This window comes from Silvania sp. (assembly GCF_051656365.1).
Classification (GTDB): Bacteria; Pseudomonadota; Gammaproteobacteria; order Enterobacterales; family Enterobacteriaceae; genus Enterobacter; species Enterobacter hatchlandensis.
This window is the reverse complement of sequence record NZ_JBOGBT010000028.1, coordinates 1-51,279: the sequence shown is the minus strand read 5'-3', so window position 1 is coordinate 51,279 and position 51,279 is coordinate 1. Positions and strand designations below refer to the sequence as shown.

The following is a 51,279-nucleotide window of genomic DNA, read 5'->3' as shown; positions in this document are numbered from 1 at the left end:
CCCCCGCCGCCGCCGCCCCCGGCGGCCAGCGCAATACCGCCCGCGGCAGCCAGTCCGCCTAACACCCACGGCCAGATGGCGTTATCGTTGGACGAGCTGGTAACCGAGCCCGACAGCAGCGCGTCGGTTGACGGGATCTGTTGGTAACGCTCCACCGCCAGCGGCTCTTCAATCCACCACAGGGAGCCGTTTTCGTCCAGCACCAGCTCGTGGCTATTCACGAAGTAGTTTTTCAGGGTGATGGTCTGGCCGTCGGCCATTTTGACCAGCAGATCGTTCCCGTTGCGGGTATACCCGTAAATCTCGCCGCGTCCTGCCTGGATTTTGACCACGGAGGCATCGCCCAGGATGACCTGCGAGCCTTCGGTTACCGTTTCTTTGCGCGTCACACTGGAGATGACAGTAATTTTACTCATTCGTATTACTCCCAACAGAGTTAATTGAAGTGCTGTGTGATTTACGTCAATTGTTCTCAGCAGATAATGAGCACCCTTAAGGAAGCACTATGTGTGAATAATAGTGACCTGCTGTAATAATTTTTGGGCGACCGGTGCCTGCCTGCTTGCACAGACGTGGCAAAGATCCTGGGCTCAGGATGATTCAGTGAGTACGGTTATCGGGATTATTTGTAAGGGCGGTAATCCCTGTTATTAATATTGCTATCATTTCATTAGGGCCTGAAATTGATATAGCCAGAAAGCACTAAAAGCGCAAATGAAGTGTCAGTAAACTTTACATAAGCGTTTGACGGATATATTTAGCACCTTTAACGCGGCGAGCGTACTCAGGCGAAAAGGTTGTCAGGGCTTGTCCTGTGCGGGCTGGGTGCATACTGCAGTCGTTATTCAGGGCGGCGGGATATTGAGAATCATCACAGATCTTAGCGGTTATTCACGCTTTTTTTATTATTGGCATGAGTTTGGATTTCTCCCGAATTATCCCACGCTGATATTTATTGTTACAGAGGTTGTAATAACGAAGGACGCGATGAATAGTCGTGATTTAGATAAGCGGCATAATACGAAAGTATGATTTTTTCCTTTATCTATTTATTGTCAGGGAGGTTGTATCCAAATAAGAATAAGACAAAGGTATGAGTTTTCAATACGGCGGATAATAACAGCCCGGCAGTATAGCCTGGCTTTTACGGTTTCGCTTCGGGTGCGGTGAGAATAAATTTTCGCGAATAAAGTAAAACCGTCACGCGTTTACGGATTGATTTTCCCTGTTGCTAACCTGGAGTCACGATCATGCGTAAATTCGTTACCGCCCGCCTGGCAATCCCGCTGCTTCTGTGCTTTTTACAGGCCCCGTCTGCCCTGGCGATGGGCGATAATAATACCGATAAGACCACGCCGGACTGCCCGCGCGGCCAGGTGTATGACAGCGCGAGCAAGAAATGCGTGCCGGATAAGTCCGCGAACCTGAGCGACACCGACAAGACGCACTACGCGTACCACCTGGCGAAAAAAGGTGAGTACCAGGCGGCCCTGAATCTGCTGGATAGTCTGAAAAACAGCAATACCGCCGAGGCGTGGAACTATCGCGGCTATGCCACCCGCAAGCTGGGGCGCACGGACGAGGGCATTGGCTATTATCAGCGCGCGCTGGCGCTTAAGCCAGACTACGCCCAGGCCCGGGAATATCTCGGCGAAGCCTGGATGGTAAAAGGCCGTCCCGATCTGGCCGGGGAGCAGCTCAAGGCGATTGCGGGCATCTGCGGCCAGGGCTGTGAAGAGTACCAGGATTTGCAGGCGGCCATTAACGGCCACCCTGAATCCTGAACCTGTTCATAAGGAGCTAAAAATCGCCACCCGCGACGTTCACCAGCAGCTTGCTGCTCATCTGACCCGCCTCTGGCGCTATGGGCTGGTTCTGTCGCGCAATCGTGAGATGGCCGAGGAGCTGGTGCAGGCAACCTGCGTTCGCGCACTCGAAAAGAGTGCGCAGTACGCGCCAGGCACGCGCATCGACCGCTGGCTGTTTGCGATCCTGCATTCGATCTGGATCTCCGATCTGCGCGCACGGCGCGTGCGGATGGGGCAGGGTTTTGTCGACAGCGAGGATCTGCAGGCACCCGATACCGATGAGCAGGACGATAATCACCGGCGCTATCAGCAGATTATGCGTCGGGTGAACGCCCTGCCGGAGGCCCAGCGCAACACCCTCTTTCTGGTGTATGTCGAAGGTTTTACCTATCAGGAGGCGGCCGATACTCTGTCAGTGCCGATTGGCACGGTGATGAGTCGGCTGGCAAGTGCGCGGGCCACACTGGCAAAAACAGTGGATGCCCCGCCATCCACCAAGGAGAGACGGGGATGAACACACTCCGCTTTACCCCCCCTTATGACGATGAAGCCATCGTGGCCTGGCTGGACGGGCAAATGACGGAGGCTGACGCCCGGCAGTTTTCGCGCCTGCTGCGTAGCGAGGAGATCCTCGCCGGGCGTACCGCCGAACTGATGAAAAGCAATCAGGACTATCAACAAGCCTTTGCGCCGCTGCTGGACGAGGCGCCTGATGCGCGGATGCTCGCCCGGCTGGATGCCCATCTTGCCGGGGCGGTGGCAGTGCGGCCGGGGGTCAGCCGCCGGGCGCTGACTGCCGCCTCGGTGGCGTTTCTGCTGACCGGCGTTGGGATCGGGTATCTGGCACGCCCGGGAGTGGACGACGGTATAGAAGCGCTACACGAAGACGCCAGCATTCGTGACCTGGAGGCGCACTACATGTCGCTCTACAGCGGTGAAACGCTGCTCGACGTCGACAGCTCGCCGTCGGTGCTGCGCCGCGGTCTGGCCCGCCTCGCCGGGGACATGGGTTTGCAGCTGCAGGAAAGCCAGCTGGTGTTAGCGGGAAGTGAGCTGAAGATGGTGCGCATTCTGCGCTATGAACGTACCCCCATTGCCCAGATTGCGTGGAACCACGCCGACTACGGCCCGATGGCGCTGTGCGTGTCGGCGCACAAGCAGGGGGGTGGCAGAGCCATCAGCAGCGAGCAGCGCTACGGGATGAATATCGTCTGGTGGCACAGCCCGCAGTATCAGTACGCCCTGATTGCCCGCACTCCGGTCGCGCAGCTGCAGGCGACCGCCCGTCAACTGCAGGCCGCGCTGTCATAGTGCGACAGCCGTTTTGGCCTTAATGGCGATCGAAATGGCGATCCGATCGTCCACCACCAGCGCAAAGCGATCCATTTTGTAAGCCGCGCGCGAGATGGCGGTGGTGGCATGCAGGGCGATCGCCCCGGCCGACTGGCGATCGAGCGTGGCCTCAAGGATCACCGGGCGGGTGAGATCCCGGACCGCAAGGGTGCCAAAGGCGCGGTAACGATCCTCCCCGAGCTTCACCACCCGGGTGCTGGTAAAGGTGATATGCGGGTAGCGCTGCGCATCAAAAAACATCTCGCTTTTCAGCTGCCAGGTGAGCAGGTTGTTCGAGGCCTTGAGGGTGGCGACCGGGATTTGTACGTTGATACGATCGGCAAATTCATTGTCGGGATCGAGCGTCACCGCCCCCGTCACCCCGCTCAGATTCGCCCACGACAGAATGCCGCCAAACGCATGCCATGATAGTCGGATGGCCGTCTTATCCGTCTCGATAGTCCAGGTGGTCGGCGCGGCATGGACCAGGGGGCAGAACAGCGTCGCGACCAGCAGGACAAAAGGGCGCAGCATAGGGTGACTCTCCATTCCACAGGTAAAACGTTAACGTTCGAGGGTGCTGGTTTATTCGACGTTGGTTGCTGTGAAGTAAGCGTAGAAAAGTGGCAGGGAGTCGGCAAGAGAGTTGTTATTGCAGGGGTTGTGGTGAGTTCACAGTTTTGCTAAATCACCGGGCAGGCAGAAAGAGATTAAGGCCAGCGTCGTACGGCGCCGGCCTGCCGCAGAAACGCCGGTTACATATCGTCGCGGGTAAAGCCAACCACAATCTCCAGCGTATTGCGGATGATATCTGCCGCTGCGGGATCGGGGGTGACTTCCAGGGCGTGGATCAACTGCAGAATAATTTCTTTATTCGACACGTTATCGCCGCAGAGCAAAATACATCTGATGGCTGCGCCTAATACCGCCGCTTCATCAGATAAGGACGCACCAGCGGTGCGAAAGTGTTTTGCCAGAGCCTGGTCATGCAGTGCGTCAAATTTATAACTGTGCTGTGCAATGTCTTTGTTCATCTTATTCACCAGAATAAAAATTAATGTTTTTTGTCAGCGCGTTGTTGGCTATTTTTGGTCATGAGATGGTGCATATTATCAATGCTGTAGTTGCCCCTTATCTCTGCATGGTTACTGGCGTGTCCGGAAGTACGTTGTTCAATTTCGGCCACCGCCGCAGCAAGCGCCGTCTGTCTTTCAGGATCGCTTTCGCTTAGCGCCATGGCACGCAGCTTGCTGGCCAGCGCCTTGAAATTAATGGGCCCATTGTTTTTTAAAATTAACAATACGGCTTCGCCAATAAGATCATCTTTCAGTTTTTCAGGTTTCGTTCTGTGCATAACTGTTCTCATACTGCTGACGGGAGGCCGGGCTCACCGCAGCATGTTATCAGTAATATTTTTAAGCCAGCCGTCGGGTCCGAGCCGGCGCGTATCAATATACTGACTGATGTAAGCTATGGAAGTTCGGTTGTCGTTATCGTTCAAAAAACAAACCAATCAATTCATTGTAATGAGCAATCTCTTCCTCGTTTTCAGTCAGTTCCACCCGGTGCAGCAACTTCGTGCAAATGCTCAGTCGGCTCAGGCTCCGTCCTTCCTTCAGAATTTCACTCACAATCACGCCCAGCGTCTCCTGTTGCGTAGGCATGCTGGCTTTATTGAAGTAGGCCGAGATGGCCATGGCTGAACTCTGGTGCGAACCGTTATGTCGCATAGTGACTCCGGATGGGTAGGTTTAAATTATTGATAAAAAAATATACGAAAAGGTTAAAGTTGTACATGAATCTTGTACAGAATTATCCGAATGCGTAACAAAAAGGTGTTATCTGGTGAAGTAGTGCACAAATTTTGGGTCAGGAAAGGCGTTTCAGGCAGCAATGTGTACAGGTTTGTCGTGCAGGTAAGGGGCTGGGGACAAAAAACGCCAGAAGGCGCTGCGCTTATCAGGTCTACGGGGATGCGGCTTATGGGTTTGCCAGGCCGGGCAAGCGCAGCGCCCCCGGCATGCCCTTCTGCCAGGTCGCGCTGCGACGTTGCGGTGGGATTAAATCTCTTTAAACGCCAGCTCCAGCCGGGCCAGCAGGGGTTTGAACAGGTAGCTCAGGAAGGTGCGTTCCCCGGTTTTGATGGTTACGCTGGCGGGCATCCCGGCTTTGATCTTGTAATCCCCCAACAGATGCACCCCTTCGGCGGAGACCTGTACTTCGGCCAGGTAGTACGGTTGCTGGGTGACTTTATCGGTTAAGCGGTCTGCCGAGACCGTCAGCACCCGGGCGGGGACCGACGGGAGCAGGGCGTGGTTGAGGGCCGGGAACAGTACGTCGACCGTCAGCCCTGGGGCCAGCTTGTCGATGGCCTGTACCGGGATTTTGGCGTCGATTTGCAGCGGCTGGCCGGCGGCAACGATATCCATTAAATGCTCGCCCGGCTGAATGATCCCGCCCACGGTGCTGACTTTGACATCCAGCACGATCCCGTCGATAGGGGAGCGGATCACCGTGTTATCCAGCTCATGCCGGGTCGACATCAGCTCGTCCTCCAGCATCGCCACCTCTTTTTGCTTCAGGGTTAATTCCGACTCCACTTCGCGCAGGTACTGGTGCTGCACCTGATAGGCTTTGATCCGCAGTTCATTCTGCTGCGACTTGAGCCTGGCGATGTTGAGAATATCCTCGGAGACGGTGCTGGATATTTCAGCGGCCTCGCGCTCCAGCACCATTAGCTGGGCCTTGGGGTAGTAGTTTTTCTCGGTCAGCGCCCGGATCGCCCCCAGCTCTTTGTTAATCAGAGTGAACTGATGCTCGCGATAGCCTTTTATTTTATTCAGGTTCCCGGTCTGTTCGGTCAGGCCATCCAGCGACTCCTCGATCATCGAGATCTCATCCTGAATGTTTTTGCGACGCGTCTCGAACAGCCTGGTCTGCAGCTGCTGGCTCTCTGCCAGCCGCTTATTGCTGGCAAAATTTTTGCTCAGCGTGTCGCTAAAGGTGATGGCGTCCGCCCCGTTGCGCTCCGCCAGCAGGCGGTCTTCGCTGGTTTTGGCAGAGATAAACTGCGCGCTCAGGGCGCTGTAGCGCATGTCGAGCTGCAGGGTATCCAGACGCATCAGCACCTGGTTCTTTTTCACCACTTCGCCCTCTTTCATAAAGATATCGGTGACCCGGCCGCCGCTTAAGTGCTGGATGGTTTTACGGTTGCTCGACACGGTGACGGTGCCCTCGGCCACCACCCCGGCATCCAGCGGCGCTTTGCCTGCCCACAGTAAGAACCCGCCCACGGCGATCAGGATAACGATCGTGCCGCGAATCAGCGGCGGCCAGATATTGATATCCACGCCGTCACCGTCGGGCATCGCAGGGCTGTTGTTGTTCTTTTTCATCATAATGCCTCTCGTTGGGGTTCGTGGCTGACGGAAGGGGCGCTGTCGGCCACCGGTGCATCAGCAGCGGCGGCGGTCGGCACGGATTTGAGCATGTTGGCCTGGCGCAGGTTGGCAAACACCTGCTCGCGCGGGCCGAATGCCTGGACGGCGCCTTCGTTAATCAGCAGGACTTTGTTGACCACGCCCAGCAGGGTTGGGCGATGGGAAATCAACACCACGGTTTGCCCTTGTGTGCGCAGGGTGGTGATCGCTTTGATAAGGGCCATCTCGCCGATGTCGTCGAGGTTGGCATTCGGCTCATCGAGGACGATAAAGGCCGGATTGTTGTACACCGCCCGCGCCAGGCCGATGCGCTGGCGCTGGCCGCCGGAGAGCTGATAACCCCCCATCCCGAGCGGGGTGTCGTAGCCCTGCGGCAGGCGCAGGATCATCTCGTGAACCCCGGCCAGATGCGCGGCGGCCACGATCAGCTCGCTGTCGGCATGACCAAAGCGGGAGATGTTCTGGGCGATGCTACCGTCAAACAGCTCCACATCCTGCGGGAGATAGCCGATGGACGGGCCAAGCAGGACTTTATCCCACTGGCAAATGTCTGCTCCATCGATCCGCACCTTGCCGGATAACGGATGCCAGACGCCGACCAGCAGCTTCGCCAGCGAGCTTTTACCCGAGGCGGAAGGGCCGATGATCCCCAGCACTTCGCCCTGTTCGAGCTGGAAGGAGATATTGCGCAGCGTGGCGGCTTTCTGGCCCGGAGGGGCGGCGAAGATCCCTTCGACGCTGATGTTGCCTTTCGGCGTTGGCAGGGTCAGCACCTCTTTGGTGCCCGGATACTCCTGCAGCAGCCTGGTTAACTGGTGCCAGGCGCTGCGGAACTGGACGAACTGCTTCCAGCTGCTGATCACCTGTTCCACCGGGCTCAGCACCCGACCGAGGATAATCGAGGAGGCGATCATCAGCCCGGGGGTGATCTCCCCGGCTATGACCAGCAATGCCCCCGCACCCAGCGCCACGGACTGCAGCAGGACTCGCACAAAGCGGCTCAGGCTACTGAGGACCGAGGTTTTATCCGCAATCTGGGTTTGCAGCACCATCACTTTGCTGTGCTGCTCCAGCCAGTGCTGCTTCAGGGTGCCGAGCATCCCCATCGCTTCGATGGTGTCGGCATTCTGCAGCTGCTTATTCAGCCGGGTGGTGTTGTGTACGCTTAATTCATGTGCCTGCTGAATCGGCGATTTAGTGGCGAGTTCCGTTATCAGGGTCAGGAAAAACAGGACGAGAATCCCCCCGAGCGATAAATACCCCAGCAGAGGATGCACCAGGAAGGCAATCAGTAAATAGAAGGGCGTCCAGGGGATATCCAGCAGGGCAAATAAACTGTTGCCGGAAAGCACCTGCCGTATTTGCCCCAGCTCGTTCAGCGCCTGCGCCGGGTTATTATCCCCCGTCGCCGTTTTACGCTTAAAAGCGGCGCTGAAGACCAGCTGATTTAATTTCACATCCAGACGGTTGCCGAGCCGGGTCATCACGCTGGCGCGGGCAAACTCAATCATCCCGATGACTATGTATATCCCAACGATCAGTAACGTTAACATCAGCAGGGTAGTGGTGTTCTGGCTGGCCAGAACCCGGTCGTACACCTGCAGCATATAGATTGCCGGCGCCAGCATAAGTAGATTTATCACGCTGCTAAAAAACAGCAGCATAATAAAAGCAGGTCTGGTTCCCTTCAGGGCTTTTTTCAGTTCTGTCGACTTATACTGGCGCGGCATGGTGTGCTCCTTATAACATCAATAAAGTAGTGTTTTTATTCCCGACTCACCGTTAGCTCAGCAGATGGAAATCATTAATCGTCACGGAGTTGGCTGCTGTCCCCGTTAACGTAATGACGTCGCCGCCGCTGAGGGTAAGGGTGGTGGTGTTGTTATTGCCGGTAATCGAGACGCTGCTGGCGAACGTTGCCGCAGTAATGCCCCGGGTTTGCAGGTCGATAAAGTCCTGACCGCCCGTCGGGTTACTGTCGAAGTCGGTGATGGTGTCGCGCCCGAAACCGACCCCGAAGACAAAGTTGTCACTGCCGCTGCCGCCGGTGAGGATGTCGTTACCCGCGTCGCCGATCAGGATATCGTTCCCTGTGCCGCCGTTTAGAGTATCGACGCCCGCACCGCCCGCCAGGGTGTCATTCCCGGAGTCGCCCTGCAGGTTATCGGTGCCGATTCCGCCTTCCAGATAGTCGTTGCCGAGGCCACCGATCAGCTGGTCGTTACCGTCCATGCCGAACAGCTGATCATTACCGATGCCGCCGGTGATGATGTTGTTCAGGGCGTTACCGGTACCGATAAAGTTGCCCAGTCCGGTGTAGGTCAGGACTTCAACGTTGGCGGTCAGATCGTAACTGCTGAGACTGGTGCGGACGGTGTCATTCCCGCCGTTTGCGTTCTCCACCACGATATCGCCCGCGTTGTCGACGACATAGATATCGTCGCCAGCGCCGCCGAACATGGTGTCAGCCCCCGCGCCGCCATCGAGCGTGTCGTTTCCGGCTTCGCCGTACAGCAGGTCGTTGCCGTTGCCGCCATTCACGGTGTCGTTGCCGTCGTTGCCGTGCAGTTCATCGTTGCCGTCGCCGCCGTTCAGCGTGTCATTCCCTGTGCCGCCGAGCATGAAGTCATCGCCTCCCAGCCCGGTCAGGGTGTCGTTGCCCGCCCCGCCGTCCAGGTAATCGCTGCCGCCGGTGCCGATAATGGCGTTCCCGCCGTTGTTGCCGACAATCAGATCCCCGACCGTCTGTGTGGCGGCAGACGTCAGCACCACGGAGGGGTTGCCTTCATCGTCGGTGACGGTGACGACCACCCGCAGGGCACGGTCAACCACGCCCTGGGTTGGGGTGTAGGTCGCCGCAGTGGCGCCCGCAATGTTGACGAAGCCGAGCAGGGTGCTCATCTGCCACTGGAAGCGGAAGTTCCCCCCCGTCAGGCCATCGGCATCGGCAATGCCCGAGACCACAGCCGTCAGCGCCATGGTGCGGGTTGGCGTCTGGTCACTGATGGTCGGTGCGCCGGTAGTGGGTTGATCGCGTGGCCCGACCGGGCTGGTAAAGGCGGAGACCAGTGATTCAGCATCGCCCATGCGGTCGGTAAAGCTGGCGGTGACCCGCAGCTGAGAGCCTGCGAGGTTGTTCGGCACCCGGAACTCCACGCCGGTGGCCTGGTTGCGCCACTCGCCGCCGATTAGCGCCTGCCAGGTGTAGGTGATCGGCAGGTTATCCGCGAGGCCGTTGCCATCCGCCAGGTTGGAGGTGCTGACGCGCAGCAGATCCCCCGCCGACGGGGCTTTGTTGCTGATGTCGACGTTGCCGGTGGCTTTTTGCGCCGTCACCCACAGCTGCGATTTATCGCCAAACTCCAGTTTTTCGATATTCAGCAGGCGGTCGATACCGTCGTTGTCCGGCAGGGCGGCATCCGGGGTGGCGTGGTTGACCGTCAGGCTGCCGTCGGCATTACGGCTGAACAGATAGTTGCTGCTGATATCCCGGTACAGCGCAATATCGGTTTCACCTTTGTTACCGTCGCTGAGGATTTCGCGCACGATGTGCAGCTGGCCCGGGTTGATGGTGCCATTCAGCATCTCGAATTTGATGTCGTTCATGCTGTCGACGCTCTTAATCGCGGCCCCCTGTGCATCCCTGACTTCGATCCGCACGTTCAGCCAGGCATCGCCATCGATAATGTCATTGCCCGCCTTACCCATGATGCGGTCGCTGCCGCCGCCGCCGAGGATAATGTCGGCACCGTTGTCCGGGTTAAGCACGACGCCATCGACTGCGCCATTCATCAGGGTGCTGCCGACCACCTTATCCAGCCCGGCGATCCGCGCCACGCCTTCAAGGGTTAAGTTGTTGGACAGCGGCGTGCCCTGCACCGGGGCGGTACCGAGCGGCTGATCGGTGCCGGTGAGTACATCGTCAAATTTCCAGCCCGACAGACCTTCGACCAGGTCGAAGCGGTCGCGCAGGATAAACTCCTGCTGGTTGACGAAGATCGGAATGCCCAGGTCCGAGTTGGCGGCGGTGGTATCGCCTTTGTGGATCGCCCAGTCGAAACCGGCCATCCCGTTGTTACGCTGGATGCCCGCACCCTGGACCATGATGTCATCGCCCGCTTCGCCGTCGTAGTCGGTGTCGTTACCCTGACCGTTCAGGACGTCGTGGCCGATGATGGTACTGTTGAAGAACAGCTCGGAGTTTTCGCCGGTCAGGGAGTCAAAGCCGTCGCCGCCTTCCAGCCAGTCGTCGCCTTCGTTGCCCATCAGCGCGTCGGCACCGGAGCCACCGAGGATGAAGTCGTTATCCAGACCGCCAAACACTTCCTGGGCATCTTCGCCGACGACAATAAAGTCCTTGCCGCTGCCGCCGAAGCTCAGATCATTGCCGTTACCGGAGAAGATAACGTCGTTGCCGGCATCACCGTGCAGGAAGTCCGCCCCACCTACCGGCGTACCGGTGTCGGTGATGATGTCGTCCCCGTCGCCGCCGTGCACGGTATCGGCTTCGTCACCGCCGTCGAGACGATCGTTACCGCCGTCACCCCACAGGCTGTCGATACCTTTGCCGCCGATTAAGGTGTCGTTCCCCTGTGAGCCGCCCAGCACCACGTGGCCATCACCGGCGTATTTCAGATAGGCACCGTTTCCATCGGCTCCCGCCTCTTTGCGCACCACCAGCGGAGTAAGCAGATCCTTAAGTGGATTACCCCAGGTCGGATCGACCTCGGTCTGTACCCGGGTGTTCACTTCCAGCGTGTGGTCCGGGGTCATAAACAGTTTGGCGTGGACGTGAGAGGAGCCGACTTCGCCCAGGTCGCTGTTACGCATCACCAGGGCGGCAAACGAGTTGGCCTCCAGTTGGTTGAGCATGTTCAGCCCCTGAGTACGGCTCAGATAGTAGAAGCGGTCCCCGTCCTGCAGCATCTCCATCTGGGTTTCAAAGACGAAGTTAAAGGTCGAGCCGAGCATGCCGCCGAACTCGTTTTTGCGCTCCGCCAGCCCGCCAATCCAGAAATCGACCATGTTCAGGCCGGTCTCTTTGGTCGCCCATGCGCCGGTGCTGTTGAAGAAGTCAAACGCATCGGCGCGGGTCGCGTCGTTGGCCGGACCAAACAGCAGGAACTCCACCGCCGCACGTTTTCCGGCGACCGTAGTGGCATCGGTGATCAACTTATGCTGACCGTAGGCGGCCATAAAGTTGATGATCGAGGCGGTGTTTTTCAGGTAATAGGCAAAATCCGACCAGCTGGTATAGGGTTTGAGCTCGCTGTTGCCCGTGATTTCAAAGAACTGTGCGCGGGCTTCGTTGAGGGTTGGCATAAAGGTGTCGCGGCCGCGGGCGATGTTGAGGGCGCCCAGGTCCAGCGGCAGGCCGACCAGGTTGTTACGCAGCGCACCGGTAATGAACTCGTCAATTTCGTTGCCGATTTGACGGGTCATCCCGCGCACAATGGCGCCAATGGCCTGTTCATTGCTCATGTCCCCGTCGTTATCGAAGGCCAGCGGGTTGAGGAATGCCTGAATCAGACCCAGGTCATCACTCAGCATATCGCTGTCGGTACGGGCGACGGTTTCGGTCAGCATCGAGTGGCCGAAGCGGTACACCACGTGCGCGAACTCGGCGAAGATCGCCGGGTTGATGTCAGCGGTGGGCGAGAACACAAACGGATCCACTGCGGGCTGGACGGCACGGCCAAACTCTTCAAACACCAGGTGCTGGTATTCCATTTCGGTGGTAAAGCGACCGGCCTGGAACAGATATTCCCCATTCCACACCAGAGTGCTGGTGTCGGCGGGGATCTCGGTGATCTGGTGATTGGGCATCAGCCACTGGTTGATCACCGCGACATCGTTTGACGCCAGCAGGGTGGTTTTATACTGCTCTACCAGCCGGTTATGTTCGTCGTGGAATACCGAGTGTACGGCGGTCAGGCCGATGTTCTCGTTACCGCGACCATCGCCGGTGATGAAGTGCCGGTCGAGCAGTTCGTTATCGTAAGTGCCTGCTTCTGGTGCGCCACCAATCGCATCATTGACATCGGCCAGCAGGTTGCCGTTAGCATCAAATTTCGGCACCGCCGTGTGGGCGATATCATCGAGGAAGGCATGACCGGTGCGCATGGTGTTAGACGGTAGTACTCCGCCATCGGCGTCAACTAACGTGGGTACGAGTGTTGCCACACCATCGATCATTACCGTAGCGGCAGTTACAATCTGCACTTTGTGAGTGACGGGATTTAAGATCAGGTTGCCGTAGCGGTCCGTTGCCAGCAGCGGGACGTTGAAAATATCCGCGTCGGTCAGCTTGATGCCGAGAAACTCCAGGGCATGTGCTTTGACCTCGCCCCAGGTGGCGATCCCATGCGCGCCGTTCAGCAGATGGCCGGTTGGCTCGGGTTTGCCATCAATGATGGTGAATTCGCGCAGGAATATCTGATGCGATGGATGGGAGGTGTAGGTCTGGTTCTGATCGATCCACGGGGTGGTGGTGTTCACGGTGTTATGGGTGGCATCCACTTTGGCGCGGGTCAGGATCATAAAGTTCGTTGCCGACCCTTCCTTGTACAATGGATCGTCAGGCAGCAACGGGATAAAGACGATACCGTTGCCTTCTTTCGGGATCAGATCCAGACCGTGGTCAAAGAACTGACCGAAGAAGGTCATCCAGCCGTTAAAGGCCGGGGATAAGCCGACATCTGGCGACAGGTTGGGAATGTTCAGGCTACCGTTTACGTCGCCGCCCCCCCCTGGGGCGTCTTTGAGATCTTTCGCCGCTTCTACCGCAGCAGGGTTTTTCGTGCTCTGGTCAGAGATGATGTTACTGATCTGGCGCGGGTCGGAGTCCGTCACCATGCTGTTCGGACCGGAGGTAGTGAGATATTTAGCCAGTTCAGGGTCGTTGCGAATGGCCTCCAGATCCAGCGGAACCAGTCGTGGCATGGTCTGGTCGGCAGAGCCGTATTTTTCCTGACCGGGTAACAGGTTATTCCAGGTACCGTCCACGGTACGGATACCGTACGGGAGCAGCGGGTCACCCACCTCCTCACGAAGCTTGTCGCCATCGATCCCGCCATCGGCGGTGGTTGCCGACTCGGAGAGCTTGATCTGCTTCAGAATAAATTCGAGGTCGTGGAGTGTGACAGTAAAATCATATTGTTCGGCCATAAATAATTACCTTTGCTTGATTTGCTATCATCTTTCTTTTTGGTCGCCGAAAGGGCGTCAGAAAAGAATGCACCGGTTCATGCTGAGTGAAAGGTCTGTTTATGATTGCATTAATATGCTCCCTGTTAAGTCGTTAATGGCAATGCCCTTTTGCCCAATATAATTTGGGTTGCGGGAATGTGCGTTTGGGTAAGTTTATTTATCGCGTCAGTGGGCGAGATAAATAAAATCACAAAGCGACTCGGCTCTTTGAACGACAGGACGCCTTCAAAGCGGCAGGGTTGTTGATAATGACAATTGTTTAGCAATGCTTAATTTGTGTTTAGAATTGTTATCACATGTTACGGGTGGGCTATGGAGATAACTATGGAGGGTCTTTATCTTCCCACAATAATACTTTTTTATGAGCCAGAGATATATTCGAGGTTTAGCTTAAGGCGTGAGTGTGTATATTGATTTTCGTGCTAATTAAAAACCGTGACAGGTTAATGTAAAACAAGGCTTATGTTGAGGGGGCAATGCACAGGCCAGCAATGGCGGTGCCTGTGGCGCGATGAGGTTGTACGCGCAGGACGAAAAATAAACCGTTCTGACTGTCTTTTTTCTGTAACAAACCCGCTATGCTTAGTCGGATGTTCAATCCGCTAATAGGGCGATGAGAGGTTAGCGTGGTTGTTGTGTTTATTTTTTAAATTCTGTACGCATTAAAGTTAGTTGTACATTTATGGTGGGGGCAATCATGGCTTTCCCTTCTCAGAAAATTAAGGGTGATGCAATAGAGCGTATTTATATTTTCGTTATCACTAATGAGATGTTATCAATGTGTAGGGATATATGAAAAGATATTTGATCTGTTGGTGACGTTTAAAAAATAGGCTTTGTATTTTTTATATGTTATGGGGTTGGGTATAAATAAAAGTGTCGATGATTGATTCTAATCATACTGCTATTATAGCGTTCATGCGGCTATTCCTATAAATATCTGCCTGCTGTCATGCCTTCTAATGAACATTAGGGTATCGTCATTCTTCATCTCCAATGTATTGAATTTATTCATGATTATCCTCTCCCTATTCCGAATGTGAAGGAAACGTATTCAGTGCGGCATTTTTTTCAACTCATGATGATGAGCGGCGCGAAGGCGTTTTGATTGTCCACGAGAGGTATATCATCCCGCTTCAGGAAAACTACCAAAAATGGTAGGCATTTTAATTTTAGTTTCTTGTTTTTTTGGCCGTTAACTATTACAGGCGATCGACTTGAACACATTGCGCACCCGGAAAGTAAATCCTTTCAGTACATATTGTGTCTTGCGAATTAGCGTTTTCATAGGCAAAAATGAAAGACGACATCCGCAAAATACGATCTGCATCCTTCACTTTTATACCGGTTAGCTGGCCGGTATTTCCGGATACGTCGGCGTTGCCCACCTCTTTTCATACCGCGACGTACACTCACAATCTGGTATGAGTGGCAACCCATGCTGAAAGAGAACCGGTCACTATTTCATGCTAAAGAGAGAAAAAATGAATACCGCAGAAGATTTTAACCGCCTCTATGCCGACGTTTCACGCAACATTGACCAAACGCTGGCGGATATTGCCGGGCTTCACATTGAGAATGAAGACGGCAAACAGCACCTCAGGGCCATGACGGACAAGCTGCAAAGCTTGCAGGAGAGCTTCAATCAGAAATTATCCTACCTGGAAAAACATGCTGAATGGGACAAGTTCACTCTCGCTTTTTTTGGCGAAACCAATGCCGGTAAAAGTACAATTATTGAGTCCCTGCGTATCTTGTTTGATGAAGAGTCTCGCCGACACCTGCTGCAAAAAAATCAGAACGATCTGGATAAAGCTGAACAAGAACTCAGTGAAAGCTTAGAGCAGCTACGTAGCGATTTAGGGCGCATCTACTCTGATGTATCGGACAATATCACTGATATCAGTTTTTCTGCGACACGCCTGACACAAATCATCAGCAATGAAAGTGCTCTGCGCCTGAAAATCGAAAGTGATGAAAGTAATGCGCGGCAGCAACGTGAGCAAAGCGAAAGCCAGTCACGCTTGCAAATTCTGCAGATGCAAACCCGGACGAAAGCCCGTTTAACGCTGTTTATTACCGCCTTTATTGGTGTTGCTGCTGGTGCTGGCGCGGTGGCGCTTGTCACGATGCTGGCGAGGTAATGGAGATGAGTGACGCACTGTATCTTCAGGATAATATTTCTGAAAATCCTCCAGCTTCAAGGCAAGCCGGAAGGAAGCCGTTGGTTAATGTATCGGCACTGCTTGATAAAAACCTGCCACCTCTTATTCAAGCGGTGATTAAGACAGAGAAATTAAAAAACACGGCGAACCGGGTAGATGGGTTAATTATTGGAACCGGGGAGGCGGATTTTACTAAAGGAAACACCCGCTACAGCTTACACATTGACGATAAAACCTTTCAACTGGTCGACGTGCCGGGCATTGAGGGAAATGAGTCGCGCTATGTACACCAGGTGAGAGAGGCCATCGCCGAAGCGCATATGGTGGTGTACGTCAACGGGACCAACAAAAAGCCGGAAACAGCCACTGCTGAGAAGATAAAGTCTTATCTTGAATACGGCACGCAGGTTTACCCTTTAGTGAATGTGCGCGGTTTTGCCGATGCCTATGAGTTTGAAGAAGATCGAAGGGATCTGGTGCAGCAGGGTGCTGCAGGGGAAGCGTTAAAGCAAACCGTTGGCGTACTTGAGCCTGTGCTGGGGACAGATGTGCTGCTGCCAGGTAATTGCGTTCAGGGACTGTTGGCGTTTTCCGCGCTGGCCTATGACGACGCTACGCAAAGCACCACCATTCACCCTTCCCGAGATCGTAATCTTGGCGCACAGCAGAAAAGCTATTTCCGCCATTTCTCCACCCGCCAGGAAATGCTGGAGTTTAGCCAGATCAAAGCGGTTGCGCGTGTGATCAGAAGTAAGGTTGCCACCTTCAAAGAAGACATCGTCGAGAGCAATAAAGGTAAGGTACGTGAGTCGTTAGGCCAGTATTTATTGGTTCTGGAGGAACAGTTAGCCAGTCACCGGACGTTCCTGAAAAGGACCGAGCCGGAATTTGAAAAATGCCGTGTGGCGTTCAGGAATGCGATCGGTGCTTTCGAGCGTCAAATGCTGAACAACCGTCGTAACCGTTGGAATACCTTCTTCAATGAGCTGATAGATAAAAGCGACGATATTGTCGACGATGATTTTGGCGACAGCGATGCTATCGCCCGGCGTATTAATCAAGAGTTTAAATCCCGTCGCATTCGCGCTGAGCAACAGATGCAGAATGATACCGAGGAGAGCGTCAAGGCGCTGCAGGAACAGATGCTTCAGGCGGTGACCCGTCTTCTGGAAGATATTAAACACGTTGAGTTTCAACAACGTGTCAGTTTTGAACAGCGTAGCGGATTCGATTTTGATAGCGATATCGCGATGGGATACGACCTGGGGTTAGGTGATTTTGGTTCGATGGCCTTTAAAATCGGAAGCTACGCGTTGACCGGTGGCACAATCGGCAGTGCATTTCCCGTAATTGGCACGGTCATAGGTACAGTTGCTGGTGCGCTGGTCGGAGTTGTGATGACAGTTGTCGGATTATTTACCAGCAAATCCTCAAAAATTCGCAAAGCTCAGGGGAAAGTGCGCGACAGGCTTGAAACCGCCAGGGATAAGGCGCTGGATGGCATCAGCGAAGAAACCCATAAGCTGGTTGCAGCTATCGAAAAAGAGCTTCAGGGCAGTCTGCTGCAGAAGGTGAGTGACATGAATGCAGCGCTGCAGCGGCCGATCCCGATTTTCGAAGAGCAGATTAAGCGAATCACAAAACTAAAAAATCAACTGGAGAAGATGCCTTATGGAACAATTCAAACAGTTCAGCATTGAGAAGCAAGCCGCCGTTGCGTCGCTGCTCAAGCTGCGTGGCGTACTGGAAACACTCGGTGAGATGGAAATGGACGTCAGTGACGATCTGCAGAAAATCTCGTCAGCCATTGCTTCGGTAGAGTCCGACGTATTACGTATTGCGCTGTTGGGGGCATTTTCCGACGGTAAAACCAGCGTTATTGCTGCATGGCTCGGCAAGGTTATGGAAGATATGAACATTTCAATGGACGAGTCTTCCGACCGACTGAGTATTTACAAGCCGGAAGGGCTGCCAGGCCAGTGTGAGATCGTGGATACGCCGGGGCTGTTTGGCGACAAAGAGAGGGAAATTGATGGTAAGCAGGTGATGTATGAGGATCTTACCAAACGTTATATTTCCGAGGCGCACCTGATTTTTTACGTTGTAGACGCCACTAATCCGCTGAAGGAGAGCCACAGCAGCATTGCTAAATGGGTGCTGCGCGATCTGAACAAGCTCTCATCCACTATCTTCATTATCAATAAAATGGATGAGGTCATTGATTTGACTGACCAGGTCCTGTTTGACGAACAGGCAGCGATAAAAAAAGAGAACCTCAAAGGAAAACTACAGCGCGCCGCTAACCTGAATGCCGCTGAACTCGAACAGCTTAATATCGTCTGTATTGCCTCGAATCCAAACGGTCGCGGCCTGCCTTTCTGGTTTAATAAACCTGAACATTATGAGAGCCGCTCGCGCATTAACGATCTTAAAAATGCCGCAGGTGAAATATTGAAAACCAATATTCCTGAAGTGCTGCTGGCGAAAACCGGCATGGACGTGGTGACCGATATTGTCAGCCAGCGAGTGATGCAGGCCCGGCAGCAGCTTAACGAACTCAGCACCTTCGTTGAAAAAAATGACGAAGATACGTTACGTTTCAGAAGCGATATCAATCAGAGCCGGGCAGAGGTTAAGCGCCTGGCGGGCGAGTTGTATGAAGAACTCAGGCTGATGGAAAATAAGTTAATGAGTCAGTTACGCCCGCTCGAACTGGAAGATATCCGTCCCTTTATGGATGACGAACTGGGATATACGGAAGAGGGCGTGGGTTATAAGCTCCACCTGCGTATTAAAGTAGCTGTCGATCGCTTCTTTGATCAGTCCACCGCGGTGACGCAGCGATTGTCTGATGATATTACCCGCCAGTTGAATTCCAGTGAGAGCTTCCTAAGTAACCTCGGCGAAGGTGCGTTTAAATCCCTCGGCGGTGCTTTTAAGGGTATTTCTAAAATTAGCCCGGCGACAATCAAAACAACCATTTTTGCCGCGCGTGACACCATCGGCAAATTGACGGGATATGTGTATAAGTTCAAACCTTGGGAGGCGACCAAACTGGCGGGGAGTATTGCCAAATGGGCTGGCCCTGCAGGTGCTGCGTTCACTATAGGTTCCGATCTGTGGGACGCTTATAAAGCGCGTGAGCGCGAGAGGGAAATCGCCGAGGCGAAAGAATCGCTTGGTAACTTCATCAAAGATCCGTTCAAGGATATTTACGAGGTGCTGAGTTCAGATGAGAAGATGTTCGCTTTCTTTGCGCCGCAGATTCAGAACATGGAAAAGGTGATAGCTGATCTGACGGAGAAAAGCGATGCTATTCGGCAAAACCAACATAGACTTGGTTTACTTCAGGAGCAACTCACTCAGTTGAGTCTGGCTGCACAGGAATATCAGCCAGTTTGATGTGTGGGCCTTAATACCGTCACAGCGTGCTGTGGCGGTATTAAGCAAGCATAGGCGTTATTTACTCGTCGTCGCGTTCTTTCGCCGCCCGCTGGCGTTCATAATACTCGTCTTCAGCGGTGATGATTTCATCCATCAGCGAGTCCATATCCACATCATGAAGTTCTTCGACAAACAGCCCGGTCAGCGGGGTTTCTGGCGTTAACTTGCCGTCTTCATACAGCATCCAGATCTCTTTCGCGTAGCGCGTTTTCAGCAGCTGCGGGGCGAACTGACCGTAATAGGCGGTGATGTTATTCACATCGCGTTCAAACATGGATTCAGCATGGTTGTTGGCGGCGGCATCCACCGCCTGCGGCAGGTCGATAATCACCGGCCCCTGGGCATCCAGCAGCACGTTAAACTCGGACAGATCGCCATGCACGATACCGGCGCACAGCATGCGCACAATGTTGCGGATCATCGCATCGAAATCCGCAACCGCGTTCTCTTCGCTCAGGGTAACGTCGCTCAGACGAGGGGCGACCGCGCCTTCGGCATCGGTGACCAGCTCCATCAGCAGCACGCCGTCCAGACACATGTGAGGCTGAGGGACGCGCACGCCAGCATTCGCCAGGCGGAATAACGCATCGACCTCGGCCGTATGCCAGACCTCTTCCTGCTGTTTACGGCCGAACTTTGAGCCTTTTTGCATCGCGCGCGCATTACGCGTATTACGGACTTTACGTCCTTCCTGATACTGCACGGCCTGCTTGAAGCTGCGCTGTGACGCTTCCTTGTACACTTTGGCACACTGAATATTGTCACCGCACAGCACGGTGTATACGTCGGCTTCCTTGCCGCTTTTCAGGCGTTGAAGCACGGCGTCGATCAGGCCGTCATCGACCAGGGGTTGGAGTCTGTTTGGGATTTTCATGCGGCTTTTATAGCGCATTTTTGCCGCTTTTCGTACCAAAAACACAGGCAAATATCTTCTTCAGCGGGATTCCCCCCCCTCCTGACCCTCACAGCAGGCTTTGACCGCCTCATACAGTAGCCTGACGCCCGCGACGTCCAGCCTGGATTTGTACGCCACCCCCGCCCCGGAGACCGCCAGGCGGCAGATCACCTCGGCATCGTCACTCATCATGCCGCCGCTGACGTTCACGCCGTGCAGGCGAAGAGCATCTCCCTGCACTGGGAGTTTATGTTTACCCGCTCGATGTTTGGAACCCGGGATATGATCGCTCAGCATCAGCTTCTGAACCGCGTTGCCGCATTGATTGACGAGCAGGTGATTACCACCACGCTGGGTGAGCACTTCGGTGCGATCACGGCGGCGAATGTGCAGAAAGCCCATGCGCAGATTGAAACCGGGCGTGCGGTCGGGAAGGTCAGTTTTTTTGCCCGACCCTGCAGGCCTTTGTGAAGAGGAGAAAAGCGCAACCTGAGAAATTTTTGATGTGCATCACGGAAATTAATTTCTAAAACCTAAAATCTATTTCTCTTTATAACCGCTAATATCTTTTACGAGAGCGAATACTGCCTGCGGGGAGTATTAATAATGGTACTGTTAATGAGAAAAGACCTGACGAAGAATGACCTGAGGATCTACAAATTTTGCCAGGAGAACCCCTCCGAAGTCTATGAAATGAAAATTCATGAACTTGCCGATCGCGTTTATACCACTGCGCCATCGATTTCCAAACTGGTTAAAAAGTTGGGGTTTAACAATTTTCAGGAGTTCAAAGTTAACATTCGTGATGCCTTTACTATGTCGAGAAACTCTCAGCATCACAATATGTTTATTAATCAATATGCGCAGGAATTTCAGGACGCTTTAATAAAAATCCCTGAAATAAAGGTCAATGCCTTTTGTGATTTCCTCGCAGGTTGTCATTCAATCATTACCTGGGGGTATGGCACATCAAGCAGTGCTGCGGGTTACCTGAGTTACAACTTAATGGTGCTTGGGTTGGATGCGCATAGTGAATCGGACTACACCAACTGTAAAGTCAGAAGCCGATTTATGAGCGCCAATGATTGCCTGTTGCTTGTCTCCAACAGTGGGGAGTCAGAGATGCTGGATGAGATCATCAGTAACGCCAGAAAATACGGTGTAAAAGTGGCCGCCATTACCAGCAAGTTGAATTCAACGCTAGAGCGCCAGGCCGATATAGCCCTGGTGTATAAGAATGCCATTATCAAAGGGTCGGCTTTCGAGAATATTAGTTATCCAATACAAATTGCTGTCATTGATATCGTGCTTTTTCATCTGTCTAAAATGCGACGAATATCATTGAAGTTCAATTCAAAAGAGGAAGGATGATGAAAAAGGTTAAATTGGTCGTTATTGGTGCCGGTAGCAGTTACACCCCTGAATTAATCGAAGGGGTAATTAAAAATTACGAATACCTGCCGGTCTCTGATATTACGTTAGTGGACGTCGACATGGGCGCAGAGAAAATGGCGATCATTTTCAGCCTGACTCAGCGAATGTTAGCGAAGGCCAATTTACCCATTCAGGTTGTGCAAACCTTTGATCGCAAGCAGGCGTTGCAGGACGCTGATTTCGTCATCACCCAACTGCGAGTAGGTGGTATTGACGCGCGCATCGTTGACGAAATGTTGCCTAAATCCTATGGTTTTATCGGCCAGGAGACCAATGGTGCGGGCGGGATGTTTAAAGCGCTGCGCACAATCCCGGTGATTATCGACATTGCCAATGAAATGGCAGAAATCTGCCCTGATGCGTGGCTGATTAATTTCACTAACCCGGCCTCAATGGTCACCGAGGCGGTTTTAAAACACAGTAATAACCGTCGCGTGATTGGTCTGTGCAATGGTCCAATCAATATGCTCCATAAAGTCGCCAGCCTGCTTGACGTGGAGGTTGACGATCTCTTTATCGAGTTTAAAGGCTCTAACCACATGAACTTTATTACCAAAGTTCTGTGTGATGGGCGGGACCGGACGCGCGAGGTCATTGATATAATGAACGCCTCAGATGTTGACGAACTAGGTTTCAAAAACGTTAATAACGAACAGTTTAACAAAGAACTGCTGTGGGCAACCCATTGCATCCCTTCGTCGTATTTAAAATATTATATTAAGACGAATGAGCTGTTAGCTGAGCAAGACGCTGCCGAGCTGACTCGTGGTCAGATGGTTAAAAACATCGAAGCTGAGCTGTTTGAAAAATATCGCGATGAGTCTCTGCAGGAGAAACCCAAAGAGCTGGAAGCCAGAGGCGGTTCCCTTTACTCCACAGCAGCGTTAAATGTCATTCGCGCTATTTATCTTGATGATAAAAGTATTCAGACCGTTAACGTAATGAATAACGGAGCGATCACCAATTTACCTAATGATGTCGTCGTTGAAGTCAACTGCGTGATGACCAGCGCCGGGCCGATCCCGCTGTGTACAGGGGATATACCTTCGCCAGCAAAAGGGATTGTCGCGATGATGAAAGATTATGAAACGCAGGTAGTGACTGCGGCAGCTACCGGGGATTATCAGAAGCTCATTGCGGCCTTTGTATTTAACCCACTGTGCCCAAGTGATAATAACGGCATTAAATTGGTTAAAGAGATGTTGGTCGCCAATAAAGCTTATTTACCCCTGTTCGCCTCGTCCATTGAAGCAATAGATTAACCGGGATAATCATCATGAAAACCGTGATCTTCAAAGATAATAACGCGCTGGCGCAACAAATTGTTGCCGAGCTTTCCATCCTGAAACCCGGCGCTCGGGTGTTGATTCCATCAGGTAGCACCCCGCGTTGGGTTTATGAAGCCCTGGCAAAGACCAACATTGCAGAAAATCTCACCTTTTTTGCCCTGGATGAATGGTTGAAGGTGCCCGTCGAGATGGACGGGAGCTGCCTCAGTATGATCAATGAGGACTTCATTAATAAATGCCAGCATCCTGTGAAACTGGTCCATTTTGATCCGTTTTACACCCGAGAACAGAATGTTGCAGTCTATGAGGCTGCTCTTGATGGCGCTGAATTTGACTATGTCATCCTCGGGGTGGGGATGAACGGACATATTGGTCTTAACGAGCCCGGCGTTGAATTGAATGCTGACTATCTGGTCACGAAACTTGACGATATTACCATTGACGTCGCCAGCAGAAAATATTTTTCAGGTGCCGTTACCCTCGAGGAAGGGATGACCGTGGGCCTGAATAAAATTATCAAAGCAGAAAAGGTGATAGTCATCATTAATAATGAAGACAAAAAACCTATTTATCAGGAAATCGTTAAGGGCGATGCGCAGAATTCGCGCGTTCCGGCGGTGTATATTAAGCAGTTCCCGAAAGTTAATTACTATATCACAGAAAATATAGAAGGATAACTGTCGATGAATCTTACCTCTTTCCTTGAGAAACGGATGCTGCCGTTGGCAGAAAAGATATCAAACAATATCTATTTGTCGGCCCTTAAAAATGCATTTATTTCATTAATTCCGTTTTTGATTGTGGGTTCATTTTTTCTGCTGCTGATCAACTTCCCTATCAGTGGCTATAACGAATTTATGGCTTCATTATTGGGTAAAGGGACGTTAGATAAATTAAATTATGGTATCGATGCCAGCTATGGGTTGATGACCCTGTTGGTGATCGTTAACTTTTCCAGAGAGCTGGTAGAGAAGTTAAAACTCAGCCAAAGTACCGCCATCCTGCCGCTCGCTATCTTTTTCTTAATGGCGCCGGGTAAGATAACCAGCGCGACGGGAGAGGTGATTGGGGGGGCATATGCGCTTAACGATTTTAGCGCTCAGTCGATGTTCCTGGGGATTATCATCACTCTGGTAACGTTGAAAATGGTACAGTACCTGGAGAACAATACCTTCACTATCAAGATGCCCGATAGCGTCCCGCCAGAAATTGCTAAATCCTTTAAGTCGTTAGTGCCGATTCTCTTTGTGATGCTGTTCTGGATAGTGATAAAGACGCTGTTTGAAGCGACTTCGTACGTGACGGCGGGTAACTTTATTAGCGTGATGCTTCAGGAGCCATTGCTCCACTTGGGCAATTCGATTTTCTCACAGCTCATTGCTGAGACGCTTATTGGTCTGTTCTGGTTTTTTGGTATTCATGGCGACTCGATTGTTTCCTCGGTAATGGGGCCAATCTGGCAGACACTGAGCGCACAAAACCTTGCGGCCACGCAGTCGAGCCTCGCTGCCACCAACATTATTACGCAGCAGTTCAGGGACGTGTATCTTATTGCAGGCGGTACGGGCTTTACCGGTGCGTTGCTGATCAGTATATTTTTAGTGGCTAAAAGCACGCGACTGAAGCAGCTTTCACGTCTCGCCGCCCCGGCGGCCATCTTTAATATTAATGAGCCGATTATATTTGGATTGCCCATCGTGCTGAACCCACTGATGCTAATTCCCTTTATCCTCACGCCGATTGTATTGTGTACCTTCACCTATATTGTAATCTATCTGGGCTGGGTTCCTCCAACATCGGGTATTGCTATTCCATGGACAACGCCGATATTTATTTCCGGATTTCTGACGACCGGGATTTCTGGTGCAATATTACAGGGTGTTAACCTGATTATCGCCACGGTAATTTATATGCCTTTCGTTAAAGTTCTGGATAAACAGTATCTTCATGAAGAAAATATCCAGTTGCAGGAGAAAGACGCTTTTCACCCACAAACTCAAACCATAAGCGAGTAATCGAATGCCATTGAATGGCGTTAATACCAGGGGTGTTAACGCCATTCAGAAACCCAGCAGATGTCACCAAACTTTTCGACTAATAGGATCTGTTTTTTGATATCAAAATCTCTTTGGTAAATCAGAACGGTTAAATTATCCAAGGTTAACTTCCTTTCTCTTTCTGAAAGCAAATCGAATACCAAGCGAGAGTTAATTTCCTTGAGTATTTCACTGTGTAAGGTTTTATTAAAATACCGTGTAAATACATTGCTCCCATTCTTTAATAAAATTATAGAGTTATCGGCACAATAATTAATGATGCTTTTGAGGTTGCTTTATATTATGAAAAATAGCAAAAATATAACTGAAGCACACCAGAAAGATGCTGCGGAGGACGCCTGCTGCATCAATTTGAACCAGTGACGCGGCCATAAATGACGCTGATAGGAGTCACTGGCACTTTTGAAGGACTTTTGGAGAAGGCTCGAATAGATGTTTGCTTTGAGCGTGCCGTCCGAAAGTTCATTCTGACCTAAATATTCCGCCATCATGATGCCCCTGGCCTGGAGCACAGGCCAGGATGAGTTACAACACTTCCGAGTATATTGCAGTAATTGTTCACTCTGCTGACAGAACAGGGCTGCTCAAACCTCATGGGCAAGCCGATTGTTATTTTCCGCTAGCGCTAATCGACGCCAACGCAATGCCTCAATTTCAGGGCTGTCGAACGAAGACCAGGGGATGATGGGATTCAGCGCGGTGTAAACGAAACGCATCTTTTATCTGCGTGAATTTATGACAGGGCGAGGGCAGTGCGGAGTGATGATAATCGCCTATTAGTCATGATTATTAACGGGGTATCAGGAGGGTGACATTCCCGGACGGTGGGATCCGGGAGAGCGGTTCCGGGCTATCTGTTACTCGTCAGCGAGCCACATCTCGGCTTCTTCAAACATTTCCTGAACGGCACGGCTGATTTGTTCTTTCTCATGCTTACTGGCATCGGTGTTGATGCCTGGCAGCGCCATCATCGGCTTAACGCGCACCTCGGCATCGGGGAAGATGCGATGTACCCGCTTAGTCAATTCGTTCAGGATGCGCTCTTTCGCGCCAGGCAGTCCTTCAAAGTTGCGTTTGTCATATACCAGCTCGACGAACATGGGTTTGTGATCCTAAGTGTAGTGGGTAGGAGTGTAGTTATACTGTGTTTTTATCCAGCGTCAAGGGGGTGGGGCGTGTTAGGCGTAATAGGGGCACAAAAAAGCCCGCCAGGCTTGCGCCGTGCGGGCTTTCAGGACTTCGTATCAGGCTCTGGTGACCATCAACAAAGAATTTTGGTGGAGCTGGCGGGAGTTGAACCCGCGTCCGAAATTTCTACATCCTCGGTACTACATGCTTAGTCAGTCTTTACATTCGCACGCCAGCTGCGGACAGACACGCCACTGACGAACTAGCCTGATTAGTTTTAGCACTTCAGCCCCAGGCAGGACTTCCATGCGATCTCTTTTGGGTTTGACCTCTCTTGATCCCCGTCTTAAGAGCGGAAGCTAGGGAGAGAGGGCTCTTAGCAGGTTATTAAGCTGCTAAAGCGTAGTTTTCGTCGTTTGCGACTATTTTTTTGCGGCTTTTTACGAGGCAAACCGCCCCTCGGCATGCACCTTGGGTTTCGCAAATCCCGTCGAATCCAGAATCAGCCCCAATAGTGTTACATCAAGTATACCAGCATTCGCATGCCGGATACCAGTCCGGACGTTAACTTATTGAATCGCTCAATAGTTGCCCGGTTTAGCGGCCTGCGTGCTTCATTATTCGCGCTTTATCTACCTGCCATTCGCGATCTTTTGCGTCGTTACGCTTGTCGTGCTGCTTCTTACCTTTCGCGACGCCGATTTTCACTTTGCACCAGGCGTTTTTCCAGTACAGCGACAGAGCGAGTACGGTATAACCTTCGCGATTGATACGCCCGAAAAGTGAATCGAGCTCGCGCTTGTTCAGCAGCAGCTTACGAGTGCGGGTTGGATCGCAAACGTAGTGAGAGGACGCGACCGTCAGAGGCGTAAAGTTCGCGCCAAACAAAAAGGCTTCGCCGTCTTTAAAGATCACGTAGCTATCGCCGATGTTGGCTTTACCCGCACGCAGCGATTTTACTTCCCAGCCCTGCAGTGCAAGGCCAGCTTCGAATTCTTCTTCAATGAAATATTCATGGCGGGCACGCTTGTTGAGCGCAATGGTTGCCGAGCCAGATTTATGTGCTTTTTTCTTCGTCATAAGTTTCGTGAAGCCGTAGGTAATCTGATGTCAAAAAGTCACCTCATTGCGTCCTGTGAGGTCTAACGCGCTATATTAGCACGAGATGTGGCTCAGCGTTTTTTTAACAAGGGATAAATGTTATTATTTGTCGGTTGTTTGATCATGGAAAATGCTATGCCTCAGATTAGTCGTACTGCGCTTGTCCCCTACAGTGTGGAACAAATGTACCAGTTAGTGAACGACGTTCAGTCATATCCGCAGTTTATTCCGGGTTGTACCGGCAGCCGCGTACTGGACTCAGGCCCGACGCAAATGACGGCGGCGGTAGATGTCTCTAAAGCCGGGATCAGCAAAACGTTCACCACCCGCAATACCCTGACCGATAACCAGAGCATTTTGATGCATCTGGTGGATGGCCCATTCAAGAAGCTGATGGGTGGCTGGAAGTTTGTTCCGCTCAGCGCCGATGCCTGCCGAATCGAGTTTCACCTCGACTTCGAGTTTACCAATGCGCTGATCGAACTGGCGTTTGGCCGCGTGTTTAAAGAGCTGGCATCGAATATGGTTCAGGCGTTCACTGTCCGCGCCAAAGAGGTTTACAGTGTCGGCTAATATTGTGGTGGAAGTGGCGTACGCCCTGCCGGAAAAACAGTATCTGCAACGCGTGAAGCTGGAAGAGGGCGCGACTGTTGAAGAGGCGATTCGTGCTTCTGGCCTGCTGACATTACGTAGCGATATCGATCTGACCAAAAACAAAGTCGGCATTTACAGCCGTCCGGTGAAGCTTACCGATACGGTTAACGACGGCGACCGGGTCGAAATCTATCGTCCGCTGATTGCCGATCCGAAAGAGCTACGTCGCCAGCGTGCGGAGAAATCGGCGAAATAGTTGGCTTTCTTGATGGCCTAAGACAACAAAAAAGGTGCTCATTGAGCACCTTTTTGCGTTTCTCAAACCTTACTCTTTGGTGAGTGCAGGTTTGTTGTCGATATTGGTCAGCGCACCGTTGCTGCTGAAAGTCAGCGTCAGGGTCTGCTGCGTCACGCCTTCATGGCCTGGCTGCTGACGGAAGACGTAGAACCAGGTGTTGGTGCCGAACGGATCGGACATCATCGGCGTTCCCAGGGCATATGCGACCTGTTGCTGCGTCATGCCAATACGGATTTTTGACACATCGTTAGGTGCAAGGTAGTTCCCCTGGTTGATGTCAGGGCGGTAAACCACTCGTTCCAGAGTGGAGCAGCCTGCGGTCAACATCAGAAGAACCGCTGCGGCAGCGGTCAGCGTTTTACAGCGCATAGTGATTTGATTCCTTTTCGGGCCCGAGCAAGACGCGACGGCTCATATGTAATATGCCGATGATAATAGACCTTTCGCCACATTAAAACCTTTGGCGCTCGGTCTGTCGGCGTTTTTATTGTTCTCTATGACCCTGAGATCCCGAAAAAGTTTATGCCGCAAGCAGTTCTTTCGCATTTGCCAGGGTGTTGCGGGTGACTTCGCTGCCGCCCAGCAGGCGCGCCAGTTCCTGCAGACGGGCACGTTTGTCCAGCGGCTGCATGTGCGTTTCGGTCATCTCGCCGTCGGTTTCTTTGCTGACAAAGAAGTGATGATGGCCACAGCCTGCCACCTGCGGTAAGTGTGTCACGCACATCACCTGGGTGGATTCCCCAAGCTGACGCAGCAGTTTGCCGACCACCGCAGCGGTTGGGCCGCTGATACCGACGTCCACCTCATCGAAGATCAGCGCCGGGGTTTCCATTTTCCTGGCGGTAATGACCTGAATTGCCAGCGCGATACGCGACAGTTCACCGCCGGAGGCCACTTTCGAGATCGCCTGCAGCGGCTGGCCTGGGTTGGTGGTCACGCGGAATTCAATCCGGTTAGCGCCCTCTGCAGTCAGGTGATGCTCTTCAAACTTCACATCAATAGTGAACACGCCGTGGGGCATCGACAGCATGTGCATGCTCTCAGTGATGTGCTGGCTGAGTTCTTCTGCATAGTGCTGACGAATAGTGTGCAGCTCAGTGGCGGTTTCCAGCGCCTGACGATGATGCACGCTGACGGCCAGCGAGAGCGTTTCCAGCGAATCGGCCTGATCGTCCAGTTGCTGTTGTTCGTCGAGCAGCGATTGATGGAATTTTGGCAACTCTTCGGGCGACACGTGGTGTTTACGTGCCAGAGAGATCTGGCGCGAGATCCGCTGCTCAAGCTCAAACATGCGGTTGGGATCCAGATCCAGCCGCTCGCAGTAATGGCGCAGCTCATCGCTCGCTTCAGAGACCTGAATAGCCGCCTCTTCCAGCATATCCAACACGCCGGAAAGCTTGTTGTCCATGCCCGTCAGCTCGGTAATGAGCTGACGCACGGTATAGAGCTGGCTTTGCAGGTTCACGTCTTCGCCGTCTGCCAGTAAGCTCAGCGCCTGCTGGCTGGTCGAGAGCAGCTGGCCGCTGTTGGCGAGGCGTTTGTACTCTTCGTCGATCTGTTCAAACTCGCCGGCAAGCGGGCTGAATTCGTTCAGCTCTTTCAGCTGATAGGTCAGCAGCTCGGCGCGTGCGGTACGCTCATGGCTCTGCTGTTGATGCTGGGCCAGCTCACGGCAGCTCTGGTGCCACTGACGATAGTGTTCAGCCATCCGTTGCGTCAGCGCAAACTCACCGGCATAGCCGTCGAGTAACGCTTTTTGCTGTTCAGGCTTAATCAGCTGCTGATGGGCATGCTGGCCGTGGATCTGAATTAACAGCTGGCCGAGTTCGCGCAGCTGAGAAAGTGGCACTGAGGTTCCGTTGATAAAGCCACGGGAGCGTCCGTCGCTGCTGATAACACGGCGAAGTAAGCACTCACGCCCATCTTCCAGCTGGTTCTCTTCGAGCCAGCGCTGAGCGGCGGGGGTGTCCTTCAGGGAAAAGCGGGCGCACAGGTCAGCCCGGCTGGCGCCAGCGCGTACCATGTTGCCGTCGGCCCGACCGCCAAGGCACAGCCCGAGCGCATCAATGGCAATAGATTTACCGGCACCGGTTTCCCCGGTGATGGCCGTCATGCCGCTGTGAAAATCGATTTCGAGCTCACGAACGATCGCGAAGTTGCTAATGGTCAGTTGTGCCAGCATAGCCGTTTTCCTGTATGAAAAACCATAACTGTGTTTGTGTACAGTATAAACTGGTTTTTTATACAGTAAAGTGCTGGATGCTATTTCAGAACAATTTTTTTGACCAGCCTAACTTCGAGCTTAGGGTATTGAAATAGCTGTAGTCTTTCGGGTGAATTAGATTCAGATGGTAATCGCAGCGGCGGATCAGCACATCTTCGCCTTCCTGAATCGGCAACGCGATCTGGCTGTCGCAGCTGATCTCCAGGTCGTTGCGGCGGTGGGAAAAGCGCAGCCGAATGTTGCTGCTGCTGTTAATTACCAGCGGGCGAGCCGAGAGCGTGTGCGGGAACATCGGCACCAGGGTGATGGCATCCAGAGATGGAGTCAGGATAGGGCCACCCGCAGAGAGCGAATACGCCGTCGAGCCGGTTGGCGTCGAGATAATCAGGCCGTCGGACCGCTGCGAGAAGGCAAAGATTTCGTCGATATAGACTTCAAACTCAATCATGTGCGCCACTTTGCCCGGATGCAGGACCACTTCGTTGATGGCGGTGCTGATCCGTTTCTGGCAATCCTGCTGGCACACCTGGGCTTCCAGCAAAAAGCGTTTCTCACTGATGTAGTGGCCTTCCAGCACGTCGGCGAGCTGCTGCTGAGCGTTGTCCGGATCGAGGTCGGTTAAAAAGCCCAGGTTGCCACGGTTGATGCCAATGACTTTGATGTCGTAGCGGGCGAGGGTGCGTGCGGCCCCCAGCATATTACCATCACCGCCGACGACCACCGCCAGATCGGCCTGCTGACCAATCTCAGCCAGGGTGCCGGTTTTCACGTTTTTGAGCTGCAGCTCCTGGGCGATCTGTTGTTCGACGATCACGTCGTAGTTTTTGGCGCACAGCCAGCGATACAGCATTTCATGTGTTGTCAACGCAGTAGGGTGACGCGGATGACCGACAATCCCAATACACTTGAAATGCGTGTTCATTTTCTGGAGGTCCTTGTGCGAATGAATGATGACAATGTGCCTTGCTCCCTTGAAACCCGGAAACAGATCCCCATAATAATCCAGGTTAGCGAGATGATTGTGAAAAAACGCGGAGAAATTCATGAGTAGTAAAGAACAGAAAACGCCTGAGGGGCAAGCCCCGGAAGAAATTATCACGGAGCAGCACGAAGAGGTTGAGGCGGTTGAGCCTGAGGCTGGTGCTGAGCAGGTGGATCCGCGCGATGAAAAAATTGCGAATCTGGAAGCTCAGCTGGCTGAAGTCCAGACTCGCGAGCGCGACAGCTTGCTGCGCGTAAAAGCCGAAATGGATAACCTGCGTCGTCGTACCGAGCTGGACGTTGAAAAGGCGCATAAGTTTGCGTTGGAAAAATTCGTCAACGAACTGCTGCCGGTTATCGATAGCCTGGATCGCGCGCTGGAAGTGGCGGATAAAGCGAACCCGGATATGGCACCAATGGTTGAAGGGATTGAGCTGACGCTGAAATCCATGCTCGACGTGGTGAAGAAGTTCGGCGTGGAAGTGGTTGCAGACATCAACGTGCCAATGGATCCGAATGTGCATCAAGCGATTGCGATGATGGAATCTGAGGATGTTGCAGCTGGCAACGTGCTGATGGTGATGCAGAAAGGCTATACCCTGAACGGGCGTACCATTCGCGCGGCGATGGTTTCCGTTGCGAAAGCGAAGGCATAATTCGCCTTCCGTAGCGCCGGGGGGCGGCAACGCCAGCCCGGCCTACATCATGGTTATTCTGCCACGCTCTCCCGGAGCGGTTTTACCGGCAACACTTTTACCTGCTTAATCATATTGTCCTGCACATCCAGGATATCAATATCATACTGGCCAATGCGCACCCGGGTGCCTGCCGCCGGGATCTCTTCCAGCGCTTCCAGAATCATGCCGTTAATGGTGCGGGCCTCGTCTTCCGGCATCTGCCAGTTAAAGGCTTTGTTCAGTTCACGCACGCTGGCGCTGCCGTCAATCAGCACCGAGCCGTCGTTTTGCGGCGTGACTTCTTCGGCAAGCGAAGGGGACATCGAGGTGGTAAAGTCGCCCACGATCTCTTCCAGAATATCTTCTACCGTCACCAGCCCCTGAATATCACCGTACTCATCGACCACCAGACCAACTTTCTTTTTATTGCGCTGAAATTTAACCAGCTGGGTACTGAGCGGCGTGCCTTCCGGGATGTAGTAAATCTCATCCGCCGCGCGCAGCATCACCTCTTTGGTGAACTCTTTTTTCTCGGTCATCAGGCGGTACGCTTCGCGCACGCGTAACATGCTAATGGTATCGTCCAGTGAATCCCGGTATAGCACGATCCGGCCATGCGGAGAGTGGGTCAGCTGGCGGACGATGGCTCTCCAGTCGTCGTTAATATCAATCCCAACGATTTCATTGCGCGGCACCATGATGTCGTCCACGCTCACCTTTTCCAAATCCAGCACCGACAGCAGCATATCCTGGTTGCGGCGCGAGATTTGCGAGCGCGACTCATGAACAATGGTGCGTAATTCGTCTTTGCTCAGCGCGCTGCTGATCACCACATCGGCTTTGATTCCCACCATGCGCATCAGCACCCGCGTCACGCTGTTCAGCAGCCATACCAGCGGCATCATCAGAATGAGTAACGGTGCCAGCAGTACGCTGCTGGGGTAGGCGACTTTTTCGGGGTACAGCGCGGCGATGGTTTTTGGCAGCACTTCGGCGAAGACCAGCACCACAAACGTCAGCACCCCGGTGGCAATGGCGACACCGGCGTTACCGTACAGGCGCATGCCGACAATGGTGCCCAGCGCGGAGGCGAGAATATTGACCAGGTTATTGCCAATGAGCACCAGGCTTATCAGGCGATCCGGTTTGCGCAGCAGTTTTTCGACACGGCGGGCGGCCCGGTTACCCTGTTTGGCGCGATGGCGTAAACGGTAGCGATTCAGCGTCATCATGCCGGTTTCTGAGCCGGAGAAATAGGCGGAGATAACCACCATGACGATCAGGGTAACGATCAGCGTGGTAGTGGAGATGTGTTCCAGGGGGAACTCCTTGGTTTTTAGCTGGCGAGTTGCTGGATGACGCGGCTGCCAAAGTAGGCCAGGGTCAGAATGCCTGCACCTGCAACGTTGAACCAGACCACGCGACGACCGCGCCAGCCTTCATGATAGTGGCCCCACAACAGGACAATATAGACAAACCACGCAATGATAGAGAGCACGGCCTTGTCGATATTCTCGAGGCTGAAGAGATTTTGCATATAAAACAGGCCAGTGCACAGCGTCAGGGTCAGCAGCACCACGCCGACCTGGGTGATGTGAAACATCTTTCGCTCGATGCTCATCAGCGGCGGCATTTCGTTACTGAAGGCCAGCTTTTTGTTCTTTAACTGGTAGTCAATCCACGCCAGCTGGAGCGCGTACAGTGCGGCAATAATCAACGTGGCGTACGAGAACAGCGACAGGCCGATATGCACCATCATACCCGGCGTGGCCTCAAGATGGGTGATGAACTCGTTCGGGACGAAGGTGGCGAACGCCAGGTTAATCAGCGCAAAGGCATAGACAATCGGCAGCAGCAGCCAGCCACGGTTTTTTGAGGCGACGATGGTCATCACAGTACAGATCATCAGGCTGACCAGCGAACCGACATTAAGCAGGCTCAGGTTTTGCCCGCTGCCGTCGCCCGGCAGAATACGCGCTTCGAGCGCAAAAGCATGGCTTATCAACGCAATCACTGCCGACAGAATAGCCATTCGCCGCCAGCCGCTGTTTTTTTGCAGCAGGCCGGGGATGATCAGCGCGAGGCTGACAGAGTACGCCACCAGGGCGATCAGTGCGAAAACAGGCATAGAGTGTCGACAGTTGTCTTAATGAGAAAGAGAGGCAGTATAACGTTACGCGACGCCTGCTCCAACCGTTGCATAACAACAAAGGCGCCTTCATGTTATACTGCGGCAAAATTCTGTGTACGTGTCGCTACTGCGACCTAACGTTTCTACCTCAGGCGAGAGACAATGTTTGATAATTTAACCGATCGTTTGTCGCGCTCGCTGCGCAACATCAGCGGCCGTGGACGCCTTACCGAAGACAACATCAAAGAGACGCTGCGCGAAGTGCGCATGGCGCTGCTTGAAGCAGACGTCGCGTTGCCGGTGGTACGTGATTTTATCAGCCGCGTAAAAGAGAAAGCGGTTGGTCACGAAGTTAACAAGAGCCTGACCCCGGGTCAGGAGTTCGTCAAAATCGTACGAAGCGAGCTGGTTTCGGCGATGGGCGAAGAGAACCAGAGCCTGAACCTTGCCGCGCAACCGCCAGCCGTAGTGCTGATGGCCGGTCTGCAGGGGGCGGGTAAAACGACCAGCGTCGCGAAGCTGGGTAAGTTCCTGCGCGAAAAGCACAAGAAAAAAGTGCTGGTCGTTTCTGCCGACGTTTATCGCCCGGCGGCGATCAAACAACTGCAAACCCTGGCTGAACAGGTTGAGGTCGACTTCTTCCCGTCCGACGTGGCGCAGAAGCCAATCGACATCGTTAACGCGGCGCTGAAAGAAGCGAAGCTGAAATTCTTCGATGTGCTGCTGGTGGATACCGCTGGTCGTCTGCACGTTGACGAAGCGATGATGGACGAAATCAAACAGGTACATGCCGCGATCAATCCGGTTGAAACCCTGTTTGTCGTCGATGCCATGACCGGCCAGGATGCGGCGAATACCGCGAAAGCGTTTAACGAAGCCCTGCCGCTGACCGGTGTGGTACTGACCAAAGTGGACGGCGACGCCCGCGGCGGCGCGGCGCTCTCTATTCGCCATATCACCGGCAAGCCGATTAAGTTCCTTGGCGTCGGCGAGAAGACCGAAGCGCTGGAGCCGTTCCATCCGGACCGTATTGCCTCCCGTATCCTCGGCATGGGCGACGTGCTGTCGCTGATCGAAGATATCGAGAGCAAAGTTGACCGCGCGCAGGCCGAGAAGCTGGCGAGCAAGCTGAAAAAAGGCGACGGGTTCGATCTGACCGACTTCCTGGAACAGCTGCGCCAGATGAAAAACATGGGCGGCATGGCGAGCCTGATGGGCAAGCTGCCGGGCATGGGCCAGATCCCGGACAACGTGAAAGCACAGATGGACGACAAGGTTCTGGTGCGTATGGAGGCGATTATCAACTCCATGACGCTGAAAGAGCGCGCGAAGCCAGAAATTATTAAAGGCTCCCGCAAACGCCGTATCGCGGCGGGTTGTGGGATGCAGGTACAGGACGTTAACCGCCTTCTGAAGCAGTTCGACGACATGCAGCGCATGATGAAGAAGATGAAAAAAGGCGGTATGGCGAAGATGATGCGCGGCATGAAAGGGATGATGCCCCCAGGTTTTCCAGGGCGTTAAGTGCTTTAGAGATTGCTTTTCGCGCGGAAATGAGTAAAATTTTCGGGCTTTTAATATGACACCGGGCTCCTTCCCTCGATGGGGCCCGGTGTTTTATTCACACAAGAGGATGTTATGGTAACTATTCGTTTAGCACGTCACGGCGCGAAAAAGCGTCCGTTCTACCAGGTTGTTGTTACTGACAGCCGTAACGCACGCAACGGTCGCTTCATCGAGCGCGTTGGTTTCTTCAACCCTATCGCTAGCGGTAACGAAGAAGAAACTCGCCTGGATCTGGATCGTATCGCTCACTGGGTTGGCCTGGGCGCTACTGTATCCGATCGCGTTGCTACGCTGATCAAAGCTGCAAACAAAGCAGCTTAATCTGTCACGGTGGTCATGATGAGCAAAAAAGCACCTGTTGAACCGATTGTATTGGGCAAAATGGGTTCTTGCTACGGTATCCGTGGCTGGCTCAGAGTGTTTTCCTCCACCGAAGACGCCGAAAGCATTTTTGACTATCAGCCCTGGTTTATCCAGAAGGCGGGTCAGTGGCAAGAGGTCGAGCTGGAAAGCTGGCGTCACCACAATCAGGATATCGTTATCAAGCTGAAAGGCGTTGACGATCGCGATGCTGCGAATGCACTGACTAATTGCGAAATTGTTGTGGATTCGTCGCAGTTGCCAAAGCTGGATGATGGCTACTACTGGAAAGACCTTATCGGTTGCCAGGTTGTCACCACCGAAGGCTATGGTCTGGGTAAAGTCATCGATATGATGGAAACCGGATCCAATGACGTTCTCGTCATTAAGGCAAACCTGAAAGATGCGTTTGGTATCAAGGAGCGGTTGGTTCCGTTCCTCGATGGACAGGTTATCAAGAAAGTCGATCTCGCTACTCAAACGATTGAAGTAGATTGGGATCCTGGTTTTTAAATTCTCCTGAAAACGGTAAAAGACGGCGCTATGTGGATTGGCATAATTAGCCTGTTTCCTGAAATGTTCCGCGCGATTACTGATTACGGGGTAACTGGCCGGGCAGTAAAAAATGGCCTGCTGAGCATCGAGAGCTGGAGTCCACGTGACTTCACGCATGACCGGCACCGTACCGTGGACGAACGTCCTTACGGCGGCGGACCGGGGATGCTCATGATGGTGCAACCCTTACGGGATGCCATCGCAGCAGCAAAAGCCGCGGCAGGTGAAGGCGCAAAGGTGATTTATCTGTCACCTCAGGGACGCAAGCTTGATCAAGCGGGCGTCAGCGAACTGGCAACGAATCAAAAGCTGATTCTGGTGTGCGGTCGCTACGAAGGAATAGATGAGCGCGTAATTCAGACCGAGATTGACGAAGAATGGTCTATCGGCGATTACGTTCTCAGCGGTGGTGAGTTACCGGCGATGACGCTGATTGACTCCGTTTCCCGGTTCATTCCGGGAGTACTGGGTCACGAAGCTTCGGCAACAGAAGATTCTTTTGCCGATGGATTGCTGGACTGCCCACACTATACCCGTCCTGAAGTGTTAGAAGGGATGGAGGTACCGCCGGTTTTACTGTCGGGAAACCATGCCGAGATTCGTCGCTGGCGTCTGAAGCAGTCGCTGGGCCGTACCTGGCTTAGAAGACCTGAACTTCTGGAAAACCTGGCTCTGACTGAAGAGCAAGCAAAGTTGCTGGCCGAGTTCAAAACTGAATACGCGCAGCAACAGAAACATGATGGGATGGCCTGAGGCCCCCGAATATCAGTTTACCCAGGATAAGAGATTAAATTATGAGCAACATTATTAAGCAAATTGAACAAGAGCAGATGAAGCAGGACGTACCTTCATTCCGTCCGGGTGATTCCGTGGAAGTGAAAGTATGGGTTGTTGAAGGTTCCAAAAAACGTCTGCAGGCATTCGAGGGCGTGGTTATCGCTATTCGTAACCGCGGTCTGCACTCTGCATTCACTGTTCGTAAAATTTCCAACGGCGAAGGTGTTGAGCGTGTCTTCCAGACTCACTCTCCAGTAGTTGACAGCATTACTGTCAAACGTCGTGGTGCTGTACGTAAAGCTAAACTGTACTACCTGCGTGAGCGTACTGGTAAGTCTGCTCGTATCAAAGAGCGTCTTGGCTAAGACCCGCTTAAGCAACATCCTGATAAAAAGGGCTGGCCGCAAGGCTGGCCCTTTTTTTGTCTCTGTGCGCTATACACATTAACCAATTCGTCATAAATCGTTTACAATGCCCCTGCTTTAATGGAGGGGATGTGAAGACGAATCAGCAGCAGGCACCATGGCAACGCATCGCGGTCAGTATCGCGCTGTTCGCGATCCTGCTGATCGTCATCGCGCCGCTGATCTCTGTTGCGCTGCAAAAAGATCCCATGAGCGCGATGCCTGGGATGCATCATGATATGAGTATGATGTCGGAGCATCACGCGCCCTCAGAGAGCGTTCCAGTTGACCATGCTGAAGCCTGCGGATACTGCGTACTGTTGGCGCACGTTCCGGGCGTGATGCTGGCGCTGGTGATGCTGCTCGGCGCACGCGTACTCAGACAGCGTCTTATCCCGCCGCGACCCGTCGTTCACCACTGGCACTTCTTCCCCTGGCTTTGCCCCGATACCCGCGCGCCGCCGCAGGCGTCTGCTTTATTCCTGTAAAAATAATGTACGCCATCGCGTATTGATAACTTTTTGCCGTAAAAGGGAAAGCATGACTACCTGCAACTCGCGCGCAGCATGGGGCAACCTGCTGCGTCGTCTTCACTTCTATGTTGGTCTGTTTGTCGGACCGTTTATCTTTATTGCTGCCCTGTCCGGGACGCTGTACGTCGCGACGCCGCAGCTGGAGAACAGTCTCTACCATCATGCACTGTTCAGCGATACGCAGGGCCAGGCGCGTCCGCTGGCCGAGCAAATCGCCGTCGCGGAGCAGGTCACCGGTGGCGAGCTGCGCTTGCAGGCGGTGCGTCCGGGTCTGACAACAGGTGAGACCACCCGTGTGATGTACGTTGATCCGGCGCTGAAGGCTTCGGAAAACCGGGCGATATTTATCGATCCGGTCAGCCTCGAAGTGCGCGGCGATATGACGGTCTATGGCACCAGCGGTATTCTGCCGTTACGGCAAACCATCGACTATCTGCATCAGTCTTTGCTGCTGGGCGATGTGGGGCGTCTTTATAGCGAGCTGGCCGCATCCTGGATGTGGATTGCCGCGCTAGGGGGGATCGCGCTGTGGTTCTCAACCCGGCCAAAACGTCGCATCAATAACCGCTTTCAGAACCGCCGCCGGGTGCATGTGTCGCTCGGCTGGGTTCTGCTGACCGGTATGCTACTGTTCTCTGCTACCGGCCTGACCTGGTCTCAGTGGGCGGGCGGCAATGTGGATAAACTGCGGGCGGAAATGGGCTGGCTGACGCCGCAGGTCAACACGCAGCTTCATGGCCCGGCGGGGGTGACCGACCCGCATGCCGAGCATCATGGGCATCCTATGACCATGCCGATGTCGCAGATGAAACCCGATCTGACGCTGTTTGATGGGGTTCTGCACGCCGCCAATACCGCGGGCATTGATGCCACGAAGCTGGAGATCCGCCCGGCGAAGAGCGGCACGCAGGCGTGGACCGTGACCGAGATTGACCGTAGCTGGCCGACCCAGGTCGACGCGGTGGCCGTTGACCCTGGCACGTTGACTGTGCTCGACCATACCCGCTTTGCTGATTATCCGCTGATGGCCAAACTGACCCGCTGGGGCGTGGATTTCCACATGGGCGTGCTGTTTGGCCTGCCGAACCAGCTGGTGCTGATCGCATTTGGCATTGGGCTGTGCGTGATGATCGTCTGGGGCTATCGGATGTGGTGGATGCGCAGACCGAAGCAGACGGCAACCGATCCCGCCTCGACCCTGGTCCAGACCTGGCTCATGCTGCCGGTATGGGGACGCATGTTGTCGTTAGTCATCAGCGTGCTGCTGGGGCTGGCGATGCCGGTGATGGGCTGCAGTCTGGTGCTGTTCGTTATGGCTGACTGGCTGCGCTGGCGGTCTGCGACGAAGCTGTCGCTGGCTGAGTCAATAAAATAGTCGTGCAGGACGTGCCAATAACTGCCGCCTGGCGGTGGTTGTCGGCACGTCGCTTAGTTGCATTAATTTAAGCGGCTGGCCTGGGTTCCCTCTTTCATGCCGTGCTGCCAGGCTTCACGCAGCTTAGTGTTGTTATCCGCCGTATCGCAGCTGGCCGGGAAAATCCGGCCCGCTAATCCCCAGGCATAAACAAAGTTCTCCTGACAAATTTTCTCCTGCCCCTCTTTGTACCCGCTCAGATACTCAGAACGATCCACTTTCGGGTCGTTAAAGTTAGCCGCCAGCGATTGGTTGGATTTTACGGCTACGCCGTTCATGGCGTCTTCTTTACCGGCATCGAACCAGTCGGTTCCCGTCCAGGTGGGTTGATGCGTGTAAGGATCGATCTGACATGCAGTTAAAAGCAGGCACAGCAAAGAGGTCACAATAAAGCGCATAAGACATTCTCCCTTTTTCATTCAGCATAGCCTGGCGCAGATAACGCGTGCTGTCATTTTTACGTTACACATTAATCGAATGTTTTTTGCCTGAAATTGCATGCTGTAAAGTATTATTTACGTATTTTGGATTGAAATCTTTACTATCTGTGGTATCGTTGGGTTTCCTCGCTGAGGAAAACAACTATCGCAAACGAGCTTCCAGGATCGCCATCATGCAAAAAGACGCGCTGAATAACGTACATATTACCGACGAACACGTTCTGATCACCCCGGACCAACTGAAAGCGGAATTCCCGCTGAGCGTTGAGCAAGAGGCGCAAATCGCGCACTCCCGCCAGACCATTTCCAATATCATTGCCGGACGCGATCCGCGTTTGTTGGTGGTATGCGGTCCGTGCTCTATCCACGATCCAGAAACTGCCATCGAATATGCTCAGCGTTTTAAAGCCCTTGCCGAAGAGGTCAGCGATAACCTCTATCTCGTCATGCGCGTCTATTTTGAAAAACCTCGTACCACCGTTGGCTGGAAAGGGTTGATTAACGATCCTCACATGGATGGTTCGTTTGATGTCGAAGCTGGCCTGAAGATTGCGCGCCATCTTCTGGTCGAGCTGGTGAACATGGGCCTGCCGCTGGCAACAGAAGCGCTGGATCCAAACAGCCCGCAGTACCTGGGCGATCTGTTCAGCTGGTCGGCAATCGGTGCCCGTACGACCGAGTCGCAAACCCACCGTGAGATGGCGTCTGGCCTGTCTATGCCGGTTGGTTTCAAAAACGGTACCGACGGCAGCCTGGCGACGGCGATCAACGCCATGCGTGCTGCGGCGATGCCGCACCGCTTCGTCGGTATCAACCAGGCCGGTCAGGTTTGTCTGCTGCAGACGCAGGGCAACCCGGATGGTCACGTTATCCTGCGTGGCGGCAAGGCACCAAACTACAGTCCGGCAGATGTCGCGCAGTGCGAAAAAGAGATGGAACAGGCAGGACTGCGCCCGGCACTGATGGTAGATTGCAGTCATGGTAATTCTAATAAAGATTACCGTCGTCAGCCTGCGGTGGCAGAATCCGTCGTGGCGCAGATTAAAGATGGCAACCGTTCGATTATTGGCCTGATGATTGAAAGTAACATCCATGAAGGCAATCAATCATCCGAACAGCCGCGCAGCGCTATGAAACACGGTGTCTCCGTGACCGATGCCTGCATTAGCTGGGAAGCCACCGATGCGTTGCTGCGTGAGATCCACAAAGATTTGAACGGCCAGCTGGCGACGCGTCTGGCTTAAGAGGTTTGTTATGGTTGCTGAATTGACCGCATTACGCGATCAAATTGATGAGGTGGATAAGGCGCTGCTGGATCTGCTGGCGCGCCGGATGGCGCTGGTCGCTGAAGTCGGCGAGGTCAAAAGTAAATACGGCCTGCCGATTTACGTGCCAGAGCGCGAAGCCTCCATGCTGGCATCACGGCGGAAAGAGGCCCAGGCGCTGGGCGTCTCGCCGGATCTGATTGAAGATGTGCTGCGCCGCGTGATGCGGGAATCCTACTCCAGTGAAAATGACAAAGGCTTCAAAACCCTCTGTCCAACGCTGCGCCCGGTCGTCATTGTTGGCGGCGGCGGGCAGATGGGGCGTCTGTTTGAGAAGATGCTGACGCTTTCTGGCTACCAGGTGCGGATCCTCGAAAAAGAGGACTGGGCGCAGGCAGAGGCGACGGTCGCAGACGCAGGCATGGTGATTGTCAGCGTTCCGATCCACGTGACCGAAGAGATTATTGCTAAACTGCCTCCGCTGCCGGAAGACTGCATTTTGGTTGATCTGGCCTCGGTCAAAAATGGTCCGCTGCAGGCGATGCTGGCCGCGCATAACGGTCCGGTTCTTGGCCTCCACCCGATGTTTGGCCCGGACAGCGGCAGCCTGGCAAAACAGGTTGTCGTGTACTGCGATGGCCGCCAGCCGGAAGCTTATCAGTGGTTCCTGGAACAGATGCAGGTGTGGGGTGCACGTTTACACCGGATCAGCGCCGTCGAGCACGACCAGAACATGGCCTTTATCCAGGCGCTGCGCCACTTCGCGACCTTCGCATATGGCCTGCATCTGGCAGAAGAGAATGTCCAGCTTGAGCAACTGCTGTCGTTGTCATCACCGATTTACCGTCTTGAACTGGCGATGGTCGGGCGTCTCTTTGCTCAGGATCCACAGCTGTATGCCGACATCATCATGTCGTCGGGCAGCAATCTTGCGCTGATCAAACGTTACTACCAGCGTTTTGGTGAAGCGATCACTTTGCTGGAGCAGGGTGATAAACAGGCCTTTATCGACAGCTTCCGTAAGGTCGAGCACTGGTTTGGCGATTACGCCCAGCGCTTCCAGAACGAAAGTCGAATTTTACTGCGACAGGCCAACGACAGTCGCCAGTAATCTAATGATGTATATACTAAAAGCCAGCACTGCTGGCTTTTTTCATTTTGGGGATTTGTCATGGCCGAACCACGCGTTCTGTTTGATTATACGGGGCATTTACCGGAATGCCCGACCTGGTGCGAAGCGGAAAACGCCCTGTATTGGGCAGATATACTGGAAGGCGAGATCCACCGATATCACCTGCCTACGGCGGAACACACCGTTTTGTCCTTCCACGAAGAAGTGGGGTGTTTTGCTCTGCGCCACGGCGGCTTTATTGTTGCCATGCGTAATGCCATCTGGCTGACCGACAGGCAGGGGCTGCTGCAGCGTAAGGTCTGCGATAATCCGTCCAATCCGCAGCTGGCGCGCTTTAATGACGGCGGCACGGATCATTTTGGCCGCTTCTATGCGGGCACCTTCTGGGGGCCGGGCGACTATAACGGTGCGCTGCTGATGCGGATCGACAATGACCTGACGCCGAAGGTCATCCAGTGTGATATCCACGGTCATAACGGTCTGGCATTCAGCGAAGATAAGCGCTGGATGTATACCTCTGATACGCCAAATGCCGTGATTTATCGCACGCCGCTGGACGAGCAGGGCGAGCCTGGCAAACGGGAGATATTTCATCGCTTTCTGCCGGGAGAAGGGATCCCCGACGGTGCGGCGATGGATGTCGAAGGCTGTTACTGGAGCGCACTGTTCGACGGCTGGCGCATCGCGCGCTTTTCTCCGCAGGGTGAACAGCTGGAAGAGTACCGCCTGCCAGTGCGCTACCCGACGATGGTTTGTTTCGGCGGTGACGATATGCAAACGCTTTTTATCACCACCACCCGTGAAAACATGGATCCGCAGGAGATTGCGGCCTGGCCGCTATCCGGGGCTATTTTCACCCTGCCGGTTAGCGTGGCAGGGGTGAAAAAGAGCCTCTTTATACCGCGTTAAGCCGGATCCACCGGGACAACGTTCTCGCTCGGATAGCAGCCCAGCACCTTCATCGAACGGGTAATTTTACCCAGCTCGCGCAGGGCTTTCTGCATGGATGTAGATTCCAGGTTGGCCTGGATATCAAGATAAAACATCTCTTCCCACGGGTTGCCGTGAATAGGACGGGATTCCAGTTTGGTCATGATCAGATTGTGGTTACGCAGCACCAGCAGCGCCTCAACCAGTGCACCCGCCTGTTGGCCGGTTGCCATCAGCAGCGTGGTTTTAGCCGGAACCTGATCGGAAACGTCGATGGCTTTACGCGCTAGCACAACAAAACGGGTGATGTTTTGCGTCTGGTTCGCCAGATTACGCTCCAGAACCTGCAATCCATACAGTGCCCCGCCCGCTTCATTCCCCAGTGCGGCAACGGTAGGGGTATTGGTCTGAGCCACTTTCTCCATGGCGGCTGAGGTGCTCTCGGTATACTCAATTTTCCAGCCCGGATAGCGGTTCAGGAACTGGCTACACTGCTGGAACGGCTGCGGATGGCTGTACACCGTCTCGATCTTACTCAGGTCGGTAGAGCCGCTCACCAGCACGCAGTGGTCGATAGGGATGGTCAGTTCGCCAACCAGCGACAGGGTGGTGTGCTGGAGTAAATCGTAGACGTCGTTAATCGCGCCGGAACTGGTGTTCTCGATTGGGACGATGGCGTAATCCGCTTGCCCGGTTTCAACCTGATTGAAAATATCGGCAAATTTAGCACAGCCGCTCTCGATAAACTCTTCAAAATGGCGGGCAGCGTACTGACGAGCCGCAAGGTGGGAATAGGACCCTTTTGGCCCCAGGAAGGCAACGCGCGCAGAGTGCGGATTGGTTTTATTCAGATGCTGTTGCAGCAACGCCTGTTGAGTCAGGACCGAATCTTCAATAATCAGCTGGAACAGGCGAGTGATGTAATGCGCGTCCAGATGATGCGTTTTACCGAGCGTAATCAAGCGTTCCAGCAGATCACGCTCACGATCGATATCGCGTACCGGACGATGCGAAGCCAGTTTCGCCTTGCCAACCTCGACGGCAAGCGCGCGGCGTTCTGCCAGCATTGAAAGCAATTTTTCATCCAGAGTGCTGATCTTATCTCGCAGGTCCAGTAACGGGTTTTCCGATGTCATAGTGTTGCCTTTGTCTTTTATCGTTATCAATAAAAAAGGCCCCCCGGTGTGGGAGGCCTTGTTGTTCGTCTTCGCATTCTTTATCACACGACGAAACGCCTCCCAATCAGGGGAAGGTAAAAAAGAATGCGAAGAAAAACGGTTTAGTGGTCATAAGTGATCTCTTCAATAGACTGACTTAAAGTACCCGTACTGTTTTCACCCTGTCAATAAAAAACGCGCCCGAAGGCGCGTTGGCGAGACACTCAATGTAAAGGATTACTCTTCTTCTTCAACTTCAACGAAGCTTGCGTCTTTCACTGATGTTGCTGCACGACGGGCTTCACCTTTGTGCTGCACTTTATTGAGCTGCCGTTCCAGCTTGTTAATCAAATCGTTGATGGCGGTGTACATATCTTCATGTTTTGCGCTGGCGACCAGATGGCCGTTTGGAGTATTGATAGTTGCGTCAGCGATGAAACCCTGCGGCTCCTTAGAAAGAATGATATGTGGCTTGATCAGGTGAGTTTGCCATTTATCCAGTTTGGCGAGACGGTCTGCGACGTGCTGGCGTATTGCCGGAGTAATTTCCATTTGTTTACTGGTAATGTTCATTGTCATAAATTTTACCTCTTGTCTTTCCCGTCTTGGTGATTCCAGCATACCGTTCTTAATGTCAAAATACGTGATCTAAATCACATTTTTATGTCACTTTTTGTCAGCGGATTCTTTTTGTGAGGCAGGACAGGAAGAATCAACTTTTACCTTGTCGAGTGGGCAAACTGCGTTCATAGTTGATAGGATTCGTGCGGGCTAAACCGGTTCAGCCTACGACAGATATGAATAAAAAAACGGCAGCCCGCGGGCTGCCGTTTTGCATATTGATGAAGGATCAGGAATTGCTGCTGTTGGCGGCAATAATCTTCGCAACTTTTTCTGCCTGTGCAGTCATCTGCATCTGGCGGTAGGCGTTTTCCATCAGCGTCAGGCCATCACGGGTAGCCTGGGTATCCGGATAATCACGCAGCATGCCTTCAACGCGGTTCACGACGGCAACCCATGCACCACGGCGGGTGTAATAATCCGCGACAGAGTATTCGTATTTAGCCAAACGATCTTTCAGGAACACCAGCCGCTTGCCGGCATCCGTAACATACTGGCTGTTCGGATAGCCACGCACCAGTTTGGAGAAGTCGTTGAACGCATCGCGGGCGTGCTGAGGGTCACGGTCTGAACGATCCACACCAAAGAAGCCTTGCAATGCACTGTCATCCAGCGCCATGTTGGTCAGGCCGCGCATATACATAACATAGTCAATATTTGGATGGGTCGGATTCAGACGCATGAATCGATCAATCGTTGCCTGCGCCAGCGGCAGATCGGCATTTTTATAGTAGGCGTAGATCAGATCTAACTGTACCTGCTGGGAATAAGGACCAAATGGATAACGATTATCCAGCGCTTCCAGTTGCGTTATCGCCTGTTTCCAGTTACCGTCCTGCAGCTTTTGCTGAGCAGTCGCATAGATTTCATTCGGCGGATTGTCAGGGACCTGTTCATTCGAACCGGAGCAGCCCACCAAAGCCAGGCTCAACGTGGCCGCTGCCACCAGATATTTCATGCGCGTCATGACGTTTTGACTTTCCTCAAATGTTTGTCCGGGAGAATCTCTTTCCTGCTCCCGATTAAGACCAGCTACAATAGCACACTATATTAAACGGCAAAGCCGTAAAACCCAACGTTAAACGAAGAAGCAGTCTATGGCACAACGAGTAGAACTCACCGCAACAGTCTCCGAAAAACAGCTCGGACAACGCTTAGATCAGGCTTTGGCCGAAATGTTCCCTGATTATTCGCGTTCACGCATAAAAGAATGGATTCTGGACCAGCGCGTGCTGGTCAATGGCAAGATTTGGGATAAGCCAAAAGAAAAAGTGTTGGGTGGGGAAGTTGTTGCCATCAATGCTGATATCGAAGAAGAAGTCCGCTTCGAAGCCCAGGATATCCCGCTGAATATCGTTTATGAAGATGACGACATTCTGGTAATCAACAAGCCGCGTGATTTAGTCGTGCACCCTGGTGCAGGCAACCCTGACGGCACAGTGCTGAATGCACTGCTGCACTATTATCCACCTATCGCTGACGTACCGCGTGCGGGGATCGTTCACCGTCTGGATAAGGACACGACCGGCCTGATGGTCGTTGCGAAGACCATTCCGGCGCAAACGCATCTGGTAGAAGCTTTGCAGCTGCGTGAAATCACCCGTGAGTATGAAGCCGTCGCGATTGGTCATATGACCTCAGGCGGGACGGTTGAGCAGCCAATTAGCCGTCATCCAACGAAACGTACCCATATGTCTGTCCATCCAATGGGCAAACCGGCGGTTACGCACTATCGCATTATGGAACATTTCCGCATTCATACGCGTCTGCGTCTGCGTCTGGAAACCGGGCGTACGCATCAGATCCGTGTTCATATGTCCCATATCACCCATCCGCTGGTGGGCGATCAGGTCTATGGTGGCCGTCCGCGTCCGCCAAAAGGTGCGTCTGAAGAGTTTATCGCTATGCTGCGTAAATTCGACCGACAGGCTCTGCATGCGACCATGCTGCGTCTTTATCATCCGATCACCGGTATTGAGATGGAGTGGCATGCGCCAATCCCTCAGGATATGGTGGATCTGATCGACGCGATGCGTGCCGATTTTGAAGAGCATAAAGACAACGTGGATTGGCTATGACCAAACTGATTGTCCCGGAGTGGGCCATGCCGAAAGGCGTAGCCGCCTGCAGTTCCACCCGTATCGGTGGTGTCAGTGAGGGAGCCTGGGAATCATTAAACCTGGGTGCTCACTGTGGCGACAATCTCGACCACGTCGAGGAGAACCGCCAGCGCATGTTCGCGGCAGGTCGGCTGCCATCAAAACCGGTCTGGCTTGAGCAAGTACATGGTTCTGATGTGCTGAAACTCACCGGTGAACCATACGCCTCAAAGCGTGCAGATGCGTCCTATAGCAATACTCCGGGCACAGTGTGTGCCGTCATGACCGCCGACTGTCTGCCGGTGCTGTTCTGCAATACAGCCGGGACCGAAGTTGCCGCCGCCCATGCGGGCTGGCGTGGTTTGTGCGCGGGCGTGCTGGAAGAAACTGTCGCCTGCTTTGCGGATAGTGCGGATAACATCGTTGCCTGGCTTGGCCCGGCGATTGGCCCGCAGGCGTTCGAAGTGGGGCCGGAAGTCCGTGCGGCATTTATGGAAAAAGATCCACAAGCTGAGCGTGCTTTCCATCCGGCAGGGGATAAATTTATGGCTGATATCTATCTCCTGGCCCGTCAACGACTGATGAACGTGGGTGTTAATCAGATCTACGGTGGCGATCGCTGCACATTCACCGAAACGGGTGATTTCTTCTCTTATCGTCGCGACAAGACGACAGGTCGTATGGCAAGTTTCATTTGGCTGATATAACCTAAAGAATCAAGACGATCCGGCACGCGCCGTTTTCTTTTCGCATAATTCAGGTCATTCACCTTGAATAATTGAGGGATGACCTCATTTAATCTCCAGTAGCAAATTTGACCTGTTATGGGAGGAGTTATGCGTCTGGATCGTCTTACCAATAAATTCCAGCTGGCACTCGCCGACGCCCAGTCTCTCGCACTGGGGCGCGACAACCAATTTATCGAACCTCTTCATTTAATGAGCGCCTTGCTGAATCAGGAAGGGGGTTCGGTACGTCCTTTGCTTACGTCTGCCGGCATTAATGCGGGCCAGTTACGCACGGCTATCGATCAGGCGTTGAGCCGTTTGCCACAGGTGGAAGGTACCGGTGGTGATGTTCAACCGTCTCAGGATCTGGTGCGCGTTCTGAATCTTTGCGACAAGCTGGCGCAAAAGCGTGGGGACAATTTTATTTCGTCAGAGCTGTTTGTTCTGGCGGTGCTTGAATCACGTGGCACGTTGACCGACCTGCTGAAAACCGCTGGTGCAACCACGGCCAACGTGACTCAGGCGATTGCACAGATGCGTGGAGGTGAAAGCGTGAACGATCAGGGTGCCGAAGACCAGCGTCAGGCGTTGAAGAAATTTACCGTCGACCTGACTGAGCGTGCTGAACAGGGCAAGCTGGATCCGGTGATTGGCCGTGACGAAGAGATTCGCCGCACAATTCAGGTTCTGCAGCGCCGGACCAAAAATAACCCCGTGCTCATCGGTGAGCCGGGTGTCGGTAAAACCGCCATTGTTGAAGGACTGGCGCAGCGTATCGTTAATGGCGAAGTTCCTGAAGGCTTAAAAGGCCGTCGGGTACTCGCGCTCGATATGGGGGCGCTGGTGGCCGGGGCAAAATACCGGGGTGAGTTCGAAGAGCGCTTAAAAGGCGTGCTTAACGATCTGTCGAAACAGGAAGGCAACGTTATCCTGTTTATAGATGAGCTGCACACCATGGTCGGAGCGGGTAAGGCCGACGGGGCAATGGATGCCGGGAACATGCTGAAACCGGCGCTGGCGCGAGGTGAACTGCACTGCGTGGGGGCCACAACCCTTGATGAGTATCGGCAGTACATTGAAAAAGACGCTGCGCTGGAACGTCGCTTCCAGAAAGTCTTTGTCGCTGAACCGTCAGTAGAAGATACCATCGCTATTCTGCGTGGTCTGAAAGAGCGTTATGAGCTGCATCATCATGTGCAGATCACCGACCCGGCTATCGTGGCGGCGGCAACGTTATCGCATCGTTATATCGCCGACAGGCAACTGCCGGACAAGGCCATCGATCTGATCGATGAGGCGGCCTCCAGCATTCGTATGCAGATTGACTCGAAGCCGGAAGAGCTGGACAGGCTCGATCGCCGCATTATTCAGCTCAAGCTTGAACAGCAGGCGCTGAAGAAAGAGTCGGATGAAGCCAGTAAGAAACGCCTGGATATGCTCAATGAAGAGCTCGATGACAAAGAGCGTCAATATTCCGGCTTAGAAGAAGAGTGGAAAGCGGAAAAAGCGTCCCTTTCGGGCACACAGACAATTAAAGCTGAACTGGAGCAGGCGAAGCTTGCGATAGAACAGGCGCGTCGCGTGGGCGATCTGGCGCAAATGTCTGAGCTGCAGTACGGTAAAATTCCGGAACTGGAAAAACAGCTGGCAGCCGCAACCCAGTCCGAAGGCAAAACTATGCGTCTGTTGCGTAATAAGGTGACGGATGCAGAGATTGCGGAGGTGCTGGCGCGCTGGACCGGGATCCCGGTAGCCAGGATGCTGGAAGGTGAGCGTGACAAACTGCTGCGGATGGAGCAAGACCTGCACCACCGGGTGATTGGCCAGAATGAAGCGGTCGAAGCGGTATCGAATGCGATTCGCCGTAGCCGTGCCGGGCTGTCCGATCCTAACCGACCTATTGGTTCGTTCCTGTTCCTCGGGCCGACCGGTGTGGGTAAAACGGAGCTGTGTAAAGCGCTGGCGAACTTCATGTTCGATAGCGACGATGCGATGGTGCGGATCGACATGTCCGAGTTTATGGAGAAACATTCGGTGTCGCGTCTTGTGGGTGCGCCTCCGGGATACGTCGGCTATGAAGAGGGCGGTTATCTGACAGAAGCGGTGCGCCGTCGCCCGTACTCCGTCATTCTGCTGGATGAAGTGGAAAAGGCACACCCGGATGTGTTCAATATCCTTCTTCAGGTGTTGGATGATGGACGCCTGACGGACGGGCAGGGGAGAACGGTCGATTTCCGTAATACGGTAGTCATTATGACCTCGAACCTGGGTTCCGATCTGATTCAGGAACGGTTTGGCGCGCTGGATTATGGGCATATGAAGGATCTGGTGCTAGGAGTGGTTAGCCAAAACTTCCGCCCTGAGTTCATCAACCGTATTGATGAAGTGGTGGTCTTCCATCCTCTGGGTGAAAAACACATTGCTTCTATTGCCCGTATACAGCTGCAGCGGTTGTATCAGCGTCTGGAAGAGCGTGGATACGAAACGCAGATTTCAGATGATGCCCTGCAGCTGTTGAGTGCGAACGGTTACGATCCGGTGTACGGGGCGCGTCCATTAAAACGCGCCATTCAGCAACAGATCGAAAACCCGCTGGCCCAGCAAATCTTGTCCGGGGCACTTATTCCGGGCAAAACAATACAGCTGGTGGTGAAAGACGACCACATTGTGGCAGTGCAGTAAGTCACAGAACGGCAAAAACGAGCCCCTCGGGGCTCGTTTTTGTTTAAAAACCAGGCAAAACTGGATTTCCAGACACGTTATTGCCTGGAAAGTGAGCGAACGATAAGTAATTTTCATTTTATGCTTGTCAGCCCAGAAGAATCGCCTATACTGCGCCTCCACTGACACGGAACAACGGATTACAAACCGCCGTGACAGCAGGCTTCAGAGATGAACGCCGACAGAGAAAAGCGAAAATAAACGCTTGACTCTGAAAGAGGAAAGCGTAACATACGCCACCTCGCAACGGTGAGCTTAACGCCGCGTTGCACTGCTCTTTAACAATTTATCAGACAATCTGTGTGGGCACTCAAAGTGACATGGATTCTTAACGTCGCAAGACGAAAAATGAATACCAAAGTCTCTGAGT

The 51,279-nt window shown here is 53.3% G+C and carries 47 protein-coding genes, 1 other RNA gene, 2 pseudogenes and 1 other annotated feature; of the genes and pseudogenes, 27 read left to right on the top strand and 23 right to left on the bottom strand.

The genetic code is table 11. The annotated features are described in order from the left end of the window. On the bottom strand, nt 1-416 hold a 416-nt coding region (locus ACRDD5_RS05340), incomplete at its 3' end, for a BapA/Bap/LapF family prefix-like domain-containing protein (protein ID WP_438676131.1). Between the two features lie 834 nt (nt 417-1,250). Between ACRDD5_RS05340 and ACRDD5_RS05335 the strand changes: the two genes are divergently transcribed. The 3 genes from ACRDD5_RS05335 to ACRDD5_RS05325 are packed head-to-tail and all read left to right on the top strand — an operon-like array spanning nt 1,251 to nt 3,119. After that, the gene (locus ACRDD5_RS05335; protein ID WP_438676130.1) at nt 1,251-1,784 is read left to right on the top strand and encodes a tetratricopeptide repeat protein; all 534 of its coding nucleotides are present in this window, start codon (nt 1,251-1,253) and stop codon (nt 1,782-1,784) included. Further along, nucleotides 1,774-2,322: a sigma-70 family RNA polymerase sigma factor gene (locus ACRDD5_RS05330; protein WP_438676132.1), complete on the top strand. Its 549-nt coding sequence runs from the start codon at nt 1,774-1,776 to the stop codon at nt 2,320-2,322. The genes ACRDD5_RS05335 and ACRDD5_RS05330 overlap by 11 nt, the downstream gene beginning before the upstream one ends. Continuing rightward, nucleotides 2,319-3,119, top strand: a complete 801-nt coding sequence (locus ACRDD5_RS05325) for an anti-sigma factor family protein (RefSeq protein WP_438676129.1) — start codon at nt 2,319-2,321, stop codon at nt 3,117-3,119. Before ACRDD5_RS05330 ends, ACRDD5_RS05325 begins: the two co-directional genes overlap by 4 nt. Here the strand turns inward: ACRDD5_RS05325 and ACRDD5_RS05320 are convergent. From ACRDD5_RS05320 to ACRDD5_RS05290, 7 genes are all read right to left on the bottom strand, one after another. Beyond that, the gene (locus ACRDD5_RS05320; protein WP_438676128.1) at nt 3,114-3,674 is read right to left on the bottom strand and encodes a YceI family protein; all 561 of its coding nucleotides are present in this window, start codon (nt 3,672-3,674) and stop codon (nt 3,114-3,116) included. The genes ACRDD5_RS05325 and ACRDD5_RS05320 overlap by 6 nt on opposite strands. A gap of 221 nt (nt 3,675-3,895) precedes the next feature. Beyond that, the gene (locus tag ACRDD5_RS05315) at nt 3,896-4,174 is read right to left on the bottom strand and encodes a biofilm development regulator YmgB/AriR family protein (protein ID WP_271282000.1); all 279 of its coding nucleotides are present in this window, start codon (nt 4,172-4,174) and stop codon (nt 3,896-3,898) included. A 20-nt stretch (nt 4,175-4,194) separates the two neighbouring features. After that, a complete protein-coding gene (locus ACRDD5_RS05310; RefSeq protein WP_271282001.1) occupies nt 4,195-4,494 on the bottom strand; it encodes a hypothetical protein in 300 nt (99 codons plus the stop codon). A 136-nt stretch (nt 4,495-4,630) separates the two neighbouring features. Next, complete coding sequence (ycgZ, locus tag ACRDD5_RS05305; RefSeq protein ID WP_271282002.1) at nt 4,631-4,870, bottom strand: regulatory protein YcgZ; 240 nt, start codon at nt 4,868-4,870, stop codon at nt 4,631-4,633. Nucleotides 4,871-5,200: 330 nt separating this feature from the next. Beyond that, a complete protein-coding gene (locus tag ACRDD5_RS05300) occupies nt 5,201-6,538 on the bottom strand; it encodes an HlyD family type I secretion periplasmic adaptor subunit (RefSeq protein WP_438676127.1) in 1,338 nt (445 codons plus the stop codon). Further along, nucleotides 6,535-8,310, bottom strand: coding sequence for a type I secretion system permease/ATPase (locus ACRDD5_RS05295; protein WP_438676126.1), 1,776 nt, complete (start codon nt 8,308-8,310; stop codon nt 6,535-6,537). Before ACRDD5_RS05295 ends, ACRDD5_RS05300 begins: the two co-directional genes overlap by 4 nt. A 52-nt stretch (nt 8,311-8,362) precedes the next feature. Then, on the bottom strand, nt 8,363-13,747 hold the full coding sequence (locus tag ACRDD5_RS05290; protein WP_438676125.1) for a peroxidase family protein: 5,385 nt from the start codon (nt 13,745-13,747) through the stop codon (nt 8,363-8,365). Between the two features lie 1,526 nt (nt 13,748-15,273). Here ACRDD5_RS05290 and ACRDD5_RS05285 point away from each other — a divergent pair. Genes ACRDD5_RS05285 through ACRDD5_RS05275 form a run of 3 tightly spaced genes read left to right on the top strand, consistent with a single transcriptional unit; the run spans nt 15,274 to nt 19,356 of the window. After that, complete coding sequence (locus tag ACRDD5_RS05285; RefSeq protein WP_438676124.1) at nt 15,274-15,933, top strand: dynamin-like protein LeoC; 660 nt, start codon at nt 15,274-15,276, stop codon at nt 15,931-15,933. A 5-nt stretch (nt 15,934-15,938) separates the two neighbouring features. Further along, the gene (locus ACRDD5_RS05280; protein ID WP_438676123.1) at nt 15,939-17,654 is read left to right on the top strand and encodes a DUF1269 domain-containing protein; all 1,716 of its coding nucleotides are present in this window, start codon (nt 15,939-15,941) and stop codon (nt 17,652-17,654) included. After that, entirely contained in the window at nt 17,626-19,356 is a 1,731-nt protein-coding gene (locus tag ACRDD5_RS05275) for a LeoA/HP0731 family dynamin-like GTPase (RefSeq protein WP_438676122.1), read from the top strand. Before ACRDD5_RS05280 ends, ACRDD5_RS05275 begins: the two co-directional genes overlap by 29 nt. A 61-nt stretch (nt 19,357-19,417) precedes the next feature. On the opposite strand, the gene ACRDD5_RS05270 is transcribed toward ACRDD5_RS05275, so the two are convergent. Continuing rightward, nucleotides 19,418-20,272, bottom strand: coding sequence for a PA4780 family RIO1-like protein kinase (locus ACRDD5_RS05270; protein ID WP_271282011.1), 855 nt, complete (start codon nt 20,270-20,272; stop codon nt 19,418-19,420). A gap of 60 nt (nt 20,273-20,332) precedes the next feature. Then, a pseudogene (locus tag ACRDD5_RS05265) lies at nt 20,333-20,497 on the bottom strand (LysR family transcriptional regulator); the annotation flags it as partial. A 6-nt stretch (nt 20,498-20,503) separates the two neighbouring features. On the opposite strand from ACRDD5_RS05265, the pseudogene ACRDD5_RS05260 reads away from it, so the two are divergent. The 5 genes and pseudogenes from ACRDD5_RS05260 to ACRDD5_RS05240 all read left to right on the top strand — a co-directional run. After that, nucleotides 20,504-20,764: pseudogene (locus ACRDD5_RS05260) on the top strand (zinc-binding dehydrogenase); the annotation flags it as partial. A 135-nt stretch (nt 20,765-20,899) separates the two neighbouring features. After that, entirely contained in the window at nt 20,900-21,664 is a 765-nt protein-coding gene (locus tag ACRDD5_RS05255) for a MurR/RpiR family transcriptional regulator (protein WP_438676121.1), read from the top strand. Further along, the gene (locus ACRDD5_RS05250; protein ID WP_438676120.1) at nt 21,664-22,989 is read left to right on the top strand and encodes a 6-phospho-beta-glucosidase; all 1,326 of its coding nucleotides are present in this window, start codon (nt 21,664-21,666) and stop codon (nt 22,987-22,989) included. The genes ACRDD5_RS05255 and ACRDD5_RS05250 overlap by 1 nt, the downstream gene beginning before the upstream one ends. A gap of 14 nt (nt 22,990-23,003) precedes the next feature. Further along, nucleotides 23,004-23,693 (top strand): 6-phosphogluconolactonase, encoded by a 690-nt coding sequence (locus tag ACRDD5_RS05245; RefSeq protein WP_438676119.1) that lies wholly within the window; start codon nt 23,004-23,006, stop codon nt 23,691-23,693. Between the two features lie 6 nt (nt 23,694-23,699). Continuing rightward, entirely contained in the window at nt 23,700-25,031 is a 1,332-nt protein-coding gene (locus ACRDD5_RS05240; protein ID WP_438676118.1) for a PTS sugar transporter subunit IIC, read from the top strand. A gap of 899 nt (nt 25,032-25,930) precedes the next feature. On the opposite strand, the gene ACRDD5_RS05235 is transcribed toward ACRDD5_RS05240, so the two are convergent. The 3 genes from ACRDD5_RS05235 to smpB form a co-directional block, all read right to left on the bottom strand. Continuing rightward, nucleotides 25,931-26,173, bottom strand: coding sequence for a DinI family protein (locus tag ACRDD5_RS05235; protein ID WP_438676117.1), 243 nt, complete (start codon nt 26,171-26,173; stop codon nt 25,931-25,933). A 175-nt stretch (nt 26,174-26,348) separates the two neighbouring features. Then, nucleotides 26,349-26,711, bottom strand: a transfer-messenger RNA (tmRNA) gene (ssrA, locus tag ACRDD5_RS05230). 87 nt (nt 26,712-26,798) lie between these two features. Continuing rightward, the gene (smpB, locus tag ACRDD5_RS05225) at nt 26,799-27,281 is read right to left on the bottom strand and encodes an SsrA-binding protein SmpB (RefSeq protein ID WP_271282013.1); all 483 of its coding nucleotides are present in this window, start codon (nt 27,279-27,281) and stop codon (nt 26,799-26,801) included. Between the two features lie 156 nt (nt 27,282-27,437). On the opposite strand from smpB, the gene ACRDD5_RS05220 reads away from it, so the two are divergent. After that, a complete protein-coding gene (locus tag ACRDD5_RS05220; RefSeq protein WP_271282014.1) occupies nt 27,438-27,875 on the top strand; it encodes a type II toxin-antitoxin system RatA family toxin in 438 nt (145 codons plus the stop codon). Continuing rightward, nucleotides 27,865-28,152 (top strand): RnfH family protein, encoded by a 288-nt coding sequence (locus tag ACRDD5_RS05215; protein ID WP_438676116.1) that lies wholly within the window; start codon nt 27,865-27,867, stop codon nt 28,150-28,152. Before ACRDD5_RS05220 ends, ACRDD5_RS05215 begins: the two co-directional genes overlap by 11 nt. Before the next feature lie 69 nt (nt 28,153-28,221). Here the strand turns inward: ACRDD5_RS05215 and bamE are convergent, their stop codons facing one another. From bamE to nadK, 3 genes are all read right to left on the bottom strand, one after another. Beyond that, nucleotides 28,222-28,563 carry an outer membrane protein assembly factor BamE gene (gene bamE / locus ACRDD5_RS05210; protein WP_271282016.1) on the bottom strand — a complete coding sequence of 114 codons (342 nt, stop codon included), beginning with the start codon at nt 28,561-28,563 and terminating at the stop codon, nt 28,222-28,224. Nucleotides 28,564-28,714: 151 nt separating this feature from the next. Next, nucleotides 28,715-30,376: a DNA repair protein RecN gene (recN, locus tag ACRDD5_RS05205; RefSeq protein WP_438676115.1), complete on the bottom strand. Its 1,662-nt coding sequence runs from the start codon at nt 30,374-30,376 to the stop codon at nt 28,715-28,717. A gap of 85 nt (nt 30,377-30,461) precedes the next feature. Continuing rightward, nucleotides 30,462-31,340: an NAD(+) kinase gene (gene nadK, locus ACRDD5_RS05200; protein WP_271282018.1), complete on the bottom strand. Its 879-nt coding sequence runs from the start codon at nt 31,338-31,340 to the stop codon at nt 30,462-30,464. Nucleotides 31,341-31,461: 121 nt separating this feature from the next. On the opposite strand from nadK, the gene grpE reads away from it, so the two are divergent. Beyond that, nucleotides 31,462-32,055: a nucleotide exchange factor GrpE gene (grpE, locus tag ACRDD5_RS05195; RefSeq protein ID WP_271282019.1), complete on the top strand. Its 594-nt coding sequence runs from the start codon at nt 31,462-31,464 to the stop codon at nt 32,053-32,055. A 53-nt stretch (nt 32,056-32,108) separates the two neighbouring features. Here the strand turns inward: grpE and ACRDD5_RS05190 are convergent, their stop codons facing one another. Further along, nucleotides 32,109-33,395 carry an HlyC/CorC family transporter gene (locus tag ACRDD5_RS05190; protein WP_271282042.1) on the bottom strand — a complete coding sequence of 429 codons (1,287 nt, stop codon included), beginning with the start codon at nt 33,393-33,395 and terminating at the stop codon, nt 32,109-32,111. A 17-nt stretch (nt 33,396-33,412) separates the two neighbouring features. Next, the gene (locus ACRDD5_RS05185; RefSeq protein WP_271282020.1) at nt 33,413-34,204 is read right to left on the bottom strand and encodes a cytochrome C assembly family protein; all 792 of its coding nucleotides are present in this window, start codon (nt 34,202-34,204) and stop codon (nt 33,413-33,415) included. Nucleotides 34,205-34,369: 165 nt separating this feature from the next. Here ACRDD5_RS05185 and ffh point away from each other — a divergent pair, with 165 nt between their 5' ends. From ffh to ACRDD5_RS05150, 7 genes are all read left to right on the top strand, one after another. Continuing rightward, nucleotides 34,370-35,731 (top strand): signal recognition particle protein, encoded by a 1,362-nt coding sequence (gene ffh / locus ACRDD5_RS05180; protein WP_271282021.1) that lies wholly within the window; start codon nt 34,370-34,372, stop codon nt 35,729-35,731. A gap of 114 nt (nt 35,732-35,845) precedes the next feature. Next, nucleotides 35,846-36,094 (top strand): 30S ribosomal protein S16, encoded by a 249-nt coding sequence (gene rpsP / locus ACRDD5_RS05175; RefSeq protein WP_271282022.1) that lies wholly within the window; start codon nt 35,846-35,848, stop codon nt 36,092-36,094. Between the two features lie 15 nt (nt 36,095-36,109). Beyond that, the gene (gene rimM / locus ACRDD5_RS05170) at nt 36,110-36,646 is read left to right on the top strand and encodes a ribosome maturation factor RimM (RefSeq protein WP_418939601.1); all 537 of its coding nucleotides are present in this window, start codon (nt 36,110-36,112) and stop codon (nt 36,644-36,646) included. A 30-nt stretch (nt 36,647-36,676) separates the two neighbouring features. Then, on the top strand, nt 36,677-37,441 hold the full coding sequence (trmD, locus tag ACRDD5_RS05165; protein WP_271282024.1) for a tRNA (guanosine(37)-N1)-methyltransferase TrmD: 765 nt from the start codon (nt 36,677-36,679) through the stop codon (nt 37,439-37,441). Between the two features lie 41 nt (nt 37,442-37,482). Beyond that, the gene (gene rplS, locus ACRDD5_RS05160) at nt 37,483-37,830 is read left to right on the top strand and encodes a 50S ribosomal protein L19 (protein WP_271282025.1); all 348 of its coding nucleotides are present in this window, start codon (nt 37,483-37,485) and stop codon (nt 37,828-37,830) included. Between the two features lie 131 nt (nt 37,831-37,961). After that, a complete protein-coding gene (locus tag ACRDD5_RS05155; RefSeq protein ID WP_438676114.1) occupies nt 37,962-38,357 on the top strand; it encodes a DUF2946 domain-containing protein in 396 nt (131 codons plus the stop codon). 52 nt (nt 38,358-38,409) lie between these two features. Beyond that, nucleotides 38,410-39,777 carry a PepSY-associated TM helix domain-containing protein gene (locus ACRDD5_RS05150; protein ID WP_438676113.1) on the top strand — a complete coding sequence of 456 codons (1,368 nt, stop codon included), beginning with the start codon at nt 38,410-38,412 and terminating at the stop codon, nt 39,775-39,777. 62 nt (nt 39,778-39,839) lie between these two features. Here ACRDD5_RS05150 and ACRDD5_RS05145 read toward each other — a convergent pair whose 3' ends face one another. Continuing rightward, nucleotides 39,840-40,214 (bottom strand): DUF2799 domain-containing protein, encoded by a 375-nt coding sequence (locus ACRDD5_RS05145; protein ID WP_271282028.1) that lies wholly within the window; start codon nt 40,212-40,214, stop codon nt 39,840-39,842. Nucleotides 40,215-40,429: 215 nt separating this feature from the next. Here ACRDD5_RS05145 and aroF point away from each other — a divergent pair, with 215 nt between their 5' ends. The 3 genes from aroF to ACRDD5_RS05130 are packed head-to-tail and all read left to right on the top strand — an operon-like array spanning nt 40,430 to nt 43,562. Beyond that, entirely contained in the window at nt 40,430-41,500 is a 1,071-nt protein-coding gene (gene aroF, locus ACRDD5_RS05140; protein WP_271282029.1) for a 3-deoxy-7-phosphoheptulonate synthase AroF, read from the top strand. A gap of 10 nt (nt 41,501-41,510) precedes the next feature. Continuing rightward, on the top strand, nt 41,511-42,632 hold the full coding sequence (gene tyrA, locus ACRDD5_RS05135; RefSeq protein ID WP_438676112.1) for a bifunctional chorismate mutase/prephenate dehydrogenase: 1,122 nt from the start codon (nt 41,511-41,513) through the stop codon (nt 42,630-42,632). 60 nt (nt 42,633-42,692) lie between these two features. After that, nucleotides 42,693-43,562 (top strand): SMP-30/gluconolactonase/LRE family protein, encoded by an 870-nt coding sequence (locus ACRDD5_RS05130; protein WP_271282031.1) that lies wholly within the window; start codon nt 42,693-42,695, stop codon nt 43,560-43,562. Here the strand turns inward: ACRDD5_RS05130 and pheA are convergent. The 4 genes from pheA to bamD all read right to left on the bottom strand — a co-directional run bounded on the left by pheA (nt 43,559) and on the right by bamD (nt 46,328). Then, on the bottom strand, nt 43,559-44,719 hold the full coding sequence (pheA, locus tag ACRDD5_RS05125; RefSeq protein ID WP_438676111.1) for a bifunctional chorismate mutase/prephenate dehydratase: 1,161 nt from the start codon (nt 44,717-44,719) through the stop codon (nt 43,559-43,561). The genes ACRDD5_RS05130 and pheA overlap by 4 nt on opposite strands. Before the next feature lie 29 nt (nt 44,720-44,748). Then, nucleotides 44,749-44,874: a sequence feature (Phe leader region), on the bottom strand. After that, nucleotides 44,826-44,873, bottom strand: coding sequence for a hypothetical protein (locus ACRDD5_RS05120; RefSeq protein ID WP_225759495.1), 48 nt, complete (start codon nt 44,871-44,873; stop codon nt 44,826-44,828). Its footprint overlaps the feature before it by 48 nt. Nucleotides 44,875-44,977: 103 nt before the next feature. Then, nucleotides 44,978-45,319: a ribosome-associated translation inhibitor RaiA gene (gene raiA / locus ACRDD5_RS05115; protein WP_271282033.1), complete on the bottom strand. Its 342-nt coding sequence runs from the start codon at nt 45,317-45,319 to the stop codon at nt 44,978-44,980. A gap of 271 nt (nt 45,320-45,590) precedes the next feature. After that, nucleotides 45,591-46,328, bottom strand: a complete 738-nt coding sequence (bamD, locus tag ACRDD5_RS05110) for an outer membrane protein assembly factor BamD (protein ID WP_271267244.1) — start codon at nt 46,326-46,328, stop codon at nt 45,591-45,593. Nucleotides 46,329-46,458: 130 nt separating this feature from the next. Between bamD and rluD the strand changes: the two genes are divergently transcribed. From rluD to clpB, 3 genes are all read left to right on the top strand, one after another. Next, a complete protein-coding gene (gene rluD / locus ACRDD5_RS05105) occupies nt 46,459-47,439 on the top strand; it encodes a 23S rRNA pseudouridine(1911/1915/1917) synthase RluD (RefSeq protein WP_271282034.1) in 981 nt (326 codons plus the stop codon). Beyond that, nucleotides 47,436-48,167, top strand: coding sequence for a purine nucleoside phosphorylase YfiH (gene yfiH / locus ACRDD5_RS05100; protein ID WP_271282035.1), 732 nt, complete (start codon nt 47,436-47,438; stop codon nt 48,165-48,167). The genes rluD and yfiH overlap by 4 nt, the downstream gene beginning before the upstream one ends. Before the next feature lie 129 nt (nt 48,168-48,296). Continuing rightward, nucleotides 48,297-50,870, top strand: a complete 2,574-nt coding sequence (gene clpB / locus ACRDD5_RS05095; protein ID WP_438676110.1) for an ATP-dependent chaperone ClpB — start codon at nt 48,297-48,299, stop codon at nt 50,868-50,870. Nucleotides 50,871-51,279: the final 409 nt, after the last annotated feature.

Bases quoted from the DNA above. Each gene is read 5' to 3' on its own strand.
- ACRDD5_RS05335 (WP_438676130.1), top strand. From the start codon at position 1,251: ATGCGTAAATTCGTTACCGCCCGCCTGGCAATCCCGCTGCTTCTGTGC.
- ACRDD5_RS05325 (WP_438676129.1), top strand. From the start codon at position 2,319: ATGAACACACTCCGCTTTACCCCCCCTTATGACGATGAAGCCATCGTG.
- ACRDD5_RS05320 (WP_438676128.1), bottom strand. From the start codon at position 3,674: ATGCTGCGCCCTTTTGTCCTGCTGGTCGCGACGCTGTTCTGCCCCCTG.
- ACRDD5_RS05315 (WP_271282000.1), bottom strand. From the start codon at position 4,174: ATGAACAAAGACATTGCACAGCACAGTTATAAATTTGACGCACTGCAT.
- ACRDD5_RS05310 (WP_271282001.1), bottom strand. From the start codon at position 4,494: ATGCACAGAACGAAACCTGAAAAACTGAAAGATGATCTTATTGGCGAA.
- ycgZ (WP_271282002.1), bottom strand. From the start codon at position 4,870: ATGCGACATAACGGTTCGCACCAGAGTTCAGCCATGGCCATCTCGGCC.
- ACRDD5_RS05300 (WP_438676127.1), bottom strand. From the start codon at position 6,538: ATGATGAAAAAGAACAACAACAGCCCTGCGATGCCCGACGGTGACGGC.
- ACRDD5_RS05295 (WP_438676126.1), bottom strand. From the start codon at position 8,310: ATGCCGCGCCAGTATAAGTCGACAGAACTGAAAAAAGCCCTGAAGGGA.
- ACRDD5_RS05290 (WP_438676125.1), bottom strand. From the start codon at position 13,747: ATGGCCGAACAATATGATTTTACTGTCACACTCCACGACCTCGAATTT.
- ACRDD5_RS05285 (WP_438676124.1), top strand. From the start codon at position 15,274: ATGAATACCGCAGAAGATTTTAACCGCCTCTATGCCGACGTTTCACGC.
- ACRDD5_RS05280 (WP_438676123.1), top strand. From the start codon at position 15,939: ATGAGTGACGCACTGTATCTTCAGGATAATATTTCTGAAAATCCTCCA.
- ACRDD5_RS05275 (WP_438676122.1), top strand. From the start codon at position 17,626: ATGGAACAATTCAAACAGTTCAGCATTGAGAAGCAAGCCGCCGTTGCG.
- ACRDD5_RS05270 (WP_271282011.1), bottom strand. From the start codon at position 20,272: ATGAAAATCCCAAACAGACTCCAACCCCTGGTCGATGACGGCCTGATC.
- ACRDD5_RS05255 (WP_438676121.1), top strand. From the start codon at position 20,900: ATGGTACTGTTAATGAGAAAAGACCTGACGAAGAATGACCTGAGGATC.
- ACRDD5_RS05250 (WP_438676120.1), top strand. From the start codon at position 21,664: ATGAAAAAGGTTAAATTGGTCGTTATTGGTGCCGGTAGCAGTTACACC.
- ACRDD5_RS05245 (WP_438676119.1), top strand. From the start codon at position 23,004: ATGAAAACCGTGATCTTCAAAGATAATAACGCGCTGGCGCAACAAATT.
- ACRDD5_RS05240 (WP_438676118.1), top strand. From the start codon at position 23,700: ATGAATCTTACCTCTTTCCTTGAGAAACGGATGCTGCCGTTGGCAGAA.
- ACRDD5_RS05235 (WP_438676117.1), bottom strand. From the start codon at position 26,173: ATGTTCGTCGAGCTGGTATATGACAAACGCAACTTTGAAGGACTGCCT.
- smpB (WP_271282013.1), bottom strand. From the start codon at position 27,281: ATGACGAAGAAAAAAGCACATAAATCTGGCTCGGCAACCATTGCGCTC.
- ACRDD5_RS05220 (WP_271282014.1), top strand. From the start codon at position 27,438: ATGCCTCAGATTAGTCGTACTGCGCTTGTCCCCTACAGTGTGGAACAA.
- bamE (WP_271282016.1), bottom strand. From the start codon at position 28,563: ATGCGCTGTAAAACGCTGACCGCTGCCGCAGCGGTTCTTCTGATGTTG.
- recN (WP_438676115.1), bottom strand. From the start codon at position 30,376: ATGCTGGCACAACTGACCATTAGCAACTTCGCGATCGTTCGTGAGCTC.
- nadK (WP_271282018.1), bottom strand. From the start codon at position 31,340: ATGAACACGCATTTCAAGTGTATTGGGATTGTCGGTCATCCGCGTCAC.
- grpE (WP_271282019.1), top strand. From the start codon at position 31,462: ATGAGTAGTAAAGAACAGAAAACGCCTGAGGGGCAAGCCCCGGAAGAA.
- ACRDD5_RS05185 (WP_271282020.1), bottom strand. From the start codon at position 34,204: ATGCCTGTTTTCGCACTGATCGCCCTGGTGGCGTACTCTGTCAGCCTC.
- ffh (WP_271282021.1), top strand. From the start codon at position 34,370: ATGTTTGATAATTTAACCGATCGTTTGTCGCGCTCGCTGCGCAACATC.
- rpsP (WP_271282022.1), top strand. From the start codon at position 35,846: ATGGTAACTATTCGTTTAGCACGTCACGGCGCGAAAAAGCGTCCGTTC.
- rimM (WP_418939601.1), top strand. From the start codon at position 36,110: ATGATGAGCAAAAAAGCACCTGTTGAACCGATTGTATTGGGCAAAATG.
- trmD (WP_271282024.1), top strand. From the start codon at position 36,677: ATGTGGATTGGCATAATTAGCCTGTTTCCTGAAATGTTCCGCGCGATT.
- rplS (WP_271282025.1), top strand. From the start codon at position 37,483: ATGAGCAACATTATTAAGCAAATTGAACAAGAGCAGATGAAGCAGGAC.
- ACRDD5_RS05150 (WP_438676113.1), top strand. From the start codon at position 38,410: ATGACTACCTGCAACTCGCGCGCAGCATGGGGCAACCTGCTGCGTCGT.
- ACRDD5_RS05145 (WP_271282028.1), bottom strand. From the start codon at position 40,214: ATGCGCTTTATTGTGACCTCTTTGCTGTGCCTGCTTTTAACTGCATGT.
- aroF (WP_271282029.1), top strand. From the start codon at position 40,430: ATGCAAAAAGACGCGCTGAATAACGTACATATTACCGACGAACACGTT.
- tyrA (WP_438676112.1), top strand. From the start codon at position 41,511: ATGGTTGCTGAATTGACCGCATTACGCGATCAAATTGATGAGGTGGAT.
- ACRDD5_RS05130 (WP_271282031.1), top strand. From the start codon at position 42,693: ATGGCCGAACCACGCGTTCTGTTTGATTATACGGGGCATTTACCGGAA.
- pheA (WP_438676111.1), bottom strand. From the start codon at position 44,719: ATGACATCGGAAAACCCGTTACTGGACCTGCGAGATAAGATCAGCACT.
- raiA (WP_271282033.1), bottom strand. From the start codon at position 45,319: ATGACAATGAACATTACCAGTAAACAAATGGAAATTACTCCGGCAATA.
- bamD (WP_271267244.1), bottom strand. From the start codon at position 46,328: ATGACGCGCATGAAATATCTGGTGGCAGCGGCCACGTTGAGCCTGGCT.
- rluD (WP_271282034.1), top strand. From the start codon at position 46,459: ATGGCACAACGAGTAGAACTCACCGCAACAGTCTCCGAAAAACAGCTC.
- yfiH (WP_271282035.1), top strand. From the start codon at position 47,436: ATGACCAAACTGATTGTCCCGGAGTGGGCCATGCCGAAAGGCGTAGCC.
- clpB (WP_438676110.1), top strand. From the start codon at position 48,297: ATGCGTCTGGATCGTCTTACCAATAAATTCCAGCTGGCACTCGCCGAC.